Origin of the sequence: Pannonibacter phragmitetus DSM 14782, from assembly GCF_000382365.1 — a bacterium.
In the GTDB taxonomy this organism is placed as follows: Bacteria; Pseudomonadota; Alphaproteobacteria; order Rhizobiales; family Stappiaceae; genus Pannonibacter; species Pannonibacter phragmitetus.
The window spans coordinates 1-45,505 of the sequence record NZ_KB908237.1 but is presented as its reverse complement, the minus strand read 5'-3'; the positions used below and the strand labels follow the sequence as shown (position 1 = coordinate 45,505).

General features: G+C 64.3%; 43 protein-coding genes and 1 pseudogene. 19 read left to right on the top strand and 25 right to left on the bottom strand.

Features of this window, described 5'->3' with window-relative positions:
• Together H163_RS23380 and H163_RS0121020 are read left to right on the top strand one after the other, a co-directional pair.
• Nucleotides 1-353 (top strand): ISAs1 family transposase (locus H163_RS23380; RefSeq protein ID WP_019966595.1); only part of this gene is annotated, 353 nt, incomplete at its 5' end.
• Between the two features lie 402 nt (nt 354-755).
• Nucleotides 756-1,010, top strand: coding sequence for a hypothetical protein (locus tag H163_RS0121020; RefSeq protein ID WP_019966594.1), 255 nt, complete (start codon nt 756-758; stop codon nt 1,008-1,010).
• A gap of 865 nt (nt 1,011-1,875) precedes the next feature.
• Here the strand turns inward: H163_RS0121020 and H163_RS0121010 are convergent.
• From H163_RS0121010 to coxB, 8 genes are all read right to left on the bottom strand, one after another.
• Nucleotides 1,876-2,658, bottom strand: coding sequence for an SURF1 family protein (locus H163_RS0121010; RefSeq protein ID WP_208975457.1), 783 nt, complete (start codon nt 2,656-2,658; stop codon nt 1,876-1,878).
• A 148-nt stretch (nt 2,659-2,806) separates the two neighbouring features.
• A complete protein-coding gene (locus H163_RS0121005) occupies nt 2,807-3,229 on the bottom strand; it encodes a DUF983 domain-containing protein (RefSeq protein ID WP_019966591.1) in 423 nt (140 codons plus the stop codon).
• A 100-nt stretch (nt 3,230-3,329) separates the two neighbouring features.
• The gene (locus H163_RS0121000; protein WP_019966590.1) at nt 3,330-4,202 is read right to left on the bottom strand and encodes a cytochrome c oxidase subunit 3; all 873 of its coding nucleotides are present in this window, start codon (nt 4,200-4,202) and stop codon (nt 3,330-3,332) included.
• 63 nt (nt 4,203-4,265) lie between these two features.
• The gene (locus tag H163_RS0120995) at nt 4,266-4,880 is read right to left on the bottom strand and encodes a cytochrome c oxidase assembly protein (RefSeq protein ID WP_019966589.1); all 615 of its coding nucleotides are present in this window, start codon (nt 4,878-4,880) and stop codon (nt 4,266-4,268) included.
• Nucleotides 4,881-4,886: 6 nt separating this feature from the next.
• Nucleotides 4,887-5,042, bottom strand: a complete 156-nt coding sequence (locus tag H163_RS24615) for a hypothetical protein (RefSeq protein ID WP_019966588.1) — start codon at nt 5,040-5,042, stop codon at nt 4,887-4,889.
• A 3-nt stretch (nt 5,043-5,045) separates the two neighbouring features.
• The gene (locus H163_RS0120985) at nt 5,046-5,984 is read right to left on the bottom strand and encodes a heme o synthase (RefSeq protein ID WP_026356145.1); all 939 of its coding nucleotides are present in this window, start codon (nt 5,982-5,984) and stop codon (nt 5,046-5,048) included.
• 240 nt (nt 5,985-6,224) lie between these two features.
• Nucleotides 6,225-7,820, bottom strand: a complete 1,596-nt coding sequence (ctaD, locus tag H163_RS0120980; protein WP_019966586.1) for a cytochrome c oxidase subunit I — start codon at nt 7,818-7,820, stop codon at nt 6,225-6,227.
• 154 nt (nt 7,821-7,974) lie between these two features.
• Nucleotides 7,975-8,802 (bottom strand): cytochrome c oxidase subunit II, encoded by an 828-nt coding sequence (coxB, locus tag H163_RS0120975; protein ID WP_244296246.1) that lies wholly within the window; start codon nt 8,800-8,802, stop codon nt 7,975-7,977.
• Between the two features lie 812 nt (nt 8,803-9,614).
• Here coxB and H163_RS0120965 point away from each other — a divergent pair.
• Nucleotides 9,615-10,166: an invasion associated locus B family protein gene (locus tag H163_RS0120965; protein WP_019966583.1), complete on the top strand. Its 552-nt coding sequence runs from the start codon at nt 9,615-9,617 to the stop codon at nt 10,164-10,166.
• Between the two features lie 67 nt (nt 10,167-10,233).
• On the opposite strand, the gene H163_RS0120960 is transcribed toward H163_RS0120965, so the two are convergent.
• The 3 genes from H163_RS0120960 to H163_RS0120950 all read right to left on the bottom strand — a co-directional run bounded on the left by H163_RS0120960 (nt 10,234) and on the right by H163_RS0120950 (nt 13,615).
• Entirely contained in the window at nt 10,234-12,009 is a 1,776-nt protein-coding gene (locus tag H163_RS0120960) for a monovalent cation:proton antiporter-2 (CPA2) family protein (protein ID WP_019966582.1), read from the bottom strand.
• Nucleotides 12,010-12,211: 202 nt separating this feature from the next.
• Nucleotides 12,212-12,766, bottom strand: a complete 555-nt coding sequence (locus tag H163_RS24925) for a hypothetical protein (protein WP_019966581.1) — start codon at nt 12,764-12,766, stop codon at nt 12,212-12,214.
• 90 nt (nt 12,767-12,856) lie between these two features.
• Nucleotides 12,857-13,615, bottom strand: coding sequence for an IclR family transcriptional regulator domain-containing protein (locus H163_RS0120950; RefSeq protein ID WP_019966580.1), 759 nt, complete (start codon nt 13,613-13,615; stop codon nt 12,857-12,859).
• A gap of 112 nt (nt 13,616-13,727) precedes the next feature.
• Here H163_RS0120950 and H163_RS0120945 point away from each other — a divergent pair, with 112 nt between their 5' ends.
• The 7 genes from H163_RS0120945 (at nt 13,728) to ubiV (ending at nt 19,913) form a co-directional block, all read left to right on the top strand.
• A complete protein-coding gene (locus H163_RS0120945) occupies nt 13,728-14,450 on the top strand; it encodes a 3-oxoacid CoA-transferase subunit A (RefSeq protein WP_019966579.1) in 723 nt (240 codons plus the stop codon).
• Nucleotides 14,447-15,118: a 3-oxoacid CoA-transferase subunit B gene (locus H163_RS0120940; protein WP_019966578.1), complete on the top strand. Its 672-nt coding sequence runs from the start codon at nt 14,447-14,449 to the stop codon at nt 15,116-15,118. The genes H163_RS0120945 and H163_RS0120940 overlap by 4 nt, the downstream gene beginning before the upstream one ends.
• A gap of 2 nt (nt 15,119-15,120) precedes the next feature.
• Nucleotides 15,121-16,323 carry a 3-oxoadipyl-CoA thiolase gene (gene pcaF, locus H163_RS0120935; RefSeq protein WP_026356143.1) on the top strand — a complete coding sequence of 401 codons (1,203 nt, stop codon included), beginning with the start codon at nt 15,121-15,123 and terminating at the stop codon, nt 16,321-16,323.
• Between the two features lie 333 nt (nt 16,324-16,656).
• Complete coding sequence (locus H163_RS0120930; protein WP_019966576.1) at nt 16,657-17,307, top strand: LysE family translocator; 651 nt, start codon at nt 16,657-16,659, stop codon at nt 17,305-17,307.
• A 128-nt stretch (nt 17,308-17,435) separates the two neighbouring features.
• Nucleotides 17,436-18,023 (top strand): ubiquinone anaerobic biosynthesis accessory factor UbiT, encoded by a 588-nt coding sequence (ubiT, locus tag H163_RS0120925; protein WP_208975456.1) that lies wholly within the window; start codon nt 17,436-17,438, stop codon nt 18,021-18,023.
• Nucleotides 18,023-19,000 (top strand): ubiquinone anaerobic biosynthesis protein UbiU, encoded by a 978-nt coding sequence (gene ubiU, locus H163_RS0120920; RefSeq protein ID WP_019966574.1) that lies wholly within the window; start codon nt 18,023-18,025, stop codon nt 18,998-19,000. The genes ubiT and ubiU overlap by 1 nt, the downstream gene beginning before the upstream one ends.
• A gap of 4 nt (nt 19,001-19,004) precedes the next feature.
• Nucleotides 19,005-19,913, top strand: coding sequence for a ubiquinone anaerobic biosynthesis protein UbiV (gene ubiV / locus H163_RS0120915; RefSeq protein WP_019966573.1), 909 nt, complete (start codon nt 19,005-19,007; stop codon nt 19,911-19,913).
• Here the strand turns inward: ubiV and cysG are convergent.
• From cysG to H163_RS0120865, 9 genes are all read right to left on the bottom strand, one after another.
• Nucleotides 19,898-21,415: a siroheme synthase CysG gene (gene cysG, locus H163_RS0120910; protein ID WP_019966572.1), complete on the bottom strand. Its 1,518-nt coding sequence runs from the start codon at nt 21,413-21,415 to the stop codon at nt 19,898-19,900. The genes ubiV and cysG overlap by 16 nt on opposite strands.
• On the bottom strand, nt 21,390-24,098 hold the full coding sequence (locus H163_RS0120905) for a nitrate reductase (RefSeq protein WP_019966571.1): 2,709 nt from the start codon (nt 24,096-24,098) through the stop codon (nt 21,390-21,392). Before H163_RS0120905 ends, cysG begins: the two co-directional genes overlap by 26 nt.
• Nucleotides 24,091-24,453 (bottom strand): nitrite reductase small subunit NirD, encoded by a 363-nt coding sequence (gene nirD / locus H163_RS0120900; protein WP_040679413.1) that lies wholly within the window; start codon nt 24,451-24,453, stop codon nt 24,091-24,093. The genes H163_RS0120905 and nirD overlap by 8 nt, the downstream gene beginning before the upstream one ends.
• A gap of 5 nt (nt 24,454-24,458) precedes the next feature.
• On the bottom strand, nt 24,459-26,924 hold the full coding sequence (gene nirB / locus H163_RS0120895; RefSeq protein ID WP_019966569.1) for a nitrite reductase large subunit NirB: 2,466 nt from the start codon (nt 26,922-26,924) through the stop codon (nt 24,459-24,461).
• 5 nt (nt 26,925-26,929) lie between these two features.
• Nucleotides 26,930-27,730, bottom strand: coding sequence for an ABC transporter ATP-binding protein (locus tag H163_RS0120890; RefSeq protein ID WP_019966568.1), 801 nt, complete (start codon nt 27,728-27,730; stop codon nt 26,930-26,932).
• 14 nt (nt 27,731-27,744) lie between these two features.
• Entirely contained in the window at nt 27,745-28,641 is an 897-nt protein-coding gene (ntrB, locus tag H163_RS0120885; protein WP_019966567.1) for a nitrate ABC transporter permease, read from the bottom strand.
• A 70-nt stretch (nt 28,642-28,711) separates the two neighbouring features.
• The gene (locus H163_RS0120880) at nt 28,712-30,001 is read right to left on the bottom strand and encodes a CmpA/NrtA family ABC transporter substrate-binding protein (RefSeq protein WP_026356142.1); all 1,290 of its coding nucleotides are present in this window, start codon (nt 29,999-30,001) and stop codon (nt 28,712-28,714) included.
• Between the two features lie 351 nt (nt 30,002-30,352).
• Entirely contained in the window at nt 30,353-31,624 is a 1,272-nt protein-coding gene (locus tag H163_RS0120870; RefSeq protein WP_425298538.1) for a CmpA/NrtA family ABC transporter substrate-binding protein, read from the bottom strand.
• 34 nt (nt 31,625-31,658) lie between these two features.
• Entirely contained in the window at nt 31,659-32,243 is a 585-nt protein-coding gene (locus tag H163_RS0120865) for an ANTAR domain-containing response regulator (protein WP_019966563.1), read from the bottom strand.
• A 260-nt stretch (nt 32,244-32,503) separates the two neighbouring features.
• On the opposite strand from H163_RS0120865, the gene mbhE reads away from it, so the two are divergent.
• From mbhE to H163_RS23375, 9 genes are read left to right on the top strand one after another with little or no spacing between them, the layout of a single operon-like run.
• Nucleotides 32,504-34,831, top strand: coding sequence for a hydrogen gas-evolving membrane-bound hydrogenase subunit E (gene mbhE, locus H163_RS0120860; RefSeq protein ID WP_019966562.1), 2,328 nt, complete (start codon nt 32,504-32,506; stop codon nt 34,829-34,831).
• A 5-nt stretch (nt 34,832-34,836) separates the two neighbouring features.
• Nucleotides 34,837-35,241, top strand: coding sequence for a Na(+)/H(+) antiporter subunit B (locus tag H163_RS0120855; protein ID WP_019966561.1), 405 nt, complete (start codon nt 34,837-34,839; stop codon nt 35,239-35,241).
• Entirely contained in the window at nt 35,238-35,624 is a 387-nt protein-coding gene (locus H163_RS0120850) for an NADH-quinone oxidoreductase subunit K (RefSeq protein ID WP_019966560.1), read from the top strand. Before H163_RS0120855 ends, H163_RS0120850 begins: the two co-directional genes overlap by 4 nt.
• The gene (locus tag H163_RS0120845; RefSeq protein ID WP_019966559.1) at nt 35,617-37,122 is read left to right on the top strand and encodes a Na+/H+ antiporter subunit D; all 1,506 of its coding nucleotides are present in this window, start codon (nt 35,617-35,619) and stop codon (nt 37,120-37,122) included. The genes H163_RS0120850 and H163_RS0120845 overlap by 8 nt, the downstream gene beginning before the upstream one ends.
• Nucleotides 37,119-37,454 carry a Na+/H+ antiporter subunit E gene (locus H163_RS0120840; RefSeq protein ID WP_019966558.1) on the top strand — a complete coding sequence of 112 codons (336 nt, stop codon included), beginning with the start codon at nt 37,119-37,121 and terminating at the stop codon, nt 37,452-37,454. The genes H163_RS0120845 and H163_RS0120840 overlap by 4 nt, the downstream gene beginning before the upstream one ends.
• The gene (locus H163_RS0120835; protein WP_019966557.1) at nt 37,451-37,741 is read left to right on the top strand and encodes an MrpF/PhaF family protein; all 291 of its coding nucleotides are present in this window, start codon (nt 37,451-37,453) and stop codon (nt 37,739-37,741) included. Before H163_RS0120840 ends, H163_RS0120835 begins: the two co-directional genes overlap by 4 nt.
• Nucleotides 37,741-39,015 (top strand): monovalent cation/H(+) antiporter subunit G, encoded by a 1,275-nt coding sequence (mnhG, locus tag H163_RS0120830; RefSeq protein ID WP_019966556.1) that lies wholly within the window; start codon nt 37,741-37,743, stop codon nt 39,013-39,015. Before H163_RS0120835 ends, mnhG begins: the two co-directional genes overlap by 1 nt.
• Nucleotides 39,016-39,058: 43 nt before the next feature.
• Nucleotides 39,059-40,507, top strand: coding sequence for a sensor histidine kinase (locus H163_RS0120825; protein WP_040679406.1), 1,449 nt, complete (start codon nt 39,059-39,061; stop codon nt 40,505-40,507).
• A complete protein-coding gene (locus H163_RS23375) occupies nt 40,504-41,865 on the top strand; it encodes a sigma-54-dependent transcriptional regulator (RefSeq protein WP_425594383.1) in 1,362 nt (453 codons plus the stop codon). Before H163_RS0120825 ends, H163_RS23375 begins: the two co-directional genes overlap by 4 nt.
• 61 nt (nt 41,866-41,926) lie before the next feature.
• Here H163_RS23375 and H163_RS0120815 read toward each other — a convergent pair whose 3' ends face one another.
• The 5 genes and pseudogenes from H163_RS0120815 to H163_RS23370 form a co-directional block, all read right to left on the bottom strand.
• Nucleotides 41,927-43,651, bottom strand: a complete 1,725-nt coding sequence (locus tag H163_RS0120815; protein ID WP_026356139.1) for an ABC transporter substrate-binding protein — start codon at nt 43,649-43,651, stop codon at nt 41,927-41,929.
• Between the two features lie 66 nt (nt 43,652-43,717).
• A complete protein-coding gene (locus H163_RS0120810; RefSeq protein ID WP_019966553.1) occupies nt 43,718-44,002 on the bottom strand; it encodes a DUF2160 domain-containing protein in 285 nt (94 codons plus the stop codon).
• A gap of 2 nt (nt 44,003-44,004) precedes the next feature.
• Complete coding sequence (locus tag H163_RS0120805) at nt 44,005-44,841, bottom strand: carbohydrate ABC transporter permease (RefSeq protein ID WP_040679409.1); 837 nt, start codon at nt 44,839-44,841, stop codon at nt 44,005-44,007.
• Between the two features lie 73 nt (nt 44,842-44,914).
• Nucleotides 44,915-45,214, bottom strand: a pseudogene (locus tag H163_RS0120800) (carbohydrate ABC transporter permease); the annotation flags it as partial.
• Between the two features lie 49 nt (nt 45,215-45,263).
• The coding region (locus H163_RS23370) for a transposase (protein WP_019966080.1) at nt 45,264-45,505 on the bottom strand (242 nt) is incomplete at its 5' end.

The following is a 45,505-nucleotide window of genomic DNA, read 5'->3' as shown; positions in this document are numbered from 1 at the left end:
GGCTGCAGGCCGTCGGCTCCGTCGAGACCGCCTGCCGTCATGCAGATGGCACCCAGACCAGTCATGTCCGCTTCTTCCTCCTGTCCAGGATCATGTCACCAAACGCCCTCATCGAAACCGTCAGAACCCATTGGCACATCGAAAACAAATTGCACTGGGTCCTCGACGTCCACTTCTGCGAGGACGCCGCAAGAAACCGTAAGGACAACGGCCCGCAGAACATCGCCCTCCTGCGAAAAATCGCCCTCAACGTCATCCGCTCCCATCCTGACAAGGCCTCAATCAGGCGGAAAATCAAAAAGGCTGGATGGGACGAGGACTTCCTAACATCGCTCATAAGCCATATGCGATAGCCCTGCCCTCAAGGGGGGAGAGGAGTTGGAGCCTGACTGGCTGTCCGTCACAACCATGGCCCCCTCGCAAGGAGGGGAGCAGAGAGACCCTGTAATAAACCGGCTCATCACTGCGGTCTGCTGTCCGCAACGGATGTATGCCTGCGGTGGCCACCAGGGTGAGAGAAGTGCTCGTGCGGAAGGAGAGCCCGTCCCTCTCCGCCTTGCGGCCGCTGTAAACATGCCCCACGAGGTGGCCCGAAAAGCCGTGCAGGAGCGGCCTTCCCAATGTGGCCATCTTCCCTATGCACAAGCACACCGGAAACCGCTGAGTCCCTCAAATTGCGACCTCAATGTTTAACAGTTGTTAACGATTGGCAGGCCTACTCAGGTGGCATACGGTCAGTCAGGAGTAGAGAGTTGATGCAACCGGCAGCAGGCGAAACCCGCAAGACATCCGGCGTCCCGGAGCACAGGCTTCCCGGACAGCCCGCGCCTGCCGATGCGGCCTGGGCTGAGGATCTGCAGGATGAGGCCTGGGAGAGTGCAGGGCGGTCTACGGATGCAAACGGAGACGGCGTGACTGCCTCTTTCCTTCTGATCAAAAATCTGTTGTTCTGGGGTTCGATGGCCGTGGTTCTGGCTGCGGCCGGTGTTTCGGTTGCCATTCTTTTCTGACTTTTCCACGCCGTTTTAGGTAGTGCTCTTGAATTTTGCCGCATTGCGATTGCATGCTACGTGGGGGTGGCAAGCAGCATAAGGAGCGGGATATGTCCGCGCTTGGCTTTGTTGGCGGCCTTGCCGGTGCCGTGGCTATTGGCATTTATGGCCTGATTGCTTTTGTTTTTCTGACTGCTTCCATGCTGGAGCTGGTGGAGCGCGGGCGCACAGGCCGGCTCTCCTTTTTCCTCGCTTTCGCGGGCGCCCTGCTGTGGCCAGTTTCCCTTGTGATTGCTTCGGCCGCTGCGGTCCATGCCCTCAGGCGAAAGCAGGAGGTGCGCAAGCCCTCCCCAGAATGCACAGAGCCGCAACGATCCGGTCCTTACAAATCCATGATTTCACTGGTTGAACGGGACGCCGGCAACAGCCGGGCCCAAGGCGGGGCATTTCCAGACCAGCGTCCGTTTGCGCAGCCGGTCAGACCAGTCGCCGGGCCCGGCACGCCCTCCGCAGCCAATCCGCCCGATACGTCATCGCATGCCGTTTCAGGCCCTGCCCTTCCGTTATCGTCCATAGGCAGGCCACTGGTGCGTACGCTTGCCCCCCTGCAGATGCAGCCGCAGCCACCCTTTGCCATGCCGGGGCCGGACAGCCGCTGCCGCATCATCCTGTCGCCAAGGCAGGTTCTGGCAGCTGCCCGCCAAGGAGAGACCAAGCCCTCCGCAAGCCGTCACAGACTACGGCAGACGGGCTTCAGCAGCCCGAAAAAAGGCAAGCCTGATTGAAGCAGGGGACCGGTTGAAGGCAGCACGCGCCGTGCCAGCCGCGCGAACCTGCCAAAGCGCGGGGGCTGGAAGCCGGGACGCGTTGCGCCTTGCGCCGTTCAGGCTCTCCGGCGGAAGATCTGCACTGCATAGGCAATGAAGACCCCGGCGAGCGTGGCGGCAAGACCAAACCACGTCAGGGCATAGCCGAGGTGATCGTTCTTGAACTTCACCACCGTTTCACCCGCCTTGGGAAGTCCGTCCGCGCCGGTGAAGGCGGCGTCGAGATCGATGCTGTAGGGCGCGAGGCTGCCGGTGGCGCCCAGAACCTCCGCCATATGGTCCGTGTCACGGGCAAACCAGATGCGCTTTCCGGTGTCCACGGCCGGGGTTGTCCAGTTCGGCTCTTCCCGGCGGCGCAGAAGGCCCGTCAGCTGCTGGCCGCCCGGCGGCGGTGTTTCCAGCTCCGCCATCAGATCCGCCGCCAGCCCTTGCGGCACAAAGCCCCGGTTGATCATCACCAGCCAGCCTTCCTCCGTGACAAGCGGGCTGTAGATCATGTAGCCGGGGCCGGATGGCGCGCCGGACTTGACCGGCAGGGATGTATAGTAATAGGCAGCACCCGGCAGATAGCGGCCGCTGACGGCCACATGGCGGTAGTCCGTCAAGGGATCGGCGGTGACAAGCGGCCAGTCCTGCGGCCCGGGCGCGGGAACAGCCGGCCGCGCCACATCTGCGCTCACCCGTTCGATCAAGGCTTCTTTCCAGGCCAGCCGCTGCATCTGCCACAGGCCGAGATTGAGGAGAATGGCAAGGCCGATGGCTGCCGCCACTCCCGGCACAAGCAGGCGGCGGACAACAGATTGGCCGGGGGAACGGGAGGGGCGGTTTGAGGCGGACACGTGTTTCGATCCTGTTCGGCTTGCGGATTGGCTTAACCAATGCTTGATGAGCTTGACTCATCGAGCATTGGTTAAGCCCGTGTGGCGCCTGAGCATTTTCAAGGCGTGATGCGTCAGCATCGAAAGCCTTGGTAGGAGACGACCGGTTTCAGGCTTCGTCCTGGCCATCCGCATCAATTTTGCCTTCGGCCGCATCATTGCGGTACTGCATGGCGATCATCAGGCCCTTCAGCGGGCGCAGCACGCCAAGGCCAAGGATGACCGTCAGCGGCAGCCAGAGCAGCAGATGCAGCCATATGGGCGGCGCATAGGCCAGTTCCACCGCCAGCACCAGCCCCACCACGATGAAGCCGACGATCATGATGACGAAGACGGCCGGGCCGTCGCCGCTTTCGGCGGCAAAGGCAAGGTCGAGGCCGCAGGCCGTGCAGGCCGGGCGCGGCGTCAGGAAGCCGCGGAACAGCCGCCCTTCCCCGCAGCGCGGGCAGCGGCATCTCAGACCGGCGGACACCGGATTCTGCGGCGGATAAAGCGCCCTGTCCTGGAAGCTGTCCTGCAAGCTGTTCTGCATTGAAACCTCTCTGGCCCCGCCTGAAAGCGAAAGGCCCGGCCAGATGGCATGCACGCCACCCGCCCGGGCCTGTTCTGTTTACACCGGTTTCATCCGCACGTCAGTGCGTGGCAACGCCCCATGCGCCCCAGATATAGATGGTGGCGAAGAGGAACAGCCACACCACGTCGACGAAGTGCCAGTACCAGGCCGCCGCCTCGAAGCCGAAGTGCTTCTGCGGGGTGAACTGGCCGGCCGAAGCGCGGATGAGGCAGACCGCCAGGAAGATGGTGCCGACGATCACGTGGAAGCCGTGGAAGCCGGTGGCCATGTAGAAGGTGGCGCCATAGATGTTGCCCGAGAAGGCAAAGGTTGCATGCATATACTCATAGGCCTGGCAGATCGAAAAGATCACGCCCAGGACCACGGTGAGGGTCAGGCCCCACTTCAGGCCCTGACGGTCATTCTCGAGCAGCGCATGATGTGCCCAGGTCACGGTGGTGCCGGAGGTGAGCAGGATCAGCGTGTTCAGCAGCGGCAGGTGCCAGGGATCAAACGGGGTGATGCCCTCCGGCGGCCAGACGCCACCGGTTGCCTCGACACGGGCATACTGGATGGCTTCGCTGGTGAAGAGCGAGGCATCGAAGAAAGCCCAGAACCAGGCGACGAAGAACATCACTTCCGAAGCGATGAACAGGATCATGCCGTAGCGCAGATGCAGACTGACCACACGGGTGTGATGGCCTTCCTGCGATTCGCGCACGGTGTCGCGCCACCAGGCGTACATGACGTAGAGCACGATCACGAGGCCAACGGCGAAGAGGCCCCAGCCGGTGAGATCGGCACCGAAGATGGTGAAGTCGGCGCCCTTGGCAGAGCGCATCAGGCCGATCCCGCCCAGAGCAAGAATGAAGGCGCCCATCGAGGCCAGGAACGGCCAGGGGCTTGGGTCCACAAGGTGGTAGTCGTGGTTCTTGGTATGTGCCTCAGCCATGGGCATGCTCCCCGAAGTTCCAAATGCGTTCCGGACGGACCGGCCGTTCTACGGCCTGACCCATCACAAATTGCTCCCCGCTGCCGGATCCGCAGGTCTGGCAGCGACTGGTTTGACCGGATGTTGCACCGGGTAGAAAGTATAAGACAGGGTGATTTCCTTGACGTGCTTCAGGTCAGGATCTGCATCCATCGCCGGGTCGACAAAGAACACCACGGGCATTTCAACGCCCTCACCGGCGGCCAGCGCCTGTTCGGTGAAGCAGAAGCACTGCATCTTGTTGAAATAGGCCCCTGCCTCGAAGGGCGTGACGTTGAACACGGATGTACCCGTGGTCACGTCAGAGCTGGTGTTGTGGGCCTCATAGGCCACCTGCATGGTCTCGCCCATGCGCAGGGTCACGCTGCGCTGCTGCGGCTTGAAGCTCCAGGGCAGCGCGCCATTGATGTTGCCATCAAAGCGGACGGTGATCTTGCGGTCGATGACGGTGCCGCTCTCGCTTTCGGCACGCTGTGTCGTGCCGCCGAAACCGGTCACCTGGCAGAACAGTTCATACAGTGGCACGGCAGCGAAGGAGGCGCCCACCATCGCAAAGAAGATGGACGCACAGACGAAAGCCACCTTTCGGTTGCTTGCGTCGCGGCGGTGCGTGTCGGTTCCGTTCGGGTCGCTGTTCATGGGACCTCACAAAGGACGCTGCAGGACGGCAGCGCCCAGCTTCAACCAGGTGACGAGGTAGAACAGAACCACGAGACCGGCGAGGGACAGGCCGATCGCAAGCGAGCGGGCCTTGCGCCGCTTCAGCTGTTCATCGGTGAGCTTGATACCGTCTTCCGTCATGGCTCAAAGCATCCGCCCGGCAAGGCTCTCGCCCAGCATCAGGGCATAGAGCAGGAAAAGATAGAGGATGGAGAAGCTGAACAGCCGCACGGCCGCCTTGCGGGCCGCCTCGCCCTCGCGCTTGCGGTAGACGGCAACCGCCAGTCCCAGGAACACGGCGCCCAGCACGGTGGCGGCCACACCATAGACCACACCGGCAAAGCCGAGCGCATAGGGCGCCACGGCCAGCGGCGCCAGGATGATGGAATAGATCAGGATCTGGCGGCGCGTTGCCGCCTCACCGGCCACAACCGGCAGCATCGGGATACCGGCCGCGCGGTAGTCACCGCTCTTGAACAGGGCCAGAGCCCAGAAATGCGGCGGCGTCCACATGAAGATGATCAGGAACAGCACAAAGCTTTCGAGACTGACGCCACCCGTGACCGACGCCCAGCCGATCATCGGCGGGAAAGCACCGGCCGCGCCGCCGATGACGATGTTCTGCGGCGTCGAGCGCTTCAGCCACATAGTGTAGACAACCGCGTAGAAGAAGATCGTGAAGGCGAGGAAGGCCCCGGCGAACCAGTTGACCAGAAGCCCGAGCACGAGCACGGAACCGATGGACAGCACCATGCCAAAGGCCAGGGCCTCGTCCGGTGTGATCTTGCCGGCCGGGATCGGCCGCTTTGCGGTGCGGCTCATGACGGCGTCGATGTCCGCGTCATACCACATATTCAGGGCACCGGATGCGCCAGCGCCGACGGCAATGCACAGAAGGGCAACCCCGGCGACAAGCGGATGGATCGAGCCGGGCGCCAGCATCATGCCGACAAAGGCGGTGAAGATCACGAGCGACATGACCCGCGGCTTCAGCAGGGCGATGTAGTCGCCAACCGAACCCATGCCACCGTTCCAGACGGCGGGGCCGGCAGTCATCCTGTCATTGCTCTCTGCGAGAGACATCGGCTCTTCCTCGTACCTGTGCGTCCTGGGCTCCGCGGCGGGCGCGGAGGCGAGGGCTTTGCACCCATGGCCCTGCGGCCGGATGCTGCCCTTTCTCTTCGGGTTCCCTGCCGCAGCAGGGCACAGACAGCTGACCTGTCTGCTGGATCCGCCAAGATTACGGCTTTTCCCGTATGAAGGATCCGGGCGAAATGCCGCGCCCATGCGGCGCGGCATTTCTGTTTCCTGCAGGAGCGCTGCTTACTTGATGCGCGGCAGCGTCTCGAACTGGTGGAACGGCGGGGGCGAGGACAGGGTCCACTCCAGCGTGGTCGCGCCTTCACCCCAGGGGTTGTTGCCCGCAACGCGCTTCTTCATGAAGGCTTCCACGATGCCCAGAAGGAACACGAGCACTGCAAAGGCCGAGATGTAAGACCCGATGGAGGACACAAAGTTCCAGCCGGCCAGCGCATCCGGGTAATCGGCATAGCGGCGCGGCATGCCGTTGAGGCCGAGGAAATGCTGCGGGAAGAACACCAGGTTCACGCCGATGAAGGTGATCCAGAAGTGAGCCTTGCCGATGGTCTCGTTGTACATGTAGCCGGAGATCTTCGGGAACCAGTAGTACCAGGCCGCGAAGATGCCGAACACGGCGCCGAGCGACAGCACGTAGTGGAAGTGCGCCACCACGTAATAGGTGTCATGCAGCGCGCGGTCGAGACCGGCGTTGGCCAGCTGCACACCCGTCACACCGCCAACCGTGAACAGGAAGATGAAGCCGATGGCCCAGACCATCGGGGTGCGGAACTCGATGGAACCGCCCCACATGGTTGCGATCCACGAGAAGATCTTCACACCCGTCGGCACCGCAATCACCATGGTGGCGGCGACGAAGTAAGCCTGCGTCTCGACCGACATGCCGACGGTGTACATGTGGTGCGCCCACACGATGAAGCCGACGACGCCGATGGCGACCATGGCATAGGCCATGCCGAGGTAGCCGAAGATCGGCTTGCGGGAGAAGGTGGAGACGATGTGGCTGATGATGCCGAAGGCCGGCAGGATCAGGATGTACACTTCCGGGTGGCCGAAGAACCAGAACAGGTGCTGGAACAGGATCGGGTCACCGCCACCGGCCGGGTTGAAGAAGGCCGTGTCGAAGTTGCGGTCCGTCAGCAGCATGGTGATGGCACCGGCCAGAACCGGCAGCGACAGAAGCAGAAGGAAGGCCGTGATCAGCACCGACCAGGCAAACAGCGGCATCTTGTGCAGGGTCATGCCCGGCGCGCGCATGTTGAAGATGGTGGTGATGAAGTTGATCGCACCCAGGATCGACGAGGCACCGGAAATGTGCAGCGCCAGGATCGCCAGATCCACCGCCGGGCCGGGCTGGCCGGAGGAGGAGTAAGGCGGATACATGGTCCAGCCGCCGCTCACACCGGTGGAGCCCGGAGCCCCTTCCACGAACAGCGACAGCAGCAGCAGCGCGAAGGACGGCGGCAGCAGCCAGAAGGAGATGTTGTTCATGCGCGGGAAGGCCATGTCCGGCGCACCGATCATGATCGGCACGAAGTAGTTGGCATAGCCGCCGATCAGCGCCGGCATGACCATGAAGAAGATCATGATCAGGCCATGGGCCGTCGTGAAGACGTTGAACATGTCCGGGTTGGAGAAGATCTGCATCCCCGGCTCCTGCAGCTCCATGCGGATGCCGACCGAGAGCGCGCCGCCGATGATGCCGGCGATGATTGCGAAGATGAGATAGAGAATGCCGATGTCCTTGTGGTTGGTCGAATAGACCCACCGGCGGAAACCAGTCGGATGGTCATGAGCGCCATGCGCAGCAGCCGCAGCCATGATCGAGCTCCCTCTTGAATTTCACGACGGGGCGGGCAGCTCCTCTTGCCCTCCGCGCCCCTCTGGATTGAGCGGAAGCGGCGGAAACTCCGCCGCATCCCTTTCAGCTTGAGCAGGTGCGGTGGCCGTGCCGCCGCACCGTAATCTATGCGCCTCAGCGAGCGGCGACAGCCGTGTTGCGCTCGGCTGCGATGGACGCCATCAGCTGCTTGTGCGCGCCGTCGATGTCGGTCTTGGCGGTCTCGGCCCAGGCGTCAAACTGCTCCTGCGTCACCACGCGGATGGCGATCGGCATGAAGGCATGATCCTTGCCGCAAAGCTCGGAGCACTGGCCGTAATAGATGCCGGTCTCGCGGGCGTTGAACCAGGTCTCGTTCAGGCGGCCCGGGATCGCGTCGATCTTGATGCCGAAGGCCGGCATCGCAAAGGCGTGGATCACGTCAGCGGCAGTCACCTGCACCCGGACGGTCTTGTTGACCGGGATCACGACCTCGTAGTCGGTCGCCAGCAGCCGCGGCACATCCTGCAGTGGCACGCCGCGCTCGTCGGCCACCTTCTGGCGCTCGTCGTCCTTCAGCATGATGGCATCGAAGGCGATGCCGTCCAGAGCTTCGTCCGTGTACTCATAGCCCCAGTACCACTGGTAGCCCGTCGCCTTGACCGTCATGTCATAGGCCGGAAGCTCGACCTGCTTGTACAGCAGGCGGAAGGACGGCACGGCAATGACGACCAGAATGAGGATCGGCACAACCGTCCATGCCACTTCGATCATAGTGTTATGCGACGTGCGCGAGGGCGACGGATTGGCCTTACGGCGGAACCGCACCATCACGTAGATCAGCAGCGCCAGCACAAACAGCGTGATGATGGTGATGATGCCAAGCGTGAAGTTCTTGAACCAGTGAATGTCGTCCATCACGGTGGTGACGGAATTCTGCAGGCCAAGCTGCCAGCTGGACATACCGCCCGAAACCTCGGCCATTGCCGCACCGGCGGTTCCCGCCAGCAAGACAGCCGCTGCACCTGCCGCAATGAGACGCTTGAAGTTTGCCTTCACGTCCGCGCTCCCTTCCCTTGCCCGCCCCCCGGGGCGGATCATGCTCAATTCGCCCGCCTTGCGGCGGTTTTCCTTGTCTCCACCCCGGAGCGGCCTGCGCGGCCTGCCCTTGCAGCGGAGATGCACCATCCCCACCTTGCAGGCAGAGGCGGCATCCGGTTCCACCAGCGGCGCGTCCCATCCGGAGATTGCCCGGCTTCAGGCCGGCTTCCCGGCCTGTACCCGCTGCCTCACCGTCGAGGCGGAACCTTCAAACTTTCAGGACAGCCAAATCTCCCGCCCGAGGCCGGCATCCTTTTGGCGCCCTGCATCAGACAGGAGTATCTCGCGTCCGTTTCGCGTATGATCATACGCATATAACCGCATTCAGCACGATGCGGCGAAGGGAGGAGCGACGTTCTGCCGCAGCCTTATCACTTCTCCCTCTCCGGGCACAAAAACCACAAGAGAACGGCCTTAGCAATGGGTTTGTCGTGATTTCGCCAGAGCCTGTCCATTTCCCCGCCTTGATCCTTGTCAATAATTTGTAGTCCGGCTGAAACCTCCGGCCCGGCAGCCTGCGCCATGCACAGCTTGATCAGAATCAACGCAGCCAGCCGCAGACAGGCATTTTTCCCGCCTCTTGCGGTGTTTCCGCCTTGCTTCTGCCATGGAGCCTATTGAAATGTGGATCACGCTGCCCGCTTGCGGCATTGTGCGTTGAGTTTTAAGAACCTGATTCGCCGTTGCGGCGATGAATGACCCCAGTCGGAGAAAAGTCCTTGCTGACCCGTATCCCGCGCCTTGCCGCTTTTGCCGCCCCGGTTTTTGGCCTTCTGTTGGGCCTGGGAGCGCAGGCCTTCACCAGCCCCGCCCTTGCCCAGGGCGAGGTGAAGGCTGTTCACGGTGACTGGCAGATGCGCTGCGACACCCCTCCGGGTGCCGAAAGCGAGCAGTGCGCCCTTATCCAGAACGTAACGGCGGAAGACCGGGACAATGTTGGCCTTTCGGTCATCGTGCTGAAGACCGCCGACAAGCAGGCGCGCATCCTGCGCGTTCTGGCGCCGCTCGGCGTGCTGCTGCCCTCCGGCCTTGGCCTGCGTGTTGATGACGCCGATATCGGCCGCGCCGCCTTCGTACGCTGCCTGCCCAATGGCTGCATTGCCGAAGTGATCCTGCAGGATGACGTGGTGGGCAAGCTGCGCGGCGGCAAGCAGGCCACCTTCATCATCTTCCAGACCCCGGAAGAAGGCATCGGCATTCCGATCTCGCTCGCCGGCTTCTCCGCCGGCTTCGACGCCCTGCCGTAACGCCCCCGCAAAGCTCTGCGCCTTCAGGACCCGCCTGCTGCAACAGCTGGCGGGTCTTTTCATTCCCTCAAGTGTCCCGCTTCGGCGCTTCATCGCGCGGGGTGAGTGCATGCAGCCGGTCGGAGCCGGCAAATTCACCCTCGTTGAGCTGCAGTTCCGTCCTCTCCCGGTCGCGGCGGCGGACATCTTCCACGACGTCATTGATCCTGTCATCCGGGATGCCCAATGCCTCCAGCGCTGCGCGGCCAAAGGCGATGCTGGATTCGAATGTTTCCCGGATGTGGAAATCGACGCCCAGCCGCGTCAGTGCCAGCGCATGGGTCTGGCTGGTGGCCCGGCAGAACAGCCGCGCCTGCGGACAGGCATCACGGATGGCGTGGATCGCGCGGTCCATCACGCTGTCATTTTCAACACACAGGGCGATCAGCGCAGCCTTGCCCGCCCCGGCAGCCATCAGCACATCGGCACGGGTGGCATCGCCGTAGTAGACCTTGTAGCCCAGCTTGCGGGCATAGGCGATGCGCTCCGGCCTGAGATCGATTGCCGTGATCTCAAGCCCTTCCGATGTCAGTAGCTGCGCCACCATCATGCCGAACCGGCCGAAGCCAATGACGAGAACCACGGGCGCGGCATCCTCGAAGGTCTCGGCAAACGGGGTTTCGACGCCCCGCGCCTTCAGCCGGGCGCCAAGATAATCCAGACCCGCACAGGCAACGGGCGTCAGCAGCATGGAGACGATGACCACCGCCGTCAGCACGCTGGCCTCCCCGGCACTGAAAATCCCCTGCGACACTGCTGCTGTGAACAGCACAAAGGCAAATTCCCCCCCTTGCGGCAGGGTGACGGCAATGCGCAGCGCATCCGCATTGCTGGAACCGGACACCCGCGCAAGTGCCCAAAGCAGCACGCCCTTGACCAGCATCAGTGCAATCACGCCACCGGCCACCAGCACCCAGCTGCCGGCAAGAACGGTGAAGTCGAGCGACATCCCCACGGCGACGAAGAACAGCCCCATCAACAGCGAACGGAACGGCTCGATGTCGGCCTCCAGCGTGTGCCGGAAGCTGGATTCGGCCAGCAGCACACCTGCCAGAAACGCCCCCAGCGCCATGGAAAGCCCCACCGCATGCATGACGCCCGCACTGCCCAGTGCCACCAGCAGGGCGGCCGCCAGCATCACCTCACGCGCCTTGCTGCGGGCCAAAAGCAGGAACAGCGGTGTCATCAGATAGCGCCCGGCCACCACCACGCCCAGCACAGCGCCAACCGTGCGGCCGATCTCCTCCAGCGCCCCTGCAGACGCTCCCTCCGTCCCGGAAGGAGCAAGAATGGCCACCAGCGCCAGCAGCGGCACAATGGCGATATCCTGCAGGAGCAGCACGCCAAAGGCCCTCTGCCCATAGGCTGAGGAAAGCTGCCCGCGCTCCTGCAGGATCTGCAGCGCAAAGGCGGTGGAAGAGAGCGCAAGGCCAAGCCCGGCCACAAGAGCGGGCTCCAGATCCTCGCCCATCAGCCGCAAGAGAGCATAAAGGACAGTGCCCGTCAGCAGAACCTGCGCCGTGCCGAGGCCCAGGATATCACGCCGCATGCGCCACAGGCGGCTGGCGTCCAGTTCCAGCCCGATGACGAACAGCAGCAGCACCACGCCCAGTTCCGCCACACCCAGCACCATCGGCGCAGCGCCAAAGGCATTGAACCCGAAGGGGCCGATGGCCATACCGGCGATCAGATAGCCTACGACAGAGCCGATGCCGAGCCGCTTGGCCAGCGGCACGGCAACGACGGTTGCAGCCAGAAAGATGATCGCTTCCGTAAAAAGCGGCGGGGCTGATGCGGCGGCCATGGATGTTTCCTGATGTTCACGCCTCCATATCCACCGCCGCCCGTGGTGCTGGCAAGGCGGAAAGTTCCCTATGCCATCATCTTGCCAAGGCTTTCGATGCTGACGCATCAAGCCTTGAATTTGCTCATGCGCCGCACGGGCTTGACCAACTCCCGATGTGTCAAGCTCATTGAGTGCTGGTTCTCTACATTTGGCTGCTGCGTCAAGATTTTTGTTCGCATTTCCCAGTCCACTCCGGTCGAAGATTAAAAGCGTCCCATGGTTCTCTTCGGTGTGCGGTCTGTCCCAGTCCGTCACCACTATCCGGGGCTTTTCGCTTCACATCCAGGGGGCGATGCAGTGTATCAAACGGGGTCTTAACTTTGGCCCGCATCCAACTGTCTCGCATTCGTCCGTCCCGGTCCGGTCGCTTCACCTCATGGACACTGAGGGTTTGTTTGCGCACGAACTTCACGATCTCAATTTCTATAAAGCTTTGCCACCAGGCGCGGCGCGGAAATGATCCTCCCTCTTCCAAAGCCCAAGCAGCAGGACTGCCAATTTGCGAGCAACCGCCGTGCGTGCACGCTTGGGACCCAGCCGTTTGGCCAGCTTCAAACCCCAGCTTCGCAAGATCGCCCTGCCATCTCTTCAGCCGTTCCGCGATCATCGACCGCTGCGTATCCGCGCTCCCACGCCACACTACCTGCCGCTCCTGGTCCATAACGCAGATGTGCGTGCTCTTGAGGCTCACGTCCAATCCAACGTAATATTCCATCGCTGCTCTCCTTCAGGTCTTCGACAAACCAAGGCGGGTGGTCTCACCCGCCGAGGGGAGCAGCAACCTCATGTATGGGATGTATAAGCTTCAGCGGATGACACGGCGCAGTCCCTCCTGCACTTTCAGCAAGGGCTGCAGAAAAAGGCCCGGCAGTTCCTCCGCGCTGGCCTGCACGGCCGCAAGCCCCACGTTGAGCGCCGCCACCACCTGCCCGCGCGAGGAATAGACCGGCACGGCGATGGAGCGCAGGCCCAGCTCCACCTCCTGATCAATGATGGCATAGCCGAGGACCCGCGCCTCGGAGACACGGGCCATGATCTCCTGCGGCGCCGTCAGGCTGCGCGGGGTGCGCGGGGTCAGGTCGCAGCGCTCGATCAGGGCTGCGGCCTCAGCTTCCGGCATCGCCGCCAGCAGCACGCGGCCCATGGAGGTGCAATGCACCGGCAGGCGGGAGCCCGGCATCAGGCCGATGGACATCACCCGGCGCTGCGCAGCGCGGGCAAGATAAACGATTTCCACGTCATCCCTGATGGCTACGGAGGCAGACTGGCCGATCTGCTCGGAAAGCTGATCCAGCCAGGGCTGCACGACCTGCGCCAGAGGCAGGGCGGCCAGCGCCCCCATGCCAAGGCGCAGCACCTTGGGCGTCAGGGTGAAGAACTTGCCGTCATAATCGGCATAGCCCGTTTCATGCAGGGTGAGAAGGCAGCGGCGGGCCGTGGCACGGTCCAGTCCCGTGGCTTCGGCCACATCGGAGATGGACAGGCGCGAGCGGTCGGCCCGGAAGGCTTCCAGCACACTGAGCCCCTTGGCGAGAGAAGCTATGAAATCGGTCTTGTTCAACATGCGCACAAGAAATTACGGGAATTGAACAAAAGTCAACATCCGCACAAATCCGTTTCCTGCCGTCACAAGGCAGCGTAGCTTCCTGCCCGGAAGTCTCCCAGGGAGGATATTCATGGACAAGAGAATTGCCACGCTTGCGGAGGCCGTCGCCGGCATTCCGGACGGCGCCTCGGTGATGATCGGCGGCTTTGGCGGCTCCGGTGCGCCGATCGAGCTCATTCACGCCCTCATCGACCGCTACCTTGCAACCGGCAGCCCGAAGAACCTGACGGTCATCAACAACAACGCCGGAAACGGCCATGTAGGCATTGCCGCGCTCATCGAGCAGGGCATGGTCGCCAAGATGGTCTGCTCCTTCCCGCGTTCTGCCGATCCGCGCGTCTTCACCGAGCTGTATCTGTCCGGCAAGATCGAGCTGGAACTGGTGCCGCAGGGCACGCTGGCCGAGCGCATCCGCGCGGGCGGCGCAGGCATTCCCGCCTTCTACACCCCCACCGCCTATGGCACGGATCTGGCCAATGGCAAGCCGGTGGCCGAGTTCGATGGCCGCCACTATGTGCAGGAGCGCTGGCTGAAGGCTGACTTCGCGCTGATCAAGGCAGAGGCTGGCGATACCCACGGCAACCTGACCTACCGGATGGCGGGGCGCAACTTCGGCCCGATCATGGCCATGGCCGCAGCCTGCACCATTGCGCAGGTGAGCCGCGCCGTCGAGGCAGGCAGCATTGATCCGGAGGCGGTCATCACCCCCGGCATTTTCGTCGACATGATCGTGGAGGTGCCCTCCCCGCAGCAGGAGGAAGCCCTCAACCGCGCAGGAGCCCATCACCCATGACCAGCAAGCTCTCCAACGCCCAGATTGCCTGGCGCGCCGCGCAGGACATCACCGATGGCGCCTATGTGAACCTCGGCATCGGCTTTCCCGAGATGGTGGCCAAGTTCCAGCCCCCGGGCCGCGAGGCCATCTTCCACACCGAAAACGGCCTCCTCGGCTTCGGCGAGGCCCCGGCGGAAGGCGAAGAGGACTGGGATCTGATCAACGCGGGCAAGAAGGCGGTGACGCTGAAGCCCGGCGCTGCCTTCTTCCACCACGCCGACAGCTTCGCCATGGTGCGCGGCGGCCATCTGGATGTCGCCATCCTCGGCGCCTACGAAGTGGCGGAAAACGGCGACCTTGCCAACTGGTCCACGGGCCCGAAGGGCGTGCCGGCCGTTGGCGGGGCGATGGATCTGGTGCACGGCGCCAAGCGCGTTGCCGTCATCACCGATCACGTCACCAAGGACGGCAAGCCGAAGCTGGTGGAGCGCTGCACACTGCCGCTCACCGGCGTCGGCTGCGTCACCCGTGTCTATACGTCGCTCGCCGTCATAGATATCGAAAAGGGGCATTTCGTCCTGCGCGAAAAACTGCCAGCCTTGACGCTCGAAGCGCTGCAGGCCCAGACCGGTGCAAAGCTGCATCTGGATGGCCCCGTGGCAGACCTGACCGTTCCGGAGCTTTGATGATGACCGACGCATATATCTGTGACTACATCCGCACGCCCATCGGCCGCTATGCCGGTGCTCTGGCAAGCGTCCGGGCCGATGATCTGGGTGCCATTCCGCTGAAGGCGCTGATGGACCGCAACCGCAGCGTCGACTGGGGCGCGGTGGACGAGGTGATCTTCGGCTGCGCCAACCAGGCGGGCGAGGACAACCGAAACGTGGCACGCATGAGCCTGCTGCTGGCGGGCCTGCCGGTCGAAGTGCCGGGCACCACCATGAACCGGCTTTGCGGTTCGGGCATGGATGCGGTGATCGCCGCCGCCCGCGCCATCAAGGCCGGGGAAGCGGAGCTGATCATCGCCGGCGGCGTGGAAAGCATGTCGCGTGCGCCCTTTGTCATGCCCAAGGCCGACGCCGCCTTCTCCCGTGAGAATGCCGTCTATGACACCACCATCGGCTGGCGCTTCGTCAACCCTTTGATGAAGACGCAGTATGGCATCGACTCCATGCCGGAGACGGCGGAGAACGTCGCGGAAGACTACAACATCTCCCGTGCCGATCAGGATGCCTTCGCCCTGCGCAGCCAGCAGAAAGCCGCCGCAGCACAGGCCAATGGCCGCCTTGCAGAGGAAATCACGCCCGTCATGATCCCCCAGCGCAAGGGCGAGCCGAAGGTGGTGGACAAGGACGAGCACCCGCGTGAGACCACGATCGAGGCGCTTTCCGCTCTCAGGGCGCCGTTCCGCACTGGCGGCTCGGTGACGGCGGGCAATGCTTCGGGCGTCAACGATGGTGCCGCCGCGCTCATCATCGCCTCGGCAGAGGCTGCCAGGCGCTATGGCCTGACCCCGATCGCCCGCATTCTGGGCGGGGCCAGCGCCGGTGTGCCGCCGCGCGTCATGGGCATCGGACCGGCTCCGGCTTCCAAGAAGCTGCTGGCCCGCCTCGGCCTCACCCAGGACAAGCTGTCGGTGATCGAACTGAACGAGGCCTTCGCCTCGCAGGGCCTTGCCACGCTGCGCGACCTCGGCATCGCCGATGATGATGCCCGCGTCAATCCGAACGGCGGCGCCATCGCGCTCGGCCATCCGCTCGGCATGTCTGGCGCCCGCATCACTGGCACCGCTGCCTTGCAGCTGGCCAAGACCGGCGGTTCGCTGGCGCTCGCCACCATGTGCATCGGCGTCGGCCAGGGCATCGCCGTGGCCATCGAACGCGTCTGACCCGAAAGCCCCGGCCGCAGGCGGATTGGCCTGCGGCCGGGGCTTTTGAGGTTGTTTTGAGCGTATCAAGCAGATCCCCACCGTGCCGGGACCCGTCAGGGACGCAAGGTGGCCATGCCGTGCAGTTGACCAGCAGACACTGCCAGCCTTACAGGCCCCGGCACAAGGCCGGGGCGGCGCGGCGGCCCGCTTTCCCCACGCACCAAGGCGCTGCTGGCGGAAACTGTGCAGCGGGCGTGAGCTTTCAGCTTTCCTTCTGAGGCTTTTCTCACTTGGACGTCGCTGCCAAAGCTGCAATATGACGGCCTGCCCTTCCGGCATGCGGAGACAGCCATGGACCCGGTTTCAGCCATCATCGCCTTTTCGATTGCAGCTGCCCTCGTCACCCTGACACCGGGGCTGGACACGGCGCTGGTGCTGCGCACGGCGACCGTGGAAGGCCCGAAACAGGCCTTTGCTGCGGGGCTTGGCATTTCCGCCGGCGTCATCACCTGGGGCTTTGCCGCCTCGGTGGGGCTGGGGGCGCTGCTGGCTGTTTCCGAGGCGGCCTACCGGGTGATGCAATTTGCCGGGGCGGCCTATTTGATCTGGCTGGGCTTCAGGATGGTCCGCGCCGCCCTGCGCCCTGCCGGTCCGGCGCAGCTGGAACAGGCAGCCGCCGAAATGGCCGCAGGCCAGAGCGCCAGCCAGGGCTGGTTCTGGCGCGGGCTGATGACCAATCTGCTGAACCCCAAAGTCGGCGTCTTCTACGTCAGTTTCCTGCCGCAGTTCATCCCGGCGGACGTGCCTGTCACCGCCTTCAGCACGGGACTTGCCGCCATCCACGGGCTGATGGGCGTGCTGTGGTTTGCCGTCATCATTCTGGCGACCCGGCCCATTGCCGGACTGCTGCGCCGCCCGTCCTTCACGCGCGGCATCGACGGGCTGACCGGCTCCGTGCTGATCGCCTTCGGCCTCAGGCTGGCTCTGGAACGGCGCGGCTGACCATCAGAAATCAGAAACAGGATCAAAAGCAGGAACAGGCGGGATAGGCCGCTGGAGTTGATGCGCATCAACTACAGCCTGCATCGGGGTGCCTATGGTGCCGGGCAACGTGACACACGGAGCCCCGCATGTTCCCTTCCGGCCCCACTACCAGCCCTGACAGCCGCTCTGGCGCTGGCCAGCCCCCGTCCATTCCCGGAATGCCGCCGTTTCTGGCGCTCGGGCTGCGCCTTGCCCCCGCAGCGCCTGCGGCCTTTGTGCTGAGCGAAGCGGCGCGGCGGATCGTGGCGCGCCATCCCGGCCTGATGACCCGGCTCGGCGCCTACCGCCACTGCCGCTTTGCGCTGACGGCAAGCGATGTGCCGCTGACCTTCCTGATGGACCTTTCTCAAGAGCCGCTGACCATCACCCTGCATGCAACCCCGCCTGCCGCTGACGCCCGCATCACCGGAAAGCTGGCGGCGCTCGTCGGGCTGGTGCACGGGGTGTGGGATGGGGATGCTCTGTTCTTCTCCCGCGATCTCACCATTGAGGGCGATACGTCTGCGGCCCTTGCCCTGCGCAATGCCATTGATGACGCGGAGCTGGATCTGGGGGCGGAAATCGCCCGCCTCACCGGCCCGCTCGCAGGAGCCGCCAACCGCGTGATTGCCCTGTTGCAGTCCATGACCGGCGTGCCGTTGAGCCGCCCGGCACCCATGGAGGCTTTCCGGTGATGGAACTCGTCTGCCCTGCCGGAACGCCTGCAGCCCTGAGAGCTGCCACCGATGCCGGAGCCCATGCCATCTATTGCGGTTTTGCCGATGACACCAACGCCCGCAATTTCCCCGGCCTCAACTTCTCCCGCGAGGAGCTGGCGGCGGGCGTGGCCTATGCCCATGCACGCGGGGCAAAGGTGCTTGTGGCGATCAACACCTTTCCCCGCGCCGGAAACGAGGACCTGTGGCACCGCGCCGTTGCCGATGCGGAACAGGCGGGTGGCGACGCGGTGATCCTCGCCGATCTCGGCCTCATCGCCTACGCGGCAGAACGGCATCCCAATCTGCGGCGGCATCTCTCTGTTCAGGCAGCAGCCGCAAACCCCGATGTCATCAACTTCTATGCAGACACATTTGACGTAAAGCGGGTGGTGCTGCCGCGTGTGCTGAGCGTGGAGGAAATCGCCGCCATCAACCGGGAGATCAGCGTCGAGACGGAGGTGTTCATCTTCGGCGGGCTCTGCGTCATGGCGGAGGGGCGCTGCTCCCTGTCGTCCTATATCACCGGCCGCTCGCCCAACATGAACGGCGTCTGCTCGCCCGCAAGCCATGTGGAATATGCCGAAGAGGGCCAGGATCTGGCGGCACGGCTGGGCGGCTACACCATCCACCGGTCGGCCAAGGGGGAAGCTGCCCCCTATCCCACCCTGTGCAAGGGCTGTTTCAAGGTGGGTGCCCGCACGGGCTACGTCTTCGAAGACCCGGCAAGCCTTGATGCCTCCGAACTGCTGCCCGCGCTGGCGCGGGCCGGGGTTTCTGCGCTGAAGATCGAGGGCCGCCAGCGGTCGCGGGCCTATGTGTCGCAGGTGGTTCGCAACTTCCGCACCGCCGTGGAGGCGCTGGAAGCAGGCCGCCCCGTGCCCGCAGGCATGCTGGCGCAGCTGACCGAGGGCCAAAGCTCCACCGCCGGGGCCTATAACAAGATCTGGAGATGACAGGATGGAGCTGACGGTTGGCCCGGTGATGGGCTTCTGGGATGCTGCGGCGTGGAGTGATTTCTATGCAAGGCTGGCCGAAACACCGGGCGTGAAGCGTGTTGTCATCGGTGAACTGGTCTGCTCCAAGCGCCTGCCCTTCTATCAGACCCGCCTGCCCGAAGCCATCGAACGGCTGCAGGCGGGCGGCAAGGCGGTGGCCGTGACAAGCCTTGCGCTGGTCACCCTGAAGCGCGAGCGCAAGCAGACGGCAGAACTGGCGGACATGGGCCTTGAGATGGAGGTGAATGACATCACCGCCCTCGCCCACCTGCCGGAAAGAGCGGCCTTTTCGGCAGGGCCGCTGATCAACGTCTATAACGAGGGGACGGTGGCCTTCCTGAAGGCGCGCGGCGCGGTGCGTTTCTGCCTGCCGCCGGAACTGCCCATGGCCTCGGTGGAGCGGCTGGCTGCGGCAGCGGGCCCTGTGCCGGTGGAGGTCTGGGGCTGGGGCCGCCTGCCGCTGGCGATTTCCGGCCGCTGCTATCATGCGCGCTACCACGACCGGGCCAAGGATCAGTGCCAGTTCGTCTGCGCCGATGATCCGGACGGGCTGGCGGTGGATACGCTGGACGGGCAGGAGTTTCTGGCCATCAACGGCGTGCAGACGCTCTCGGCCCAATGCGCCAACATGGCCCACACCCTGCCGCGCCTGAAGAGCGCCGGCGTCAGCGGCCTCAGGCTTTCGCCGCAGACGCAAGGCTTCTTCGAGGTGATCAGCCTGTTTGATGATCTGGTGCAAGGACGCATCAGCGCAGAGGAGATGAGCGCCAAAGCCCTCCCCCATGCGCCGGGCGGCGCCTTCTGCGACGGCTTTCTGGAAGGGGCCGCCGGTGTCTCATGGTCCGGCAATCCCCTTCACGCACGCGTTTGACAGGGAAGCGGAGGCATCAGATCCGTTACGAATGAGGCCACCTCTTCCGCCACCTTCGCCGCCGCAAAGACTTGCCCTATTCCAATCAGCACCGGGGCGTCGCCGAAGGCGGCCATGGCGGTGCTGGAAAGGTCTGCAAGGCGGCCGGTCCAGATCTTTTCCTCCGGGCGGCTGACGGAGCCGTGGGCCACAACGGGCAAGTCAGGGGAGACGCCTTCCGACAGGAGCCGCTGGCGCAGGCTGTCTGCCATGCGGCGGCCCATATAGAACACGGTGGTGGAGGCTGCGGTGGCGCGCTCTGTCAGGTCCAGCGTGTCCGGCAGGCCGCCGTGGCGGGAATGGGCGGTCATCAGGCGCAGGCCCTGAGCATGGTCGCGGTGGGTGAGTGACACCTTCAGCCGCGCAGCCATGGCAGAGGCCGCCGTGATGCCCGGCACCACGGAAACGGGGATGCCTTCGGCTTCGAGGCGGGCGATTTCCTCGCCCGCCCGGCCAAACACCATGGGATCGCCGGACTTCAGCCGCACCACCTTGCGTCCCTGCCGGGCGAGCGAAACCATCATGTCATTGATGTCTTCCTGCGCGCAGCTTTCCCGCCCGCCGCGCTTGCCGACGAGCATGCGCTTTGCCTCCCGGCGGGCAAGCTCCAGCACTTCGGCGCTGACGAGATCGTCAAACAGGATCACATCCGCCGACTGCAGCGCCCGCATGGCGCCAAGCGTCAGATGGGCGGCATCGCCGGGGCCTGCCCCCACCAGAACCACTTCGCCTGTGGCGGGGGCTTCCTCAGCCAGATGATCGATAAGGGCGCCGAAATCCTCCTCAAGGCCCAGTTCCCCGCGCGCAAAGGCGGCTTCGCTGAACTGCCGCCAGAAGCGCCGCCGCAAGGCCACGCTCTCCAGCCGTTCACTCACCGCTGCGCGAATGCGGGCTGCAAGCTGCGCCCAGCGCGACAGGCCGGGCGGCAGCAGGGTTTCGATTTTCTGACGCACCGTCTGACCCAGCACGGGGGCCGCGCCATCGGTGGAGATGCCGACGACCAGCGGCGAGCGGTTGACGATGCCGCCGAACTGGAACTGGCAGAAGGCCGGCCGGTCGATAACATTCACCGGCACTCCCGCCGCACGGGCCGCCGCGAAGAAGGCTGCGGCCTCCTCGTCATCTTCCGCATCAGCAATGGCGAGAGCTGCGCCAGTGAGATCTTCCGGCTGCCAGCGCCGGGAAACATGATGGATGCGCAGGTTCAGCACCGGGTCGGCCAGCAGCGCCGCCAGATCCTCGCAAGGGCTGTCTGTGAAGAGGTGCAATTCCACCCCTGCGGCCAGCAGCAGCTCGGCTTTCCAGGCGGCGGGCTCCCCGCCCCCGGCCAGCACCGCCTTGCGGCCCGTGAGCGGCAGGAACACCGGCAGCACGGCCAGAGGCTCCATCCGGGCAGGACGCTGCGGGCGGGCAGAGCGGCTGGCAGCACCGGAAGTTTCAGGCTGAACGTGCAGCATGGTCATGCGCCTCCTCATGGGGTTTGCACTCCGCCAGCAGGCGGGCGATTTCCGGGCGGCAGGAGCCGCAGTTGCTGCCTGCGCCAAGGCAGGCGCCAATTGCAGCCACCGTGTCAGAGCCTTCAGCAGCAGCGCGGCGGATTTCGTTGGCGCCGATCTGGAAGCAGGTGCAAATCACCGGCCCCTTGTCAGGTACATCCGCCGCAGGGCGCCCGGCGAGCAGCCGCCAGCGGGTGGCGGGGCCATCGTCCCGCGTGCCGGGCAGGCTGCTGGCCCAGCTGCGGGAAACGGCAACCGGCTTGCGGGCGAGGAATACGGCACCGGCCAGAACGCCATCCTGCCAGACCATGCAACGGTAAAGCCCGTCAGACGCCGCATGGAACGACATCTGCTCCGGCTTGCCAGCCCCGCCAATCGTGCAGCGGCGCAGGAGGCTTGCCGCAATCTCTTCCGGCGCGTCCTCGTCCAGCGTGGCAAATTCGATCTTCACCGCCTCGCTGGTTCCGGTGTCAGCCAGCGGCGCAAGAGCCCAATAGGCGAAGGGCAAATGCTCCGGTGCGCGGGAGAGCACGGCAAAGCCATGCCAACGGGCTGCAACGGGCGAGATGCGCACGGCATTGCGCTTGAGCCCCGGCTGGCCGGAGAACGGATCACGCTGCCGCCCGGCCAGAACATCAATGCGGGCGCAGGCGGAAAATTGCCCCGTCCAGTGCATCGGCACGAAAACCTCGCCCCGGCGCACCCGCTCCGTCACCACGGCGCGCACGAGAACGCTGCCCCGCACATTGAAAACCTCCACCAGATCCGCCGCCGCAATGCCATGAACAGCGGCGTCATCGGGGTGAATTTCGGCGAAGGGCTCGGCGATATGGGTCAGCAGCCGCGCTGCCCGGCCGGTGCGCGTCATGGTGTGCCATTGATCGCGGATGCGGCCGGTGTTGAGCGTCAGCAGCCCCTCCTCGTCCGGTCCGGTTGCGGCGGGCACCACCGGCACCATCCGCGCCTTGCGGTCCGGGGTGAAATAGCCGCCTTGCGAAAAGAAGCGGCCATCTTCCGGGCCTTTTCCTTCTGCGGGCACAGGCCAGAGGAAGGGCTCAAGCGCGTCATAATCTGGCTGGCTTATCCCGGCATGGGCGCTGATATCGAAATCCCGGCTGCCGTTATTGCCAGCCCCGGAAAGGGCAGCATGTTCAGCAAAAATATCTGCCGCACTCGTATAGGCAAAGGCCTCACCATGCCCCATGCGCCGCGCCACGGCAGAGATGATGGCCCAATCAGGCAAGGCTTCGCCGGGCAGCGGCAGAAAGGCGCGCTGGCGGGAAATGCGCCGCTCGGAATTGGTCACCGTGCCGTCCTTCTCGCCCCAGGCAGCGGCGGGCAGAAGCACATGGGCGTGGCGGGTGGTGTCCGTATCGCGCAACACATCGGAGACAACGACGAAGGGGCAGCGGCCCAAGGCCTCACGCACCCGGTCCGCATCCGGCAGGCTGTCCACCGGGTTGGTGGCCATGATCCAGACCGCCTTGATGCGGCCCTCGTGCATGGCATCGAACAGTTCCACTGCCTTCAGGCCGGGCTTGGCTGCCAGCTTTGGCGCGTTCCAGAAGCCCTGCACGATGTCCCTATGCGCCGGATTGTCGAGGTCCATATGGGCGGCGAGCATGTTGGCAAGGCCGCCCACCTCGCGCCCACCCATGGCATTGGGCTGCCCCGTGACGGAAAACGGCCCCATGCCGGGCTTGCCAATGCGGCCTGTGGCAAGATGCACATTGAGAATGGCATTCACCTTGTCCGTGCCGGAGACGGACTGGTTGACGCCCTGGCTATAGACCGTCACCACCTTCTGCGTGCGGGCGAAAAGCTCGAAGAAGGCGCCGGTTTCAGCCGGGGCAAGCCCGGTTGCGGCGGCGACTGCGCTCACCGGCCACTGGCGGGCAATAGCCAGCGCTTCCTCGAGCCCGTTCACATGCTGGCGCACATAAGCCCGGTCGATGCGCCCGCCCTCGTCGAGATAAGCGAGCAGCCCGGTGAAGAGCGCCGTGTCCCCATCGGGACAGATAGAAAGATGCAGATCCGCCAGCTCGCTGGTGGCCGTGCGGCGCGGGTCGATGGTGACAACCCGCAGGGACGGCCGCGCCGCCTTGGCAGCCTCCAGCCGCAGGAACAGCACCGGATGGCACCAGGCGAGGTTGGAGCCCACCAGCACCACAAGATCCGCTTCCTCCAGATCCTCATAGCTGCCCGGCACGGTATCCGAGCCGAAGGCCCGCTTGTGACCGGCAACGGAGGACGCCATGCACAGGCGCGAGTTGGTGTCGATATTGGCCGAACCGATGAAGCCCTTCATCAGCTTGTTGGCGGCGTAATAATCTTCCGTCAGAAGCTGGCCGGAGCCGTAGATGGCCACGCTGTCCGGCCCATGCTCGCGGATGGCCTCGCTGAACCGGCGGGCGACGAGATCAAGCGCCATATCCCAGGAGGCCCGGCGGCCGCCGATTTCCGGATGGAGGAGCCGGCCCTCCAGCGCCAGCGTGTCCGCCAGCGCCGACCCCTTGGAGCAGAGCCGCCCGAAGTTGGAGGGATGCTCCGGATCGCCCTTCACGGTGACGGAGCCATCGTCATGCCGGGTGGCCAGCACGCCGCAGCCAACACCGCAATAGGGGCAGGCGGTGCGGGTGGTTTCAGCCATCCAGCCTCTCCCCTTGCGCGGTCCGGCCATGCAGGGTCAGCGCGGCGCGGGTGAGGAACACCCGCCCGCCCTCGACACGGGCAGGTGTCGTGGCCACAGCCCCCTCATCCGCCCCTTGAGCCAGACCCGTCGCAAGGTCAAACACCCAGTTGTGCAGCGGGCAGGTGACATGCCGGCCATGCACGATGCCCTCGCTCAACGGCCCGCCCTTGTGGGGGCAGCGGTCGTCCAGCGCATAGACTTCGTCCGCATCGGTGCGGAACAGGGCGATGCAGCCGGCCGGTGTCTTGACGACACGGGCGCCCGAGCGGGGAATATCGGACAGGCTGCCGATCTCGATCCAGTCTGGTGTCATCGCGTTCATTCCGCCGCCTCCAGTCCCAGCACGGCCATGGGCCGGAATTCATGCTTGTCCTTGCCAGAAACACGCTCGGACCAGGGGTCGGTCTGCGCGAATTTCTGCGAGTAGACGAAGCGCTCGAAATAGGCGCGGCGGCGGTCGCCATCTTCCATGATCTGACGGCGCACCTCGTCGTGGCCGATGCGTTTGGCCCACTTGTAGATGCGCTCCAGATAATGGCCCTGCTCGCGGTACATCTGAATCAGCGCCGTGATGTGCTCCAGCGCCTCATCCTCGGTATGGACAAGGCCCAGAACATCCGTGCCCTTGATGTCGAGCCCGGCAGCGCCCGCGAAATGGATCTCGTAGCCGCTGTCCACACAGATCACGCCCACGTCCTTACAGGTGGCCTCGGCGCAGTTGCGCGGGCAGCCGGAGACGGCCAGCTTCACCTTGGCCGGCGTCCAGGAGCCCCAGAGGAACTTCTCCAGCCGCACACCCAGACCGCTCGAATCCTGCGTGCCGAAGCGGCACCAGTCCGAGCCGACGCAGGTCTTCACGGTGCGCAGGCCCTTGGCATAGGCGTGGCCGGAGACGAAGCCGGCCTTGCCGAGATCTTCCCAGACGCCGGGCAAGTCTTCTTTCTTCACTCCCAGCATGTCGATGCGCTGGCCGCCGGTGACCTTGACGGCGGGAATGGCGAACTTGTCCACCACATCGGCGATGGCCCTCAGTTCTGCCGCCGAGGTCATGCCACCCCACATGCGCGGGACGACAGAATAGGTACCGTCCTTCTGGATGTTGGCGTGAACGCGCTCGTTGATGAAGCGCGACTGGCTGTCATCCTCATATTCGCCCGGCCAATCAGCCATCAGATAGTAGTTGAGCGCAGGCCGGCACTTGGCGCAGCCACCGGAGGTGGACCAGTTCAGCTCCTGCATCACCGCCGGAATGGACTTCAGCTTCTTCGCCTTGATCAGGCGGCGCACTTCGTCATGGCTATGCGTGGTGCAGCCGCACATGGGCTTGACCGCCTGCGCCTGGAACCTGTCGCCAAGCGTGAGCTGCATCACCTTTTCCACCAGCCCCGTGCAATTGCCGCAGGAGGCCGAGGCCTTGGTGTGGGCGCGGACCTCCTCAAGGCTGGTCAAGCCTTTGGCCGTGATGGCCGAAACGATGGTCCCCTTGCACACGCCGTTGCAGCCGCAGATTTCCGCATCATCCGCCAACACCGCAACGGCCGCCGTAGGGTCCAGTGCGCCCCCTCCCTGGAAGGCCTGCCCGAAGATCAGCGTCTCGCGCAGATCCGAGATATCCGTGCCCTTTTTCTTCAGATCCGCAAACCATGCGGCATCGCCGGTCTCGCCGAAGAGGACCGAACCGATGATACGGTTATCCTTGAGGATCAGCCGCTTGTAGACGCCCGCGCTGGCATCGCGCAGGACGATTTCCTCCCGGTCCTCGCTTTCGGCAAAATCGCCCAGCGAGAAGAGATCGATGCCGGTGACCTTGAGCTTGGTGGGCGTGTCCTGATGGACGAAGCCCTTCACGTCTTCACCCGTCACCGGCTTTGCCAGTTCGCCCGCCAGCACCCGCGCCATTTCATAGAGCGGCGCGACAAGGCCATAGACCTGCCCGCCCACTTCCGCGCATTCGCCGAGGGAGAAGATGTCCGGAGCGCTGGTGCGCATGCGGTCATCCACGAGGATGCCCCGGTTCACATCCAGCCCTGCCTCGCGGGCAAGGCCGGCGTTGGGGCGGATGCCCGCCGCCATGACGACGAGCGTCGCGGGCACTTCCGTGCCATCCTGCAGCGCGACCGCACGGACCTTGCCGGTGTCATCGGCCAGCAGTGCCTGCGTGTTGGCGCGGGTCATCACCTTGATGCCGCGCTCTTCCAGCGAGCGCTGCAGCAGATAGCCTGCCGCCGGATCGAGTTGACGCTCCATCAGCGTCGGCATCACGTGCAGCACGGTCACATCCATGCCGCGCGCCTTCAGCCCGGCAGCCGCTTCCAGCCCCAGCAGACCGCCGCCGATGACCACCGCCGTCTCGCGGGCCTGCGCGGCCAGCAGCATGGCATCCACGTCATCCAGATCGCGGTAGGTGATGACGCCTCTCAGGTCCTTGCCCGGCACGGGCAGGATGAAGGGCACCGAGCCGGTGGCGATCACCAGCTTGTCGTAGGCTGCAATCTCGCCCTGATCGGAGGTGACGGTCTTCGCCTCACGGTCGATGGTGGTGATGCGGTGGCCCTTGTAGAGGGTGATGCCGTTACGGATGTACCAGCCATCGCCATGGATGATGATATCCTCGAAGGCCTTTTCGCCCGAGAGAACCGGCGACAGCATGATGCGGTCGTAATTCACGCGCGGTTCGGCGTTGAAAATGGTGATGTCGTAAAGGTCCGGCGCCTGCTCCAGAAGATGCTCCAGCATCCGTCCCGGAGCCATGCCATTGCCGGCGATAACGAGTTTCTGGCGCATGGGTCTCACTCCGCCGCTTCCACGAAGCGGTGACGCTCGTAGAGGAATTTCAGGACAGCCTCGCGGCACTTCAGATAGGTGCGGTCGGAGGCCAGCTCGATGCGGTTGCGCGGGCGCTCGATCGGCACCTCCAGCACCTCGCCGATGCAGGCTGCCGGGCCGTTGGTCATCATCACGATGCGGTCTGACAGAAGCACGGCCTCGTCCACGTCATGGGTGATCATGATCATGGTGTTGCCGAGCCGGGCGTGGATCTCCATCACCGCATCCTGCAGATGGGCGCGGGTCAGCGCATCCAGTGCGCCGAAGGGCTCATCCAGCAACAGCACCTTGGGTTCCATGGAGAGCGCCCGGGCGATGCCGACGCGCTGCTTCATGCCACCGGAAATTTCCGCCGGACGCTTGCTGCCCGCATGGGCCATCTGCACCAGATCGAGATTGTGCATCACCCAGTCATGCCGCTCGGCCTTGCTCTTGCGGCCCCGGAACACCTTGGAGACCGCCAGATCGACATTCTCGTAGACGGTCAGCCAGGGCAGCAGGCTGTGGTTCTGGAAGACGACCGCCCGTTCCGGGCCGGGGGCATCCACCACCTGCCCTTCCAGAAACACCACGCCCGTCGTCGCCGGGGTGAGCCCCGCGATGATGTTGAGCACCGTGGACTTGCCGCAGCCGGAGTGGCCGATGATGGAGATGAACTCGCCCTTGTCCGCATTGAGCGAAACCTCACGCAGCACTTCGGACTTGAGGCCTGCCCGCTCGTAGGTCTTGGAGACAAGCTGCAGGGAAAGATAGGACTGTGCCATGCCGGTTCTCCTGTTCAGGCGTTCGCGGTGCCACGGGTGACGAGGCGGCCAGCAAAGGCGATGAGACGGTCAAGGAAGAAGCCGACGACCCCGACATAGACGAGGGCGACGATGATGTCGCTGATCAGCGACGAGTTCCACGCGTCCCAGATGAAGAAGCCGATGCCGACGCCGCCGATGAGCATTTCCGCCGCCACGATGGCGAGCCAGGACAGACCGATGCCGATGCGCAGGCCCGTGAAGATGTAGGGCGCGGCAGCGGGCAGCATGATCTTGGCGAAATACTCGAAGCCGTTCAGCCGCAACACCCTGGCAACGTTCTGATAGTCCTGCGGAATGTTGCGGATGCCGACCGCCGTGTTGATGATGACCGGCCAGACGGCGGTGATGAAGATGACGAAGATGGCCGAGGGGCTGCCATCCTGAAAGGCTGCCAGCGACAAGGGTAGCCAGGCCAGCGGCGGCACGGTGCGCAGCACCTGGAAGATCGGATCAAGCCCCCGCATGGCCCACTGGCTGGAGCCGACGAGCACACCGAGGCCGATGCCTGCGACAACCGAGAAGGCATAGCCGGCAGCCACGCGCTGCAGGCTGGCGAGGATCTGCCAGAACATGCCCTGATCGATGCCCTGCCCGGTGTAGAACGGATGGACGATGATCTCCCAGCTCTCCGACAGCACCTTCGAAGGCGACGGCAGGCTGGCGGTGGGTGAGGAGCACAGAACTTCCCAAAGGGCCAGAAGCACGGCGAGGGTGATCACGGGCGGCAGCAGCGTTTCCGACGCGCTGCGGGCAAGCGCCTGGGCGCGGGTGAAATGGCTGCTTGTCTTCATGGGGGCGGTAAAGGCGATGACGCTGGCCGTGGCCTTGCGTATCGCGGCGTCCTTCATCTTCAGCTGGGTCTGTGGCATCGGGTTCTCCCTCGGGTCTTCTTCAGCCCCGGAGTGGTGCAGCACCGCTCCGGGGCATCTCATGCTGCCTTCAGGCGATCCGCGTAATCGCAAGGCTCTTCAGGTAGGCTTCGGGGTTCTCCGGGTCGAAAACCTTGCCGTCGAAGAAGGTTTCCACACCGCGTGAGGTGGATGCCGGGATGTCGGAGACGCCCAGGGCCTTGGCTGCCTCGCGCCACAGGTCTTCACGGTTGACCTTTGCGATCATGGCCTTGATGTCGGTGCCATGCTCGAACTTGCCCCAGCGGATGTCCTCGGTGAGGAACCAGGCATCGTGGCTCTGGAACGGATAAGAGGCGTGGTCGCGCCAGAACTTCATGAAATGCGGGCTGTCTTCGACGACCTTGCCGTTGCCGTAGTCATATTCACCCTTCAGGCGGTCGACGATGTCCTTGGCCGGCACGTTGAACCAGGCGCGCTTGCCGACGATTGCGGACAGCTCGTCCTTGTTGGCCATGTCATCGCACCACTGGGCCGCTTCCATGACGGCCATCAGCAGGGCCTGCGCCGCACGCGGGTTCTTCTCCACCCAGTCGGCGCGCATGCCCAGAGACTTCTCGGGGTGCTTGTTCCACAGTTCCGCCGTGTTGACGGCGGTGAAGCCGATGCCCTGATTGACCAGTTGCTCGTTCCAGGGCTCGCCCACACAGAAGCAGTCCATGGTGCCGACCTTCATGTTGGCCACCATCTGCGGGGGCGGCACGACGATGGTTTCCACATCCGTGTCCGGATCGATGCCACCGGCGGCCAGCCAGTAGCGGATCCACAGGTCATGGGTACCTCCGGGGAAGGTCATCGCCGCCTTGGCCGGGTTGCCAGCCGCCTTGCGTGCGGCAAAGGCTTCGCGCAGCACGCTGGAATCGAGCCCGACCTGAAGGTCCTTGTAGGCAGAGCCCACCGAAATGCCCTGCGCATCCAGATTGAGGCGGGCGAGAATGACCATCGGCAGCGGCACGTTGTTCTGCGTCACCTTGCCGGCCGAGATGAGATAGGGCATCGGCGTCAGGATATGCGCGCCATCGATGCCGTTGCCTTGCGAGCCCAGCACCAGATTGTCACGCGTGGTGCCCCAGGAGGCCTGCTTCACCACTTCCACATCCGGCATGCCGTATTTGGCGAAGAGCCCCTTCTCCTTGGCCACGATCAGCGGCGCGGAATCGGTCAGCGCGATGAAGCCGAGAACGGCACGGGTTGTCTCTGGCCCTGCCCCTTGTGCAAAGGCGCCGGAGGGAAACGCCGACTTCACAGCCCCGGCAAGGGCGGCGGCGGCGGTGGACTTCAACAAGGTGCGGCGGCTGAGGCCGGCTGTGGTGATGCTCATCGTGTCTGTCCCCTTCTTTGCCCGGGCCCTTCTGTTTTTCCTGGAGCCCAAAACAAAAAACGCCGCCCGGTGACTGCGCGCGGGAAGGGAGGTTCCCGGCTGCAAACCAAGCGACGTCGATGTCTCTCGTGAACGCGGTTATGTGCGTTCGATGTATCCGGTCGCCGTTGACCGGAGTGCAGTCTTAAAAGCAAGCGCCGTGCCAAACGCAGACGAGGCCCACATCCACTTGAATTATAATAATTTTCTGGAAAACACGCTTTCAGGCCTCTGGCAGGTGCATATTCACTGAGCCACCTTTTTGTGCATCATCATGCAGTGCAGCAACTTATCTGCACAAATTGAATCCACTCACACCTCAGAGAGCGGAACCGGCTCACCGGGCCTGCGGCGCACCGGGAAACCCTCCACATGGGCCATGATGTCCTGAGGATCAAAGCGCGCACCATCCATGAAGGATGCGGCAGTCAGCGCGGCCTCATCAAGGTCTGCATCCGCATCGGCACCCAGCGCATCGCGGTAAAGATCCGGGCGGCAGGCACTGGCAGCTTTCTCCGCCAGTGCCTGCGAAAACTCCGCCTGCCCCCAGCGGATCATCTGGCTGTAGATCCACAAGGCCAGCGTCTGGCTGGGCACATTCGCCCCTTGCCCATGGAAGCGGAAATAGCTGTCGATCCGGCGCGTGCGGCCATGGGCATCGAGGCTGAATTCGCCCGCGAGAACGCGGCGCAGGATGTCCTTCGGTGCCCCCAGATAGCGCGGATCGGCAAGGATCGCGGCCAGATCATCGTGGTTTTCCGGCGCCTGACACCAGCGCGCCGCCCGGTCCAGCGCCACGATCAGCCGCATCACCGTGTCCTGATTGGCATCGGCCCATTCCGGCCGCATGGCCAGCACCTTTTCCGGCGCCAGCGGCCAGATGTCCTGCTTGACGGCAACGATCCGCCCCACGCCGCGCTCGGAGGCAATCATGTTCCACGGCGCTCCGACGCAGAAGCCGTCAATGGCGCCTGCTTCCAGCGCGTCGGAGGTCATCGGCGGCGGCACGACCACCAGCCGCACATCCGCATCCGGATCAATGCCGCCAGCCGCCAGCCAGTAGCGGAACTCATAGTTATGCGAGGAAAACGGATAGGTGACGCCCAGCGTCAGCGGCGCCATGCCGCCCTCGCGCCGCGCCCGCACCACCAGCGCCAAAGCCCTGGCGCAGCCCAGCGCATCAGCCCGTTCCACGCCTTCGGCAAGCGCCGCCATTTCCTCGAACAGCCGCAGCGCCAGCGTGATGGCATTGCCGCCCTGCCCCAGAAAGAAAGGCGTGACCGCAGGCGACGGGTTGGAACCAAGGCCAAGCTGGGCCGCCACGGGCATTGGAGAAAGCATATGGGCAACATCGAACTGGCGGAAGGCGAGCCTGTCGCGCACATTGGCCCAGGACACATCACGCACCAGTTCCAGCCGCAAACCCTCGCGTTCGGCAAAGCCCGCCTCGGCAGCGGCCAGCAGGATCGAGGCGTCAACGAGCGGAATGAACCCGGCCCTGAGCACGCGCGGCTCCCGGCCCGGCCCCTTGCCGGGCAGGGGAAGATCGGGGGCATGTGCCGGGTGTGCGTTCATCCTGTCCAACTCCTTTTACGCGCTCCCCATTCCGGCCGGCCGTTCACAGCAGCAAGCCGGCTGCGGTGACAACGCTCTGGGCGATGTCCGCGATCTTCTTCTTCTCGTTCATCGCCGTCTGCCGCAGCAGCGTGAAAGCCTCTTCCTCGCTGAGCCCGCGGGATTTCATCAGGATACCCTTGGCCCGCTCCACCACCTTGCGCTCTTCCAGCGCGTTGCGTGCCTCTGCCAGTTCCTGCTGCAGCCGCGAAAAAGCGTTGAACCGGGCAATGGCCATGTCGAGGATCGGCTTCACCCGCTCCTGCCTGAGCCCATCGACCACATAGGCCGACACCCCCGCCTCCACCGCCGCCGCGACCATGCCGCTTTCCGAGCGGTCCACGAACATGGCAATCGGCCGCTGGGCCGCGCGCGACACCTGAAACAGATGCTCCAGCTGGTCACGGTTGGGGTTTTCCAGATCGATCACGATCACATCCGGGTCGATCTCGACGATGCGGCGCACCAGCCCGTCCATGCTGGACAGGAGGATCACCCGCTCATGCCCGGCCTCCCGCAATCCGCGCTCGATGATCGAGGCGCGAATGTCGTTCTCATCGATCACGAGTACGGTCAGGGCAGCGTCCATGCCGCGATTATGCCGGGGCTTTTCTGCAGCGCAACACTCGCACTGCACGTTTTATAGGCACGCCCCTCACACGGGCTCCAAAGCCCCTTTTCACCATCTGCGGCAGGGCATGCGCCCCTGTCCGGATTTCCGGACGGGGGCCCCGGCAGCCGTCCGGAAATCCGGACAGGAGGAACTCTACAGCAGGAAAATCCATTGAAATAAAAAGAAAAATTCCGCTGGCACAGCTCTTGCCAATACAGGGGCAAACAGCAAGAGGGATGCAAGCCGTGAGCTTTGAATGGAGCATACTTGCCGCACTGGCCGGCGCAGCGATTGCGCGGCCAGCTTCGACATTTCTGGGGCGCGCAACCAGCTGGGTGGTGTGCCTCATCCCCCTGGGCATCTTTGTTTCGCTGCTGATGCAGGCCGGACAGGTCGCCTCGGGCGAGGCCCTGACCGCGCAACTCGCCTGGGTGCCGTCGCTGGGTGTGGAACTCGCGTTCCGCCTGGACGGCTTTTCACTGCTCTTCGGATTGCTGATCAGCGGCATCGGCACGCTGGTGGTGATCTATGCCGGCGCCTATTTCGCGGAAAAGCCGCGCACCGAGACCGGCCGTTTCCTCAGCCTCATCATGCTGTTCATGGCGGCGATGCTGGGCACGGTGCTCTCCGACAACCTGATCGTCATGTTCGTCTTCTGGGAGCTGACGAGCCTGGCCTCGTTCCTGCTCATCGGCTTTGACGGCCACAAGGAAGCTGCCCGCAAGTCGGCCCTGCAGTCTCTGGTCGTCACCGGCGGCGGCGGCCTGGTGCTGTTTGCCGGCATTCTCGTCATCGGCATGACCATGGGGACCTTCTCCTTCACCGAGGTGCTCGCCCGCTCCGGCGAACTCGTGGCCAGCCCCTGGGCCGGGACGATCGCGGTCCTGATCATGATCGGCGCCTTCACCAAGAGCGCGCAGTTCCCGTTCCACTTCTGGCTGCCGAATGCCATGGCCGCGCCGACGCCGGCCTCCGCCTATCTGCATTCGGCCACGATGGTGAAGCTGGGCGTGTTCCTGCTGGCGCGGTTCGACGGTGTCTTTGCCGAAATGCCCGCCTTCGGCCACACGCTTGTCATCGTCGGCTCGCTGACCATGATCATTGCTGCCCTGCAGGCATTGCGGGCGGAAGGTTTCAAGGCCGTGCTGGCCCAGTCCACCGTCGCCTCGCTCGGCATTCTGGTGATGCTGATCGGCCTGACCGGTGAAGTTGCAGCCGTGGCCACAGCCGGTTTCATCCTCGCCCATGCCCTTTACAAGGCGGCGCTGTTCTTCTGTGCAGGCACCGCCATTCATGCCACGGGCGAGGCAAGCCTCAGCAAGCTGGGCGGACTCGCCCGCTTCCTGCCGGTTACCGCTGTTGCTGCCGTGCTGGCCAGCCTGTCGATGGCCGGCCTGCCGCCCTTCGTCGGCTTCATCTCCAAGGAGTACCTGTTCGAGGCACAGCTCGCCAGCGACTGGAACTTCCTGCCTGTTGCAGCCGCCGTTCTCGTCAATGCGGTGATGGTGGGCGTGGCCGGTGTGGTGTCGATCCGCCCGTTCTACTTCAAGGCAGAGCGCGTCAGCGAGGTGCGTCATGGCGAGACGCCGGGCCTGCTCGTGGGTCCGCTGCTGCTGGCCGCCGGCGGCATCCTGATCGGCCTCGTGCCAGGTCCGGTGGCCCAGTGGCTCATCGCCCCTGCCGCCTCGGCCCTCTATGGCCAGCCGGTGGATGTGTCCTTCAAGCTGTGGCACGGCCTGACGCCCATGCTGATGCTGTCGGCCCTCGTCATCTCCATCGGTGCCGTGATCGTGCTGCAGTGGACCCGCATCCACAACACGCTGCGCCACTACGACCGGTTCTATGCCTGGCTGGGTGACCGGTTCTATCACAAGGCGCTCAACGGCATTCTGGGTACGGCGCGCCTGTCGACCCGCACCCTGCAGAACGGCGACCAGCACCGCTACACCACCATCGTGATGCTGACGGTGATCGCGGGTCTTGCCTTCGCCTTCCTCTCGGCACCCTCCTGGGACTTCCTGGCGGGTGAAGGCCGCATCCGCATCTCCGTGGTGCTGGTGCTGCTGCTGACGGCGGCAGGTGCCATCGCAACGGTCTTCGTGCGCTCGCTGATCGCCGGGCTCGTGGCAGCAGGCGTCACCGGTTTCGGCTCTGCCGTGGTCTTCATGCTCAACGGCGCGCCGGATCTCGCCCTGACGCAAACCGCCGTGGAAACGCTGATCGTCATCCTGATGACGGCGGTGCTGCTGCGCCTGCCCTCGCGCCGCCGCCACTCGCGCACCGTCAGCGAGCGGCGCCGCGATGGCCTGATCGCCACCGGCTTTGCCGTGATCATGTTCGTCGCGCTCGCCTCCATCGGCGTCACCCCGGTTGACCTGCGCCTGTCCGAATATTTCGGCGAGACCAGCTACCTGGAAGCCTATGGCCGCAACGTCGTCAACGTGATCCTCGTTGACTACCGCGCCATCGACACGCTGGGTGAGATCGCCGTCGTCGCCCTCGCAACCATCGCCGCCTGGGGCCTGCTGCGCAGTGCCCGCAAGCCTGCCAGCACGAAGGAGTGACAGTCATGTCCATCATCTTCTCAACCATGTCCCGTCTCGTCTTCGTGCTGATGCTCGCGGCGTCCATCTACATGCTCTTCCGCGGCCATAACGAACCCGGCGGCGGCTTCATCGGGGGGCTGTTTGCCGCCCTTGGCTTTGCGCTGCTGGCGCTGGCCGGAAACGTGGAGACGGCCCGCCGCGCACTGATGGTTCACCCCGTCACGCTGATGGGCTGCGGCCTGTTCCTGTCCTTCGTCAGCGGCCTGCCGGGTCTTTTCTCGGATGGTTCGTTCCTGACCCATTGGTGGACGAGCCTCGGCTCAACACACGTGGGCACAGCCACGATCTTCGACATCGGCGTCTTCATGGTCGTCATCGGCGGCGTGCTGTCGCTGGTCTTCCGGTTTTATGAGGGAGTGGAACAGTGAGCCTCATCTACGCCTTTGCCATTTCCGCCCAGATGGGCGCAGGCATCTATCTGCTGCTGTCGCGGCACGTGATGCGCATCCTGTTCGGCGTCGTGCTGCTGTCGGCAGCGGTGAACCTGCTGATCTTCGTCGCCGGAGGACTTCAGTTCACCGCCCCGCCGATCATCCCGAAGGGCGATGAAACCCTGGGCGCAGAATCGGCCAACCCGCTGCCCCAGGCTCTGATCCTGACTGCCATCGTCATCGGCTTTGCGCTGGTGTCATTTGCCGCTGCTCTCGTGCTCAAGGCTTACTCGGCCCTCGGCTCCGTCTTCACCGACGAGCAGAACGCGGCCGAAGAGCTGGGCTCGCCCTTTGACAAGGAGGCCACCCGCAATGGCTGACACGCTTCTTCTCTGGCCCGTCATCCTGCCGCTGGCCGCCGCCGCGCTGGCTGCCGCCTTCCATATGTGGCCGGCCGTGCAGCGCGCCGTGGCCCTCACCGGCATCACCCTCACGCTGGCCGCCTCCGTGCTGGTGCTCCGCGAGACCATGACCGGCACAATCCTGACCAAGGCCTTCGGAGGCTGGGCCCCGCCCTTCGGCATCGTCTTTGCCGCAGACCGCTTCAGCGCGGCCATGGTGGTGATCTCCAGCCTTCTGGCTCTGTGTGCACTGGTCTTTGCCCTCGCGGACCTGCGCCAGCGCCAGATCCGCTCTGGCTTCTACCCGCTGTTCCTCGGCCTGATGACCGGCGTCAACGGCGCCTTCCTGACCGGCGACATCTTCAACCTCTATGTCTGGTTTGAAGTGATGCTGATCGCGACGCTCGGCCTCATCACGCTGGACCGCACCCGTGCGCAGATCGACGGGGCGATCAAATATGCGGTGCTGAACCTGTTCTCGACCATCCTGTTCCTTATGGCGATCGGGCTGCTCTATGGCGCCACCGGCACGCTGAACATGGCGGACCTCGCCACCGTTCTGCCGCGCACCGAGTCCTCGGCGGCCCTCAGCCTGTCGGCGATGATGTTCCTGCTGGCCTTCGGCATCAAGGCGGGCTTCTTCCCGATGTTCTTCTGGCTGCCGGCCTCCTACCACACGGCGTCGATCATCGTTTCGGCGGTGTTTGCGGGCCTTTTGACGAAGGTGGGCGTCTATGCGCTGTTCCGCGTCTTCACCCTGCTCTTCGAGGTGGACAACGGCGGACTGAAGCCGCTGATGGCCATGTTCGCAGCCGGGACCATGCTGTTCGGCGTCTTTGGCGCGGCGGTGCAGTGGGACGTGCGGCGCATCCTGTCGTTCCACATCATCAGCCAGATCGGCTACATCATGCTGGGCCTTGCCATCGCAACGCCGCTGGCTCTGGCAGGCGCGGTCTTCTACATCATCCACCACATCGTGGTGAAGGCGAACCTGTTCTTCATCGCAGGCGCCATCCACCGGACGACCGGGTCCTTCGACCTGCGCAAGTCCGGCGGGCTGATGAAGTCCTCGCCTCTGCTGGCGGTGCTGTTTGCCATCCCCGCCCTGTCGCTGGCCGGCATCCCGCCTCTGTCGGGCTTCTGGGCCAAGTTCATGGTGGTGGATGCCTCCTTCCAGAATGATGCCGCCTGGCTTGCCGCCGTCGCGCTCTTTGTCGGCCTCCTGACAATCTTCTCCATGAGCAAGATCTGGATCGAGGCCTTCTGGAAGGAGCCGGTCCGAAAGGTCAGGGCACGTCCCGTGCCGCTGGCCATGGTGGCCCCCATCGCAGTGCTGGGCATCATCACCCTCGCCATCGGCTTCAACCCTGAACCACTGATTGCCTTCTCCAATCTGGCCGGCGAGAGCCTCGGCAATCCGTCGGAGTTCATCAGCGCCTTCGATACCGAACTCAAGACCGCAGGAGTGACGCCATGACCCTCGCCATTCGCATCGGCCAGTCTGCAATTCTCGGGCTCGTGTTTCTGAGAGAACTGGTGGCCTCGTCCATCACGGTAGCCCGGCAGGTTCTGGGCAACCGCACGGCACTGCGCCCGGCCATTGTGGCGGTGCCGGTCAACCTGCGCAGCCGCGCCGGTGTCACCATGCTGGCCAATTGCGTCAGCCTGACGCCGGGAACCACCTCGCTGCATGTCAGCGAGGACCTCAGCACCCTCTACGTTCACGTTCTGGATGCCGCCGATCCGGCTGTGGTCGCGGACAACATCAAGGACACATTCGAGAAGCGCATCAAGGAGATAGAAGGATGATCGAGTTTCTGGACAGCTACCTGACCCTCTTCGCCGCCATCCTGATCGCAATCCTGATGGTGCCCCTGACGCTTGCCGCCATCCGCATGGTCACCGGCCCCGGCTATGCCGACCGCTTCGTCGCGCTGGACATGCTGACCGGCATCGCCGTCGCCATTGCCGCGCTGACCATGATCGGCACAGGGCGGCGGGAATTTCTGGATATCGCCTTCGGCATCGCCCTGGTCGGCTTCCTCGCCACCTGCTCGCTGTCGGCGCTGCTTGAAAAGAAGAAGGAGGACAAGTGATGCTCTTGCTGCTTTCCGTCCTGCTGAAACTGGCAGGTGTCGCCTTTCTGTGCATCGCCGCTCTGGGCGTCATGAAGCTGCCGGACCCGTTCCAGCGCATGCATGCCGCCACCAAGGCCGGAACCCTGGGCGCGGGCCTCGTGCTGCTCGGCAGCATTATCGCCCACGGCGAGATGGATGCGGTGGTGCTGGGGCTTTTCACCCTGCTGTTCCTGCTGCTGACCGTGCCTGTCGCTGGCCATCTTCTGGGCCGCGCCGCCTATGTCTCCGGCGCCCGGCTGGCGCTTGCCGGCGGGGATGCGCTGCAGGGCGTGCTGCACCGGGCGCCCCAGCCGCTGGACGAGCGCACCCAGTGGCCCACCGGCTGGCCGGCCGGGGACGCAGTGCTTGAGCCGGACGGCCGCCGGGCAGCAGCGCCCTTCCGCCATCTTGCCGAACCGCGAGGCGCATTGAAGCCGCTGCCCGTGCTGGAGGCAGTGCGCTTTGCAGTCATCGACGGCGAAGTGCAGCCACCAGCGGAACGGGCCTGTGCCATCGCCAAAGGCAATGGCGCCGGACTGACCGCCTATGTGCTGATCGACACCCATGCCATCACGGCAGCCAGTGATCACGCGCAAATGCGCAGGATGATCCGCGACAAGGCCAGCGGCGCATTGCGGGCGCTGAAGGCCTGCACGTCCCGGGCGTCATCCGAGCCGGTGCTGGTCTATGACGAAGGTGATCCCGAGCAGCTTCTCATGTGCGCAGACGCACCGGGCCGGACGCTGCTGGTGCTGCCCTGCAAGGGCTGGTTCCATCATCAGACAGAGGGCCGCCGCGACCTGACCACCTGGGAGCCGGATGGTCTGCTGCGCCTGCCGTCCTGCCACCGCGGCCCGGTTCTCTTCACATCTGGCAAGTCCCTGCCGGAAAGCGCCCGCACGCTCGTGGTGCGCGACTGCGGCGAAGCCCATCTGCCCGCCCTGACGGAATGGGCCCTGCTCAGCGGCCTTTGGGACGTGACGAAGCTTGTCCATGTCACCAACCAGCCGGACAGCCCGTCGCATATTACCGGCGTTGCCCGCCGCTTTGGCTGTGACTACATGCAATTGGCCGCAGAAGGTGATGACTGTTCCATCCCGGCAGGGGCGGAAGGCGTGCGCGCCGTCATACTCGGCCACACGCCCCGCCCCCTGCGCACCAGCTGGTACGGCACGCCCTGGCGCGAACGCATCGCACCGGGCCTGGAAAGCGACGTGCTGATCATGGAGCCGCATTCTGGCCAGACGGCATAAAGCTCTGGCACCCCGGCTTGCGGTTGGGCTATTGCAATTGGACATGACGACATCTTTGCGATCAAAGCTGCCTTTGTCCGTTGCCCTGCCCCTGTTCGTGGCCATCGCCATGTTCGTCGTGGCGGTGGGCACGACCCAGATTGGCGTCATGGTGCTGCGCTCCAGCAATGAAACCGGCCTGAGGGATCAGGCCCTGGTGTTTCTGGATGCTGTTGCCGGACATATCGCCGCTGAAATCAAGGGCAAGGACGCAGAGGAAACAGTCGGCGCCCAGCTGGCGGCCTCCCTTACCTTCCGGACGGCATTGCTTGAACAGGGCATGGCGGCCCGGTGGACCGACAGGACCGGCACCGTCCGCACGGCGGTGCTGACAGAAACAGACGAAGACCTGCTGAACCAGGCGCTCAGCGAGGCGCAAACGCTCGGGCCGGAAGGTGTCAGCCTCACCAGCGTGCCAGACCGGCCGGTGCTGCTGATTGCCCGCAGCTATCCTCTCGAGGACCGGCGCCTTTATCTCGCCGCCACCTTTGACACGACGCCTCTTGAAGATGCGGCCAGCATGGCAGCAAGCGTTGCTCTGGGGATCGACATCCTTGTCGCCATCATTGCGGCACTGGCCACCTATGCGGTGACGCGCCGGGCTCTCATGCCGCTTGACAGGTTCATCGACCGCCTTGCCGATCAGGAAGCCGACGCTTCCGGGGCAGCCGGATGGCGGCGCGGCGACGAGCTGCGCCAGCTGGAAGCCGCCCTCGCCCTGCGGGAGCAGTCCGAAGCCCAGCGGGTGAGCATGCTGGAGCAGATGGCCCAGCAGGAGCGGGACGGGCTGCTGGCACGCATGGCCGCCAGCATCGCCCATGAGGTGCGCAACCCCCTCGCCGGGTTGAAGAACGGCATTTCCACCCTCCGGCGCTTTGGCGACCGTGAAGAGGTGCGTAAGGAAACCCTCGACTTTCTGGAGAACGGGCTCGACAGCATTGGCCGCGTCGTCGATGTCACCCTGTCCACCTATCGCAGGCGCTCGGGCGCCAAGCTTCTCACGGCACGCGACATTCAGGATCTGGAGCTGCTGATCGCCCCCGAGGCCCGGCGTGCCGGGGTGGTTCTGGCCTGGGAGCTTGATGAGGCCACGCAGGTGATGACCGATGCGGACGCCCTGCGCCAGATCCTCATCAATCTGATGCTCAACGCGGTGCGCGCCTCACCGCCCGGCGGCATCGTCACCATTGGCCTTGGCCGGGATCAAGCCGCACACAAGGTGGTGCTGAAGGTCACCGACGAAGGCCCCGGCATGCCGCCGGAACTGGTGGCGGCCATCATCTCCGGCCAGGTCGATGATGTGCCGGTGGAACGCAGCATCGGCATCTGGGTGGTGTCCAATCTGGTGGCGCGGATCGGCGCGGACCTGTCGATCCGCAGCAAGGAGGGCGCAGGCACCACGGTGCAGCTGACCCTCACCAGCGAACCGGAAATCGGGAGCAAGGCCAGATGACGGCGAGCCGCATCCTCGTGGTCGAGGACGACGCGACCCTCGGCGCCTCCCTGCGCCAGCGGCTGGAGCTGGAAGGCTTCAAGGTCCGCTGGGCCCGCTCGGCCAGCGAGGCCCGCGCAGCGCTGGACGGGGATGCACCGGACATCATCCTCTCCGACATCCGCCTGCCGGACGGCGATGGCGAAAGCGTCATGCGGCAGCATTTCGCGCGGTCCGGCATGGTGCCGGTGATCTTCATGACCGCCTATGGTGACATCGACCAGGCGGTGCGGCTGGTGCGCGACGGGGCGCTTGACTACGTCAGCAAGCCCTTCGACCTCGATGCCCTTGTCGACACGCTGCAGACGATCGCCAGCCGCCGCCGCAGTCTGGCAGGCAGCACTGCAGATCCCTTTTCAGGCAGCCCGGCCATGGAAAAGACCGGCAGCACCCTGCGCCGGGCGGCAGCTATCGATCTGCCTGTCCTGCTGCTGGGAGAAACGGGCTCGGGCAAGGAAGTGGCAGCCCGCTATGTGCATGAGGCAGGACCACGCAAGGGCAAGCCCTTCGTGCCGGTCAACTGCGGGGCGCTGCCGGCGGACCTCGCCGATTCCCTGCTCTTCGGCCATGAGCGCGGAGCTTTCACCGGTGCAGGCGCAGCCCATCGCGGTTTCTTCGAGGAAGCAGAAGACGGCACGCTGTTTCTCGACGAAATCGGCGATCTGCCCCCTGCCTTGCAGGTCAAGCTGCTGCGCGTGCTGGAAACGCGCGAATTCCGGCGCCTCGGCGCCAGCCAGAGCCGGCGTTTCGAGGCGCGGGTGGTCTGCGCCACGAACAAGGATCTGGAGGCCATGGCCACGAGCGGCGCCTTCCGCGAAGACCTGTGGTTCCGCATCAATGTCATCACCTGCAAGCTGCCGCCCTTGCGCGAACGGCGGGAGGAGATCCCGGCCCTGCTGGAACGGCTTGCGGCAGAAGCGGCCGCCCGCATGGGCCTTGGCGCGCCGCCGCTGAGCGAGACCGCGAAAGACGCCGCACGGCTGCATGGCTGGCCGGGCAACTTCCGTGAACTGATCAACCGCGTGGAACGGGCCGTCGCGCTTGGCAGCGGCAGCACCCTGACAGAAACCGATATTTTCCCCGAAGGCCTCAGCCGGACGGCCCCCCCCGGTCATTGCCGCCGCCGGACCGGGAACACCGCTTGCCGATGTGCGCGATGCCGCCGAAAGGGCCCATATCATCGCGGCTCTCGCCCAGGCGGGCGGCTCCACCAGCGCTGCCGCCAACAGCCTTGGCATCTCCCGCAGCACCTTATGGGAAAAAATGCGCCGCCACGGCATCAGCCGGGACGAGGACAGTTAAGAACCGTCCGGGAATAGGAACGGCCAGAATGCGGGAAGCATCCTGGCCGTCAGAGGCATCAGACCGGAAGGCTCCCGGTCACTTGAGCCAGCTCTTCACCAGCTCGTCGTAGTTGACGGTGATGGGCTGTTCCTTCTCGTTTTCGATGGGCAGCTGCGGGGCAAGATTGCCCTTCTCCACCGCATCCTCATGCCAGTACTGAAGGTCATGCTCTTCGGCCAGTTTCGGGCCGAGATCGCCCTGTACCCCGGCGCGCTCCAGACGGGAGAGCACCTTTTCCTGTTCGGCGCAAAGCGCGTCCATTGCTTCCTGAGGGGTTTTCGTGCCCGCTGCCGCATCACCAACCGCCTGCCACCAGAGCTGGGCAAGCTTGGGGTAATCCGGCACGTTGGTGCCCGTCGGTGACCACTGCAGGCGGGCCGGCGAGCGGTAGAACTCGACAAGGCCGCCCAGTTCCGGCGCACGCTCGGTAAAACTCGGATGGTCGAGGGTGGACTGGCGCACGAAGCTGATCGCCGTATGGCTCTTCTTCAGATCGACAGTCTTGGACGTGACGAACTGGGCATAGAGCCAGGCCGCCTTGGCGCGGTCATCCGGGGTGGATTTCAGGATCGTCCAGGAGCCAACGTCCTGATAGCCGAGCTTCATGCCCTCCTTCCAGTAGACGCCATGCGGGGATGGGGCCATGCGCCACTTCGGCGACCCATCCTCGTTCACCACGGCAAGGCCGGGCTTGACCATGTCGGCCGTGAACACGGTGTACCAGAAGATCTGCTGGGCCACGTCACCCTGCGCCGGGATGGGACCGGCTTCCGAGAAGGTCATGGACTGCGCCTGCGGCGGAGCGTATTTCTTCAGCCATTCCAGATATTTGGCGACAGAGTAAACCGCAGCCGGGCCGTTGGTGTCACCGCCACGGGCAACGCAGGAGCCGACCGGGCGGGAGTTCTCGTCAACCTTGATGCCCCACTCATCCACCGGTTTGCCGTTCGGAATGCCCCTGTCACCGTTTCCGGCCATGGAGAGCCAGGCATCGGTGAAGCGCCAGCCGAGTGACGGGTCCTTCTTGCCATAATCCATATGGCCAAAGACCTTCTTGCCATCAATCTCGCGCCCGGTGAAGAACTCGGCGATATCCTCATAGGCCGACCAGTTGACCGGCACGCCCAGGTCATAGCCATATTTGGCCCTGAAGTCGGCCTTGTTCTTCTCGTCGCTGAACCAGTCGTACCGGAACCAGTAGAGGTTCGCGAACTGCTGGTCCGGCAGCTGATAGAGATCGCCATCAGGGGCGGTGGTGAAGGAGGTGCCGATGAAGTCCGCGAGGTCCAGCCCGGGGTTGGTCACGTCCTTGGCATCGCCCGCCATCCACTTGGTCAGGTTGCGGGCCTGCTGGTAGCGCCAATGGGTGCCGATCAGGTCGGAGTCATTGACATAGGCATCGTAGATGTTGTCACCCGACTGCATCTGCGTCTGCAGCTTCTCGATCACGTCGCCCTCGCCGATCAGATCATGGCTGACCTTGATGCCCGTGATCCGTTCAAACGCCGGTGCCAGCACCTTGGATTCATAGTCGTGGGCGGTGATCGTTTCGGAGACGACGCGCAGCGACAGGCCCTGGAACGGCTTGGCGGCATCCACGAACCATTGCATTTCCGCTTCCTGCGCTGCCCGGTCGAGAACGGACATGTCCTTGATTTCGCTGTCAAGGAATGCCTTCGCCTCGTCCATGCCCGCCTGGGCCTGACTGACCCCCAGCACGAGCGCAAGCAGGCTTGCCGATGTCATCATGTGCTTCCGCATGTTTTCCTCCCATAGCGTATGCACCATCACTCCCCCCGGCAGAGAGCTCCGCCGGGTCCCTACTCGCTAAACGAAGCGGAATACGCCGATGGCGTAGACGGCCGAGAGTGCGAGAGCCCACCACAGATCCGGGCCGCCGAAGCCAAGCCAGGCTATGTTGATGAAAGCGCTGCCAAGCAGCGAAATGAACAGCCGGTCTCCGCGCGTCGTCGTCATGCGCAGGATGCCGTAGCGCGGGTTGCCGCCGGGCGAGACATATTCCCAGATGCCCATGCCGGCGAGCATCAGCCCGATCAGGATGAAGAACGCGGCCGTCTGCCAGGTCCAGGCCATCCAGCTGAGATCGATCATGATTACACCCTCCCCAGTGCAAAGCCCTTGGCGATATGTTTGCGGACGAACCAGATCACCAGCGCGCCCGGAATGATTGTCAGCACACCGGCGGCCGCCAGCACTCCGTAGTCGAAGCCGGTGGCTGAGCTGGTGCGGGTCATCGCGGCGGCAATCGGCTTGGCATCGGTTGTCGTGAGGGTGCGGGCAATCAGCAGCTCGACCCAGGAGAACATGAAGCAGAAGAAGGCCGTGACACCGATGCCGGACGCGATCAACGGCATGAAGATCTTCCCGAAGAAGCGCGGAAAGGAGTAGCCGTCGACATAGGCCGTCTCATCAATCTCCTTCGGCACGCCGGACATGAAGCCTTCCAGGATCCAGACGGCCAGCGGCACGTTGAACAGGCAGTGCGCCAGCGCCACCGCAATATGCGTGTCGATGAGACCGAAGGCCGAATAGAGCTGGAAGAAGGGCAGGATGAACACCGCAGGCGGCGCCATGCGGTTGGTCAGCAGCCAGAAGAACAGATGCTTGTCGCCCAGGAACCGGTAGCGCGAGAATGCATAGGCGGCAGGCAGGGCAACGGCGATGCAGATCACCGTGTTCATGACCACATAGGTCATGGAGTTGAAGTAGGTTTCGTACCAGGCCGGATCCGTGAAGATGACCGTGTAGTTGCGCAAGGTCGGCTGCTGCGGCCACAGCGAGAGCCCGCTCAGGATCTCGTTGGTCGTCTTGAAGGACAGGTTGACCAGCCAGTAGATCGGGATGATCAGAAACAATATGTAGAAGGCCGGGACCAGCCAGCGCAGCGAGCGCGGGCGGCGGCTTGCACCGATGCTGTGTGCCTTGATCATGGCATCGACCGGATAGTCCGGAGCGGTCCGGGTTTCCCGTGTCGTCTGGGTGTCCTGTGTCATGGGGGGCTCCTCAGGTCCGGTCTTCATCGGGCTGGGTGGTGACGGTGTAGAACACCCAGGACACCAGCAGCACGATCAGGAAGTAGATGATCGACATGGCCGAGGCCGGACCGAGATCGAACTGGCCGACAGCAATCTTCACGAGGTCGATGGACAGGAATGTCGTGACGCTGCCCGGTCCGCCGCCGGTGACGACGAAGGGCTCGGTGTAGATCATGAAGCTGTCCATGAAGCGCAGCAGGATGGCGATCTGGAGCACCCGGTTGAGCTTCGGCAGCTGGATGAAGCGGAACACGCTCCAGCGCGAGGCGGGGAGTGTCAGGAATTTCGTGTACGGGCGTGCGGTTGAACATTTCTGTTTACGCCCTCGCGGCTTGGAAACGGTCCGCGAAGAGAACTGCGAATTGGGATTTAGCCATCGCCCATTCTCTGGCTGGCATTTTCCACTCTTTCTCCGATCTGTTCAAGACCAGATACAGGAGTTTGGTGGCCGCCTCGTCAGAGGGGAAGTGGCCCCTTGCCCGTACCGCGCGGCGTAGCTTGGAATTCAAGGCCTCGATGGCATTCGTCGTATAAATGATCCGCCGGACATCCTTGGGAA

Bases quoted from the DNA above. Each gene is read 5' to 3' on its own strand.
- H163_RS0120965 (WP_019966583.1), top strand. From the start codon at position 9,615: ATGACCCCAGTCGGAGAAAAGTCCTTGCTGACCCGTATCCCGCGCCTT.
- coxB (WP_244296246.1), bottom strand. From the start codon at position 8,802: ATGGCCGAGGTTTCGGGCGGTATGTCCAGCTGGCAGCTTGGCCTGCAG.
- ubiU (WP_019966574.1), top strand. From the start codon at position 18,023: ATGGAACTCGTCTGCCCTGCCGGAACGCCTGCAGCCCTGAGAGCTGCC.
- H163_RS24615 (WP_019966588.1), bottom strand. From the start codon at position 5,042: ATGACGGAAGACGGTATCAAGCTCACCGATGAACAGCTGAAGCGGCGC.
- mnhG (WP_019966556.1), top strand. From the start codon at position 37,741: ATGCTCTTGCTGCTTTCCGTCCTGCTGAAACTGGCAGGTGTCGCCTTT.
- H163_RS0120960 (WP_019966582.1), bottom strand. From the start codon at position 12,009: ATGGCCGCCGCATCAGCCCCGCCGCTTTTTACGGAAGCGATCATCTTT.
- ctaD (WP_019966586.1), bottom strand. From the start codon at position 7,820: ATGGCTGCGGCTGCTGCGCATGGCGCTCATGACCATCCGACTGGTTTC.
- H163_RS0120810 (WP_019966553.1), bottom strand. From the start codon at position 44,002: ATGATCGATCTCAGCTGGATGGCCTGGACCTGGCAGACGGCCGCGTTC.
- H163_RS0120995 (WP_019966589.1), bottom strand. From the start codon at position 4,880: ATGAACAGCGACCCGAACGGAACCGACACGCACCGCCGCGACGCAAGC.
- pcaF (WP_026356143.1), top strand. From the start codon at position 15,121: ATGACCGACGCATATATCTGTGACTACATCCGCACGCCCATCGGCCGC.
- H163_RS0121000 (WP_019966590.1), bottom strand. From the start codon at position 4,202: ATGGCTGAGGCACATACCAAGAACCACGACTACCACCTTGTGGACCCA.
- H163_RS0120940 (WP_019966578.1), top strand. From the start codon at position 14,447: ATGACCAGCAAGCTCTCCAACGCCCAGATTGCCTGGCGCGCCGCGCAG.
- nirD (WP_040679413.1), bottom strand. From the start codon at position 24,453: ATGACACCAGACTGGATCGAGATCGGCAGCCTGTCCGATATTCCCCGC.
- cysG (WP_019966572.1), bottom strand. From the start codon at position 21,415: ATGACCATGCTGCACGTTCAGCCTGAAACTTCCGGTGCTGCCAGCCGC.
- ubiT (WP_208975456.1), top strand. From the start codon at position 17,436: ATGTTCCCTTCCGGCCCCACTACCAGCCCTGACAGCCGCTCTGGCGCT.
- mbhE (WP_019966562.1), top strand. From the start codon at position 32,504: ATGCAAGCCGTGAGCTTTGAATGGAGCATACTTGCCGCACTGGCCGGC.
- H163_RS0120985 (WP_026356145.1), bottom strand. From the start codon at position 5,984: ATGTCTCTCGCAGAGAGCAATGACAGGATGACTGCCGGCCCCGCCGTC.
- H163_RS0120805 (WP_040679409.1), bottom strand. From the start codon at position 44,841: ATGATCAAGGCACACAGCATCGGTGCAAGCCGCCGCCCGCGCTCGCTG.
- H163_RS24925 (WP_019966581.1), bottom strand. From the start codon at position 12,766: ATGGAATATTACGTTGGATTGGACGTGAGCCTCAAGAGCACGCACATC.
- H163_RS0120945 (WP_019966579.1), top strand. From the start codon at position 13,728: ATGGACAAGAGAATTGCCACGCTTGCGGAGGCCGTCGCCGGCATTCCG.
- H163_RS0120880 (WP_026356142.1), bottom strand. From the start codon at position 30,001: ATGAGCATCACCACAGCCGGCCTCAGCCGCCGCACCTTGTTGAAGTCC.
- H163_RS0121020 (WP_019966594.1), top strand. From the start codon at position 756: ATGCAACCGGCAGCAGGCGAAACCCGCAAGACATCCGGCGTCCCGGAG.
- H163_RS0120825 (WP_040679406.1), top strand. From the start codon at position 39,059: ATGACGACATCTTTGCGATCAAAGCTGCCTTTGTCCGTTGCCCTGCCC.
- nirB (WP_019966569.1), bottom strand. From the start codon at position 26,924: ATGCGCCAGAAACTCGTTATCGCCGGCAATGGCATGGCTCCGGGACGG.
- ubiV (WP_019966573.1), top strand. From the start codon at position 19,005: ATGGAGCTGACGGTTGGCCCGGTGATGGGCTTCTGGGATGCTGCGGCG.
- H163_RS0120835 (WP_019966557.1), top strand. From the start codon at position 37,451: ATGATCGAGTTTCTGGACAGCTACCTGACCCTCTTCGCCGCCATCCTG.
- H163_RS0120930 (WP_019966576.1), top strand. From the start codon at position 16,657: ATGGACCCGGTTTCAGCCATCATCGCCTTTTCGATTGCAGCTGCCCTC.
- H163_RS0120950 (WP_019966580.1), bottom strand. From the start codon at position 13,615: ATGTTGAACAAGACCGATTTCATAGCTTCTCTCGCCAAGGGGCTCAGT.
- H163_RS0120840 (WP_019966558.1), top strand. From the start codon at position 37,119: ATGACCCTCGCCATTCGCATCGGCCAGTCTGCAATTCTCGGGCTCGTG.
- H163_RS0120845 (WP_019966559.1), top strand. From the start codon at position 35,617: ATGGCTGACACGCTTCTTCTCTGGCCCGTCATCCTGCCGCTGGCCGCC.
- H163_RS0120890 (WP_019966568.1), bottom strand. From the start codon at position 27,730: ATGGCACAGTCCTATCTTTCCCTGCAGCTTGTCTCCAAGACCTACGAG.
- H163_RS0120815 (WP_026356139.1), bottom strand. From the start codon at position 43,651: ATGCGGAAGCACATGATGACATCGGCAAGCCTGCTTGCGCTCGTGCTG.
- H163_RS0120865 (WP_019966563.1), bottom strand. From the start codon at position 32,243: ATGGACGCTGCCCTGACCGTACTCGTGATCGATGAGAACGACATTCGC.
- H163_RS0120855 (WP_019966561.1), top strand. From the start codon at position 34,837: ATGTCCATCATCTTCTCAACCATGTCCCGTCTCGTCTTCGTGCTGATG.
- H163_RS0120905 (WP_019966571.1), bottom strand. From the start codon at position 24,098: ATGGCTGAAACCACCCGCACCGCCTGCCCCTATTGCGGTGTTGGCTGC.
- H163_RS23375 (WP_425594383.1), top strand. From the start codon at position 40,504: ATGACGGCGAGCCGCATCCTCGTGGTCGAGGACGACGCGACCCTCGGC.
- ntrB (WP_019966567.1), bottom strand. From the start codon at position 28,641: ATGCCACAGACCCAGCTGAAGATGAAGGACGCCGCGATACGCAAGGCC.
- H163_RS0121005 (WP_019966591.1), bottom strand. From the start codon at position 3,229: ATGCAGAACAGCTTGCAGGACAGCTTCCAGGACAGGGCGCTTTATCCG.